Below are 57671 nucleotides of genomic sequence, written 5' to 3'. Positions count from 1 at the left end.
CAATATAATAGTGCAATACCACCAAGTGCTATAATACTAGTTGCTCCAGATAGCAAAAGTGAAATATCCCCGCTTATAGGAGGATGTAATTTAAATAACTTAACTGCCAGTAATGGCATTGAAACAAATAACAGTAATGCTAATAGTAATAAACTATTAGCTAATAGTATTTTTTTATTTTTCATAAATTTTCTCCTTTAAATGTAAAGTTAATAATAATAATAATAATAATAATAAATTAAAAGTGTAACCGCTATTTTTGAAGTTGCTCTATCTTCTAAGTAACACACTCTCTACAAATACAACTTTAACTGCAATAAATGCAAGTGCTACAATATATATAATAAGCCAAGCACCTACAATAATCAAATGCTTCATGTTTAATATCCCTAAAAGAATTTCGTTTAAAATGGCGATGGAGTTTACAATGGGTATGTTTAAAAATACGTAACTTAGATTCTTAATATCAATAAAAAAGAATAAATAATTTAATATTATAACCAAAAACAATACTGCAGTCATATAAGCTTGTGCCTCTTTGAAGTTCTTAGCATATAATCCAATCATAAATTGGATAAGAGATATTCCTATATAAGTTAATATAATCATAAGTAACATAATGGTTATATTGGCCGCATTTAACGTACTAATATTTATTAAATCCGTCTTTACTACCTTTGAAGTTATTATAAAGGCTCCTAGTGAAACTAAAATTTCTGCTAGAACAATTAAGAGTAGTGCAGTATATTTAGCCCCTATAACTATACTTCGCTTTGCCTTTGTTAGCATCAAGGCTTCTAGTGTACCTCGCTCCTTCTCTGTTACGCAAATTTCTATAACTACTTGCATTCCAATGCTTAAGGGGAACAATAAAATACACATAGGTAATACATAAAAAAAGCCTGCTTGCTCCTCTGTTACCTTAGATACATTTACTTTTTTTGCGGAATAACTATCTAATATTTTTATGTCTATTCCCTTTGAAATTAAGGTACTGGCTACTAATTCACTTTCATAATCTTGTATAATCTTTTCTATCTTAGTATAATTTTCATCCATTATATCTGTAGTTTTTCTATAAGTAATTAGTTCTATGGGTTTCCCTAATTTTAATGCTTTTGAAAATCCCTTAGGGAATTCTAGCACCAAATCAAAATCTTCATTTGCTACTTTAGTATCTTCTATTACTATTTGCATATTTTTATCCATTGTCTTTATTTTTTGTATTAAGGGCTGCGTGGCTTCGTCCTTTTGTACTACTATTTTAAACTTGAATTTTGAACTATCCTTTGAGGACCCATCTATCATTTTGTTAATAGTGCCTTGTACATTAAACATATATATATACATTATAATTGGTATTAAAAAAAATGAGATCAAACTCTTTTTATCTCTAATAAAATTTATTAATTCTTTTTTTAAAACTGCATAAAACATCTTATCACCTATACCCTAAATATAAATTTTTCACTGTTTATAGCCTTAATACACAATAATACACTTATAATTATATATATAAGTAACCATCCAATAACTATAAAAATATTCGCAAAATTGAATATTCCTGCTGTAAGTTGTTTTAATATTAATACCACATTAAATATTGGCAAATGGTAAAACATTGATTTATCTGGAAGAAACATAGACATAACTATTGGTATCATTATTATTATTAAAAGAGGCGAAACCAACATTTGACTTTCTTTATAGTTTTTAGCAAAAAAACTTAAGGTTAATTGCAATGCACTTAAAAATATCACCGTAAGCATTAGTATAATTAAACTTATCATAAATCCAACAATGCTAATATTCATTGAGGGCACTTTAAATTTGAATGCAGACATTGCTGCAATAATAGCTAATCCCAAAACCAATATGGATATTATGGAAATAATCACGCTTATTATTGATATAAAAAGCAGTTTACCCAGTAAAATTTTATATCTGGAACCTTTAGTACATAACAGTGGTTCCAAAGTATTCTTTTCCTTTTCACCTGCAGCTATATCTGTGGTTAAATAAGAAGTTGAAATCATCGGAAATAAAAGAAATAGCATAGGTAATACTAGGCTAATTAGTACTGTAAAACTGTCTATTGTCTTCCCCTTTTCATCCAGGTTTTTTAAAGATATGGGATTTATGTTCTCATATTTTAATCCGCTTTCTTTAAGGACAGAAGTTACATAATCCACTTTCAAATTCTGTATGCTGCCTGTAATCTTATCAAATAAGAAGCTTTTTTTAGTAGAATCGTATTTAATCTGTATTACTTTATTTTTATCCTCAGAAAGTACAATTATAGCGTCCACGGTTCTATCTAATATATCACTATCGCTATAAACCCTATCATCAATTATCTTTACTCCCTTAGTTTTCTTCATGGCTTCCATAACCTGTTGATTTTTTCCTTCAAAACTAACCTTTATTCCTTTAACATCACTTTTCATAGAAATAAATGCACCTAGTGCTACTATTGCAATAATCAAGGGATAAATTAATATTGGTAATAACAGTGTATTTACTAATAATTTTTTATCTCGCGAGTACATTTTAAATTCATTCTTAAATACTTTTAATATTGTATTCACTCTCTACACCACCTGTTATTAAATGAATAAAGACATCCTCCAAGTTATCCAATGAATATTTTTCTTTTAGGTAACTGTCAGTTCCTTCCTCAACTAATTGTCCTTTATTTATTATAATTACTCTTTGACAAAGTCTTTCTATCTCACTTATAGAATGACTAGAAAATAAAATAGTCTTTCCTTCCTTGGACCACTGTGCGATTAAATTATACAATAATCTTCTTGCAACAACATCTAGTCCTGTAGTAGGCTCATCAAGTAACATTATTTTAGGGTCATGAACTATGGCTCTTGCAATAGCTATTTTTTGTTTCATGCCTCTAGACAGCTCTGATGCTTTCTTATCCAGATAATCTCCAAACTGAAAATATTCTGCTAAATTCATTATTCGATTATTAAGCTCTTGCGGTTTCATATCGTAGAGTTGTCCAAAATATTCAATGTTTTCTCTTGCAGTTAGTCTGTCATAAAGAGCTACATCTCCACCAAAAAGCGCTCCAATTGAGCCTCGAACCTTTTCGCTGTCTTTCTTAACATCATAGCCATCAATAACAACTGTTCCTTTTGTAGGACTTAAAATCGTAGCAAGTATTCTAAGAGTAGTAGTTTTTCCTGCTCCATTTTCTCCAAGTAGTCCAACAACTTCCCCAGCCTTTACACTAAAGCTCAGATCCTTTACTGCTAGCACCTTTTTACTATACTTCTTATATAATCCATTTACTTTAATCATTGTTCATCACCTTTTTCCTTCTTTGTAAACTATATGATTATTATACTATATATACCTAAACGGTGCCACCCACCTGGCAAGTGGCAAGTGGTAAATTAATATGTAGGAGATATTGAAATAAATTACAAGTCAAGCTTAATACATAAAATGATCAATTATCGATGATTAATGATCATTGTACATTGATCATTCTAAAATCGGCTTGTTATTTATTATCTGGGGATATGTTAAGTATTTTAAATAGGCCTGAAAATAGCTTACGTGCTGCGGGTACTGCTGTCTGAGCGGCATAATATTTACTGGAGTTTGGTTCTTCTATAGTAACTATCAATGTTACCTTTGGATTAGCAGCAGGAGCCATACCTGCAAAGGATGCTATATACTTACCATCCTCGTAGCCTCCCGTAGTATTATTTACCACATTTGCAGTTCCTGTCTTTCCAGCTATGTGGTAACCTTTCATATAGGTATCTGTTGCAGTTCCGCCCTTAACAACCTTCTCCAAATATTTTCTTAATTGTGCTGCTTTTTCACTACTGGTTATAGTCTTTTCGCCAAGATTATCATACTTTTTATCTAGAATTTTTTTACCATTTACCATGTGTGATATTTCCTTCATAACATGTGGCCTTATCCATGTACCCCCATTTGCTACTGCATTGAAGGCAGCAATATACTGCACTTGGCTAACTGCAACACCTTGTCCATAGGACATGGTTGCAAGATCAATCGGTTCAATGCTTTTAAAATCCTTTACTATTCCAGTACTCTCCCCCGGCAAGTCTATACCAGTTTTCTGCCCAAAGCTAGCCTCCTTTACAAATTTATAAAAATTTTCTTTTCCAATTTTTTGTCCTAGCTTAATAAATCCAACATTATCAGAATTTTTAATTATATCTGAAAAAGTCTCAACCCCATAAGCCTCTTTATTATCATTATACAATGTTGTATTACCAACTTTAATGCTCCCATCACTTACAAATCTGTCCTCGCCTTTAACCGCATTGTTTTCAAGCGCAGCCGCAGCTGTTATAACCTTAAAAATTGATCCTGGCTCAAACACATTACTTATAGCTCCGTTCTTCCAGGTTTCCTGTATTTCACTGTCTGTTTTCCCTTCTGCAAACGGCTTATTTAAATTATAACCCGGTGTACTCGCCATAGCCAAAACTTCACCATTTTGTGGATTCATAATTGTTATACTAACGGACTTAGCACTATTTACAGTCATTGTTTCTCTAGCTACTTTTTCCGCTAATTCTTGAATTCGTTCATCTATAGTTAATGTTATATTCTTTCCATCTATAGGTTGCACCGTGGTTGCTTCTTTGTAGGGCAATTCATTATTATTCCTATCCACTTCAGTCACTTTTACCCCAGGCACACCTGCAAGTTCCTTGTTATAGCTCTGTTCCACTCCGCTTACTCCATCTCCATCAGAATTGGTATGCCCAATAACATGAGATAGAAAGCTATTATTTGGATACAACCGCTCTACATCTCTTGAAATTATTATCCCATTATATTTTAAATCTTTAATGGTATCTACCATTTCCTCTTCAACTTTTCTTTTCAGCAATACAAATTGAAGTAGCTTACCCTTACCATCTTTACTATTTAATGTTTTTTCAACATCGCTGCTTTTAATATTCAATATCTGCGACAATTGGTAAGCTGCTTGTTTTTCCGTAATTTTTTTACCCCCCAAATACTTTTTAAATACATTCAAATCAACATCAACCCTATAAACATCTGCACTTGATGCCAATTCCGAACCGTTTTTACTCAGAATAACTCCCCTTTTGGGAGTTGTTTTTATAGTTTTAGTCCACTGTTTTAATGCCAGCTGTTTATAACTCTCACCATTAATAATCATTAAATAAATCAATCTACTCACAAGAGCCATAAATACTATAGAAAATACCGTACCTATAACTAAAATTCTTTTGCTTCTCACCTTTTTTCTTTTCAATCCCATCACCAACCTTTTTTATTTAACTTCCTCTTTTGTTCCCCGTGTCCTCTCTTATCTGTAAGTTACCGATATGTTAGAGTTTATTATAGCATTTATTTGTGAAAGTTTTATGTATAAATGTTGCCACCCACGTGGCAAGTGGCAACTTGCCAGTTAACTCATTAGAATTTCATACCATCCATTTCTATTTATTATGTTATTTAAAAGAAAAAAATCACCTCAATTTACAGTTGTGTTTTATAATCCACAACCCTAGGTTGAGGTGATGCTATTTAGCTGTAATATTGTTAACCGTCCCCAATTCAAAACAACCCACGTAAAGTATTATTTTTTTATAGATACCTTCTTATCCTCACATACAAATGTAATTTCCTTTCCAATCTGTGTTGTTTTTAAAGTCACAGTATGGCCCCATAAATCATATATATACTTTAATGTAGCTTCTGCGTAGCTAATATTTAATTCTCTTCCATCAAAAACATGCTCTAGAATTAGTGTTTTATCCTTTGGCAACATTTCTTCTACTCTAATAAATGGAACAGTCCCTACACCACAAGACCTACTTAAAGTATTTTTAATATTTTTAAATCCACTCTCATCAGCCACTTCACTAATTATATAATCCTCATTCTTAGCTGCATACTCAAATAAATTAAGCTCTACACATAGTTCCTGCGTTAAATACTTCCTTAAAAAGGACTCATCTCGTTCAAGAGCTCTAACTTCAAATATTTTCTCCTTGCCATATCTTTTCAAAATATCTTCGAAGATCTTAAAGCCTATAAAATATGGGTTTATTGCGCCATGCCCAGGAGCTATAACATCATTATGCCTTTTAATAAATTCTAAATAAAGTCCGCCTGGTAAATCCAGCTGCTTTAATATATTATAATGCCAAAAGCTAGCCCAGCCTTCATTCATTATTTTCGTTTCAATTTGAGGCAAAAAGTATGCTGTTTCTTGCCTAATAAATTCTAATAAACACTTTTCCCATTCCTCCATATCACCATGTTTAATTATAAAATAAAGAAGATCATCCTCTGGCTCTATAGGTATTTTGTTCAAATTGGGAAATGCTAGTTTCACATAAGCATCTAAGCTGCTATGAACTTCACTATTATTTTTATAATCAGCTAAAAGTCTTTGCTTTAAAACTTCCTCTTCAATTCTCTTTTCTCCAATAACCCTAGAGGTTTGAAGCTTAATTGCATGAGCTGCATCAAGTATTCTTTCGACTTTTTCATAGCCTATACTTGGATCATTTATATAACTTCTTACCATATCTGCATGAAATTTAAACATCTCCACAGTAGATGCAGCTCTAGTTCCATCTTTAAAAAGTCTATTATTTTTAAAAAAATCATTATGACCATAAACATGAGCTATAGTAAGTATCTGCAATAAAAGCGTGTTTTCTTTCATTAAATATGCAATACATGGATCTGAATTTATAACCATCTCATAAGGTAAGCCTGTTAAATTATATTTATATACAGTGCTATTTTTTTCGTAAGATTTTCCAAAACTCCAATGAGGATACCTTGAAGGCATTCCAATATAAGCTTCGTAGGACAGCATATCCTTATACCCTATTATTTCAAATTCTTGAGGATAAAAATCGAGTCCTATATTTTCTGCAATACCCTCAATTTTTTCATTCCAATTTTCTAAATCCTTTAAGATATATTCCAAATCGCTGTCACCTCTCTCCTTCTTTTTTTAGCATGTATTTAAGACCTTTCCATAAATCTTGTTTTTGCTTTACTTCCACTGATATAAAGTTTTTATTAACTACTTCTTTTTCAAAAATACTTTTCATAGAAGAATTATAGTATTTATTCATTAGCTCAACATATCCAAATAAATTGCACACCTCACAAATATTTTTGGCAGCCATTATGGCTTTTTTATTATCCTCTTGCCAATTATCTCCATCACTAATGTAAAATACATATGCATTCCAATATTCCGGATTATATCTTTTATCAATTATTTCTAAAGCCATATTTAATCCACTAGAAATATACGTACCCCCTGATTCAACTTTATGAAAAAAATCATCTTCATTTACCTCTTTGGCAATAGTTGTATGTGCGATAAACTCAACCTCTACATTTGTATATTTTGATCTAATAAACTGAGATAGTATAAAGAAAAAGGAACGGGCCAAATATTTTTTTGTGGTATCCATTGACCCAGATACGTCCATTACACATAAAATTACTGCATTTGATTCTCTCTTTAAAACTTGCTTTACCCTATGATATCTTAAATCCTCATTTTTAAAGGGCAATCTTTCAATCTTTTCTTCCTGTGATGACTCCATTAATGCTTTACTTTTTCCTTGTTGCCTTTTGATCTTCTCCACTACTGTTCTTTTTTTAGCAAGACGGGGCTGGATACCATGTTTTTGATAACCTGCTCTTTTAACACTATTTTCTGTTAAGATTTCCGAGAACTTTTTTTTATCTAGCAGAGGAAGTTCTAAATCCTCTAAGAGGTAATTTAGTGCATCTTCTAAGGTTATTTCAGTTTCATAAATGTCTTCACCTTCGTCCTCCCCTGCACCACTGCTACCTTTCCCTTGACCTTTAGCCTTTTCTTTTCCTATGACTTGACCTCTTTTTTCGCTACCATCTCCACTTCCCACACCACTCTTATTTTCATCAAAAATAAATTCATATTCCTTAAGGCCTTTTATTGGTATTTTAATTTTTTTATTCTTACCTTGACCTATAATGCTTTCTTCTGACAATATATCTGCTAAATTTTCTTTAATAGATTTCTCCACAAGCTGACGATGGCGTCTTCTATCCTCTACGGCTCTATCATGATCTATGGGTGTTACGTTATAGTCTCTAAAAATTGCCATAGGACTAATCCTTCCATAAATTGTTAGCTGCGTATTTAAGTATTACGTCACAACAATAATCGCAATATCCATTTGCCTTCATTTGTTCCACCATTACGTTATATTTTTCATCTTGCTCCTTATCGCGAACTCTAGATCTAGTTACAATTCTTGAAAGTTCTTTTACAGAGCTTGTTAGTTTCTTTTCAATTGCTTCCCTTAAAGGCTCATAAGACTCGTATTTGATTTTCCCACCATTTCTAACCACATAAAACATATAAGAAGTTACATCACTTCTAAAACCCTTTGAAGAACTTTCAGATATCCCAATCCGCTCTTCTATTGAGCGCATAAAGGATTCATCTGCCACAAGCTCCTCACCTGTAGCTCTATCCTTTAATTTTGCTTTATTTACAAAGGCTTCTGCATTGTCGATATAGTTGTCAAATAAACTTTCCGCTTGCTCCTTATAGCTGTGGATAAATGCCTTAGTTACTTCTTTCTCCAATATTTTGTTATATTCTTTTCTAATAGTATCCTGAACAAAGCCCATATATTTTTTCTTTTCATCCTCAGAAACATCCATTTCCCTGACTGATTTAATTATACTTTCCATAATAGCAAGTGGATTTATGCAATCAAATTCTGAATTTGAAATAGCGTTATCAATAGCCTTTACTATAAATCTTGTGGAAATACCATGCATCCCCTCATCAAGACCTGCTTCTTCCCTGAGTTCACTAATATCCATTTTCTTAGTAGTTCCTTTTTCTACTATTTCTTCACCATTATAAATCTTTAACTTTGTTATAGGATCTACCTTGTTTGAAGGTTTAAACCTTGAAAGCAACGCGAACATTGCAGCAGTCTCAATGGTGTGTGGTGCTATATGAGGCTTAAAGTTACTCTTTTTAAGTATCTTATCATAAATCTTAATTTCTTCATTTAACTCAAGACAATAAGGAACTTCTATCTTTACAATTCTATCTAAAATAGCTTCGTTAGTATGATCTGACTTAAACCTATTCCACTCAGCTTCATTAGAATGGGCAATAATTATACCATCAAAGTAAATCATAGACCCCTTTCCTGGTGAAGGTATTGATTTTTCTTGAGTTGCAGTTATTATGGTATGAAGATATTCAACATCATTTTTAAATACTTCTATAAATTCTACCAGGCCACGATTACCAACATTAAATGCTCCATTAAGAGAGAAAACCCTTGGATCATCCTCTGAATACATATCCATTTTAGATATATCAACAGATCCCGTTAAAATTGATGTATCTTGATTATTCGGATCTACAGGTGGAACAACCCCTATACCTTTTCTTGATCTTATTGAAAAAGAAGTAGTAGTAACAGGAAAATTCTCATATTCTCCATTGTATTCATGAATTAATCTATATTTACATTCAAGGCAAAGATCCCCTTCAATTTCTACATTAAGCATTCTCTCAAAATCTCGCCTAAGATGTTTTGGTATTAAGTGCAATGGTTCTTCATGCATAGGACAGCCTTTTAAAATATATACTGGCTGCGTGTTTTCAAAGGCTTTCTTTAGTGCCTCTACCAGGGATGACTTTCCCGCTCCTACAGGCCCGGCTAAATATAATACCTGCCTAGATTCCTCTCCCTTCATAGATGCCGAATAAAAGTAACTTACTATCTTCATAAGTACCTTATCAATTCCAAAAAAATCCTCTTTAAAAAAACCATACCTTTTTATTAGATCATTGCCATATATCTTTCTTGTTCTTGGATTTTCTTCAGGTCTTAGGATTTCAAAGCCCTTTTTTATTATTGTGTCATACATCCTCTTATGAGAAAGCTTAGCTATATCAGGATCTTTGTTAATTATATCTAAATACTCTAGAAAGCTTCCTTCAAATTTACTCTTGATTTTAGCTTCTCTATCATTTTTTATTACTTTTTCAAATTCCATTTAATACCTCCTAAGATAGAATTATTTTTATTATTAACTATATGCAAGGACAAACCTCCAACATGATTAATAATTAAAATAAAATGGTGCCACCCACGTGGCAAGTGGCATGTGGCAAAAAAATAAACTCCAAAAGGAGTTTAAACCTCCTTCTGAAGTTATTAATATTCATCACCTAATTTTATGATTTAATCTACATTTCTAATTGAATCAATTATACTAGTAGAAAGTAATCTTTTAAGAGGAGCAATAGATGCCAGTACACATATAACCATAGAAGCCGAAAATACCACTAAAATACTATTCCAAGGAAAGAACCACTGTACAGCCTTATCATATTTTAATGCTTTGTATAAAATAATATGTAGCACAATCCCCATTATACTTCCCAATATAGCACTAAAAATTCCATATAATAATCCTTCTTTTACTATCATACTGCTTATTTCATCTTTTCCCATACCTATAGCTCTAATCATTCCAAATTCTTGTCTTCTTAATATAATATTCATACTTATTGTGTTTATTATATTTACTATTCCTATAATAGCTATTATAATTACAAAGCTATATAATATTACGGATATACTTCTTTGAGCATTCTTATAAAATTCTAATTGATCTTTATAACATATTAACTTCCCTTCTTTTTGACCTTTTATATATTGGTTAAGCCTACTTTTTATATAATTTTCATCTGAATTTTCTTTTGTATTTATTCTTAATACTCTATACTTATCTTCTTTTAACCAATTCTTTAAAACATCCTCATGAATAATAACTACAATATTAATTCCACGATCCATTGTTGGAAATGGTAGCTTATTTAATATAGCACCTATGGAAACTTTCCTATTATATTGCTTCCATTCTTCCTCCTCTTTCATAGCACTCTTTATATTAAGTTCATCGCTTACTATTAAATTTGTACTTTTATCACTTGAAAAATTCTGAACTAAAACAGCCTTATTATTATTTTTCATATCTTCTACATCTAACTTTCCATCCACTAAATATTTGCTCATTTCTTTCAATTCATCATCATTACATCCATACAATTCTATTGGAACATTATAAATATTACTTTTTATTTTGGAATCATCCTTATTATTCTCTAAAGATACTTCCTTCAATTTTTTTTTGTATGATTCTGTAATTTTTTCTCCACAAATGTCCAAGGATGCTCTAAAATATAAATTTTTATTAACCGAAGTTATACCTTGTATATCTAATATTTCACCTACAACATTCCTATCATAACCTGCATTTTTTTCACTATCGCTGGTAGTTAATATATAATCAGAATTTATATCCGCCTCTACGTTTTTTACGGGATCAACCCATACACAAAAACTTGTGACTGTAATAAAAAGCATTATACTGATACTTAATGATATAACAGTTACTAAGAATCTTTTTTTATTCCTTGTTAAATTTGTATACGCCATGCCTGTTGTAAATTTACCAAACACTTCTATTTTTTTCTTTCCCTTTGAATTCTCTAACTTTTCTCCTTGAACAGATGTGTTATTTATTGCTTCCATTGGAGATATTTTTGATGCTTTTTTTGACGGAAAATATATAGATACAAATATAGCTATAAAACATACTATAAAAGATATCACAATTCCACTAAAAGGTACCGCTGCACTCGCTTTAAAATTAGTACTAAAGCTAAATAATTTGTTTATTTCATTCATAGAAATAATGCCGAGTAATATTCCAAGTGGTATAAATGTGCAACCTAATATTATTCCCTCTCCAAATATTAATTTTCCAATTTGCTGTGTATCTGCTCCGATGGCTCTTAAAAGCCCAAATTCGTGTATTCTTTCAACTACTGAAATACTATATATATTATAAATTACAGATATAGCCGAAATTATTATTATTATTATTCCTAAAAAAGTAAAAATCATATTTGCTTTTTGCGCCGAATTTAAAGTACTTATATAGCTATAGTTCTCATCAATAGAAATTCCTTGTATCTCACCCATACTTGTTAAGGTTTTTTTTATATCAGCCGATGGTTTAAGTGTGAAATGATGTATATATCTATATTCATCTCGCGTAAGGGTATTTTTCACACTATCTATAGTCAAATACCCTTTAGCATTTTTATCTCTCATTGAATCCAATCTATTTTCTAAGATACCAGTTAAAATAAATTCCTTCTCTCCACTTTTAACCCCTGGCGACTCCTTACCATCTTTAAACTTTATATAAGTGAATATATAATTAAGCTTTAACTTGTCACCTATTTTAAGCCCCTGCTTAAATTTATTAAGCACCCATTTTTCTAAAGCTATTTCTGAATCCTTCTGTGGAAAGCCTCCCTCTTCCAGCTTAAAATCTAAAAGTTCTGTATCTATCTTGTCATAACCATTTAATTCAATTCTATTTTCGGTGTCAAAAGTTTTTGAGTAACCCATTAGTATAGTAGTTCCAAATTTATCTATAGAAGGTTCACTTTTTAATGTTTTTATACTTTCAAAATTTCCTGATTCCGTGCAAGAAGCATAATAATGACCTCCACTTTGTTTTTTACCGTTTTCTATTTTTTGCTGTTTATAATTTGATAAGGTTAAACTTAGACTTGTAATTAACATGGCTGAAAGCATTATACTTATGGATATAAATAAGGTTCTCTTTTTGTTCTTTATTAAACTTCTTGGTATAAGTCCCCAAAAGCTCTTCATTGTCTACCCCCCCCCTGTTAACCTACTCTTCACCCTTTATAGATTCAATAATACTTGAAGAAAACACTTTTCTTGATGCATTCATTGATGAAAATAAACAAACAGCAATGGTTGCTAAAAATAATACTATTATAGTAAATATAGGTAAACTCCATGTCATCCCTTGTGTAAGTGATTTTCTTGCAAGCACAAATAATATAAAGGATAACACTGTTCCTAATGCTGTTCCCAAAAATCCAGAGGCAACCCCATAAAACATCCCTTCTGCTCTTATCATTTTTTTAACTTCATCATTTCCAAAGCCTATAGCTCTAAGCATGCCTATTTCTTTTTTTCTTAATAGTATATTCATACTCATAATATTAAGCAAATTAACCATACTAACTATTGCTACTACAATTACAAAACTGTACATTATTAGTGAAACTTGTAAACTATTCTTTTTAGCTTTTTCTAAGGCTTCTTTATAAGATACCAATCCAGCACCACGATGTTTTATTAGCCTCTGTTTTAATGTTTTCTCCACTTCATCATAATTTGCATTTTTACTTAAGGTAACTTTTACATTCTGATATCCCTTAATATTAAGATATTTTTCAGCAACTTTATCACTTACAATTATTACATTATTGCTTTGTGCATCGTAAGTGTTAAAATCTTCCTTTAGCAAAGCGCCAATAGTAAAAATTTCACTTTTATAATCTTTAAATCTTCCATCCTCATCATATGCACAATAACTTAATTGTATTTTATCGCCAACTTTTAGTTTAGTATAATTACTATAATTTAAATTTTGGCCTAAAATAATCATTGGTTCTTTTAACATCTTCTCTTTATCCATTTTTCCTTGTATAATATTCTCCTTAATGTTATCTAAATCTTCTAGTGTATAACCTCTTATTTCTGTTTTAAACTTATATCGCTGTTTTTCAAAATCATAGATTGATTCTTGTGATGATTTACTCGCTTTAGCAAGAAATTTTACACCATTGCTAGTTACCAACTCCTTTTCTACCTGCATTAAGGAAGTGGATGTTTTTAACTTAACTATTTTATCTATACCTTTTATATCTTTAATATCATCTAATTCACTATCAGATAAATAATAATTAGGCTGGTCTTCTGCAACAGATATTACGAAATCCCCTCCCATTTTAGCTTTAATACTGTTTATTGGATCTGCAGCATTTATCAAATAATTTACAAGCATAAACATTATTATACTTATACTCAGTGAAACTACAGTAGTTATAAATCTTTTTTTATTTCTATTTAGATTCAAGTAGGCCATATCTGCTGTAAATCCAAAATTTTTATTTATTATTTTTTTCATGCGTGAATTTTCCTTTATGTTTTTACCTTTTAATTGCAAATTGTTATTTGAATTAATAGCTTCCATTGGAGATATTTCAGAAGCCTTTTTAGCTGGAGAATAAACACCAATTATTATAGTTAAAAATCCAACTATAAAAGAAACTATAATACCACTTTTAGGAATATGCATTATCCTACTAAAATCCTTATATCCAGACATAAGAATGATAATTCCTTTAACTACAAAATTTCCAATAATAATTCCCAGGGGTATAAATATAAATCCCAGTATTAATCCTTCACCCAGCACCAACATCTTAATCTTTGATGGCGAAGCACCTATGGCTCTTAGCATACCAAATTCCCTTATTCTTTCTATTACTGACATATTAAATATGTTGTAAATTATTACACTAGCTACAATGCTTATTACTATATATAAAATTATGCTTACAAAATCAATACTTTTATATGCTTGTAATAAAAATGATTTGCTACTGTTCTTATTAAATTCTATGTTTTTATAATCATCAGTTGCTGGTAATAACATAAAACTTTCTTCCATAGGCAGTTTTGGATTTATATTTAAATATCCTCTATATAATCTCTCTTTTGGTGGCAGCACAACTTCAGCATAATCTTTAGGTATGTATGCAAGTCCTGTATTTTTTAGTTGATTGGTATTAAATTTATATTGGAAAATACCTGTTAACGTAAACTCCTCTTCTTTTTTAAATTTTTCAAACCTACCTATAGTTAAGTTTAATTTAATTTTATCTCCTATTTTATATTTTTTAGGCATAGCATTTAATACCCAATCTTCCATGGCTATCTCGCTATTACTCTCTGGATATCTTCCTTGTATTATTTTGAAATTAATAAATTCTGTTATGTTTTTATCAAAACCATTTACCTCTAAGATGTACTTAGAGTTAGGCACCTTATAATCTCCTAGCTTTAATACACTAGATGTTTTATCTACTACAGGGTCTTTATCTAATTTTTCTAAATCTTTTTTATCTGGGGCATAAAAGAATCCATCATATGTTCCACCAAAATCATCTACCATACGTTTATAAGAAGAACTTTTCAAAGTATCAAGCATTATGCTTAAAGAAATGATTAAAGAAATTGATAATATTATACCTACTGCCATAAAGAAAACTCTCTTTTTGTTTTTTATTAAATTGCGTGGTATAAGACTCCAAAAACTCTTCATTTTCTCGCCCTCGTGTCCCCTATAATCTCTCCATCTGCTATGGTTATAACTCTATCTGCGCATTCCGCAACCTTGGGGTCGTGAGTTATCATGACAAGGGTTTGGTTATATTTTTTTATAGACATAGTAAGAAGCTCTAGCACTTCCTTACTATTTTTGCTATCTAAGTTTCCAGTAGGCTCGTCTGCAAATATAATTGAAGGTTTAGTAGATAGTGCCCTTGCTATAGATACCCTTTGCTGTTGTCCTCCTGATATTTCTCCTGGCAAATGAGTTTTTCTATTTTTTATATCTAAAATTTCCATAAGTTCATTTATATAATCCTTGTCTACCTTTTTTCCATCCATTAAAATTGGAAGTTTAATATTTTCTTCAACAGATAATATGGGAATTAAATTAAAGAATTGAAATATAAATCCTATGTTTCTTCTTCTAAATCTAGATAATTCTTTTTCACTCATAGAATAGATATCCGCACCATTAATATATACATGACCCGCTGATGGCTTATCAAGACCAGCTAATAAATGTAGAAGTGTACTTTTTCCCGAACCACTTGGACCTACTATTGCAGTGAATTCACCTTTTTCAATAACTAAGTCTGTTGACTTTAATGCTTTAACAGATGCTTCACCTGTGCCGTAGGTTTTTGTTAGATAATCTGTTTTTAATAATTCCATTTTTAACTCCCCCTTACAACCCATAGTGGATTACTTTTGTAATCCTTTGTATAATAATACTTTTATTTATATATTTTGTCAATAACTTAAATATTGTCCTAATTATATATATATTTAAATATTTGTATTTATTTTTTTTGGTTACAGGTGTAATATTATGTTAGAACTACATTTGTAATCTTTTTTTAGAAAGAGGTGTATCCAATGAAAACTTTACCGAAAATATCAGAAGCAGAATGGGAGGTTATGAAAACCATCTGGGAAAACAATCCTTGTACATCTAATGAAATTATAGAAAGCTTAGAAGATAAAACGGAGTGGATGCCTAAAACTATAAAAACACTAATAACCAGATTAGTAAAAAAGAATGTATTAGGTTTTAATGCAGATGGCAGAGTATATTACTATTATCCATTATTAACAAAACAGGAATGTGTAAAAGCAGAAAGTAAATCTTTTTTAAAACGCATATATAGCGGCACACTAAAAAGTATGTTAATAAATTTTATAGAAGAAGATGAGTTAACCAAGGAAGAGATATGTGAACTTAAAGAAATGCTTGACTCACGGGAGCCTTAGCCATGGAACAATTAATTATTTATTTATCTCATATCTTTAAGCGCTTGTTTCACTTATCATGCACAGCAAGTATTTTGATTTTAATGATTTTGTTTATAAAAACCTTGCTGAAAAATAAATTAGGGTTTAAATTCCATTATGCTATATGGTTCATACTTATATTAAAGCTTATAGTCCCCTTTACATATGAGAGTTCTCTAAGCATATTTAATATAATTCCTATAGCAACACAAAAGACTAATGCATTTTTATTCACAAATGATTTTTATATCAAAACTATGAATCAGGATAATAATACAAATGTTGTATCACCACCCGCAGAAGAAAATATCACATTCTCTAAAAATACCTCTTTAAATATTTTAAACAATGTTAAATCGTTTTTCACAAAAATATCTCTTTATGATTTGTTTTCCACAATATGGATAGCAGGTATGTTATTGTTAAGTATTTATACAATAGTTATCAGTATTATTTTTAACTATAAGATTACTCATAGTAAGGTACTTACAGACAAAAATATTTTAAATGTTCTAGAGGAATGTAAAAATAAAATGGATTTAAAAAAAGCTATACCAATAATTGAATTAGAAGGACTTCGCAGCCCGGCAATTATAGGATTTATAACTCCTAAAATACTAATTCCAATTAATTCTACTAATACAATAAGCATTAATGAATTTCATTATGTATTTTTACACGAACTTTGTCATTTCAAAAGGAAAGATACTATTCTAAATTATTTGATTAGATTACTTTGTATATTTCACTGGTTTAATCCATTAATATGGTATGCTTTTTATAAAATGCGCCAAGACCGTGAACTATGTTGTGATGCTACAACTCTTTCTTATATAACTCCAAATAACACTAAAGAATATGGACATGCAATCATCAATCTATTTTCAAATTTCCATGCGTTACCTAAAGTTGCTGGAATTTCAGGAATGATTGAAAATAAATCTCAAATTAAGAAGCGAATTATTCTCATTAAATCCTTTAAAAAAGATTCTTGTAAGTTTTCTATTATTTCTCTTATTGTACTTTTTCTCTTTGCATGTGTTATATTGACAGATGCTAAAGCCCAGCAAAATATTAAAATTTTATCAAAGTCAGTTGTATCTGATTCAGGTGTAACTATTAAGGTAGATAATACCCATTTTCCTTTTTTTGATGATGCTACCGTTATCGGGAAATGGGACAGTGTTGATTTTGTAACAGAAATAGCTAACTTTAACCCTAATAATAAAAATTGGAAAGAGAATTTATTTCTAAAAAATTTAACCTTTAAAGAAAATGGCGAAATGAATGATTCATGTCTATCATGGACAAAAGGGGTAGTGATTCATCCTGGCGAGAACACTGCTAGTACATATACTCTTAAGGAAATCAACGGATCAACTTATATGTTCTTTGAATGGAAAAGTGGAGATTATGTACTGAGAGATATGGTTCCTTCCTATTATGTTCTAAAAAAGACTGAATAAATAAACTTCTATGATTGAAAATTTTCAATCATAGAAGTTTATTTTTTTCAAGTTTGCCACTTGCAACGTGGATGACACCTTTTTATTTAAGATTGCTATTTTTAAAGCCAACAGTGGAAACCACATTATTATCTTTAATATCAAGATATTTTATTTCCACTTCATCATTTTCATTGGTTAACACTATATCAATTCCTGCAGATTTAGTAACCATGAATATAGTATTGTTACCTACTAGTTTTACGTAGAAAATAGTATTTCCCCCCTCTGTTACAGGGTTTTTTCTTAAAACTTTGCCACGTGCCGTCTTCTCCTGCGCCTTTATGCTATTGGCATTTTTACTTGAAGCGTCTTTTGTCTTACCATAAGATATAGCATTCTTGAAGCTTTCTATTGCTGCCTCTTTAGATTCTTCAAGTACTACATAACTATTTTTAGCAGCTACAATTCCTATTTTGACTAGTGCCCCATCATTTTTGTTAACTACAGGCACAACCCAAGCCTCCGAACCAAAAATATTATAAAATAGTGGTTGAACTGGAGCCCAATTAGCTTTATTTGCACCAAGAGCTTTATCCACTGCATTCATAGCACCTTTCCCATTTATATACCCTGGCGTTTTATAATAAATCATTTTTCCACTTCTCATATCCATTAGGGAATATCCTGTCATAGTAGTAGAATCATTAGATGTATTAGTGTGATCTGTAAACCACTTCATTCTACCATCAGTATCAATTACTCCTGTTACTTCTTTAGAGTTAACCACAAGCCCCTGAACCTGTGTTTCCCCTTGCCAAGCTGTAGGTACATGAACACCTTTTTTAGCTATAATTTTGTTTAATAATCCACTTTTATAAGTACCAAAGTATTCATTATATAATTCACAGACATCCGAAGGATGAACCTCATCAACCCACGCCGGTACTTTATCTACACTATAATCTACAACTTTACCATCTTTAAAAGAATAAAGCAGAACACCATCAATTACAGGAAACTTTCTTCCGAATTTATAATGACCATAACTACCTACATAGTGTGGATTATTAGCATCATCAAGCTCTACATTAGCCTGAAAAAGTATTGATGATGGTTTTTGCTGTCTTAAATACCTTTTTAAATCTTTTCCTAGCAAAAGTGATTCTGCTATTTTTGATGGTACACTAATTACTTTTGCTTCTTCAGGCTTTTCTGCGGAAACATATATTGCTCCAGGAATTTCACTATTTGTAAGTGCTCTAAAAATTCCATCCACCTCTATAGGTGCAACATAGCAAGCTCCTTCCTTCGTCATAGTAACCCCTAGTTGACCTATGCTATAAATACTTGGGTTTGGAAGAGTTCCAAGCATTTTTTGCATTTCATAATAGGCAGTCTCTGGTGATATAACTATTATGTGGCTTGCATCCGCTTTTGATATACCCTCACTACTTTCCTTTACTGGCACTGCCTTCGCAAGCGTGCTAGCTCCCGCAGTAATAAAGGGATACAAATTATATCCAATACTCAAAAAGAACAAGATACACATTGCACCTGCAAATTTGCCTTTCTTCTTGCCCTTTGACCCCATTAATATACTCATCTGAAAAATAGCTGGCACCCAAAGCGTTGCTATGATAAAGTAAATACTTCTATCAACGCATACTACATAAAATAAAAGCCAACTAAAAATAAGACCCATTATTCCTCTTGCAATCTGCTCACTTACATGTTCCTTTTTTATGCTTGGCTTTAGAAATAGTAGTATCATTATAATATAATACATAGAAATCCCCCCAAATTATCTTTTTATATATTATATATCAATATTGCAGCTTATACCAATATTTTTGTCTAATAACCATATTGTTCCAATACCCTAATTCTAAAAATATATATCAGAAAACTCAATGTTGATTTTCTCAATATTACTATTGTCATTGAAATTGCTATTTACATACACTGCTTCACTATCCGGTAACTGTTTTATAGGAAGTTCAAAGCTAAATTCGCTTCCTACATTAATTTCGCTTTTCAAAAAAATTCTCCCGCTGTGCATTTCCACTAAAGCCTTAACTAAGGATAATCCTATGCCACTACCTTCTTTATTTCTAGTCAAGGATTTGTCAACTTGAATAAATCTTTCAAAAATTAATTTTTGCTTTTCTTTAGGTATTCCGATACCTGTATCCTTAACAGATATAACCACATTATCATTTCCATCAAAGATATTTACTGAAATATTCCCTCCTGGGTTTGTAAATTTTATTGCATTTGAAATGAGATTTAAAATTATCCTTTCTATTTTATCCTTATCGCAAGCTATTATTTTTTCTTCCATTTGTGTATCAAATAAAAGTGATATCTCCTTATTTTCAACATATTCAGCTACAGACAAGGTTATTTCTTCTACAACACTAACAATATTGCAATTACTTAAATGAATTTCAAAATACCCTGCATCTATTTTTGTTACATCTATTAAGTTATTAATCAATCTTACTAATCTATAACAATTCTGTTTCATAGTTTTTAAATATCCCCTACTTTTTTTCTCATTTTCATTAAATAGTTCTTTGAATTTTAGATCCATAAGCTGGAGGGTCCCTAAAATAACATTGATTGGTGTTCTTAATTCATGAGATATATTCGCAAAAAAATCCGTTCTAAATCTATCGTATTCTATTGCTTGATTCAAAAACCGTGTCTTTTCCTCATTTTCTTTTATAGCTTCTTCAGCTTCAATACGCTTAGTAATGTCTCTTGATGATAAAATTAATCCAACAACTTTATTATTATCGTCTAACATTGTGCTAAATGAAACATCTACCCAAACAATACGTTTATCTACATGTATACTTCTAAATTGAAGTTTTAGATTTATATTTGTGCTAATTAATTTTTCAATTCCCTTTTCTACATTATTTTTATCATCTATATGAATAAAATCAAAAAAGTTCTTTCCAATTACATTTTCTACTCCATATCCAAGAATATCATTTTTAGCAGGTGTAACATATTTAATTGTTCCATCTACATCTATCTTTGCAATCATATCCGAGATATTTTCAGTTATCTCTCTTAATAGTGCTTCATTCTCTCTTAGATTTCTCTCCATCTTTTTTCTTTTATTAATATTCCGTACAACTACTAAAATTGAAGATTTACCTCCATACTTAAAAAGAGATGTTCCAATTTCTACATCTATAACTGTACCATCATTAGAAATAAATTTTTCTTCAATAAATGGTGCAATAATTCCGCCTTCATATAATGTATTTATTCTACTGGTAACAATATCAATATAATTAGTATGAATAAAATCCATAATATTTCTCCCAATTATATCTTTAGTACTTAATAATCTTTCAGTTGCCGGATTGGCTAAGACTATTTTACCATCACAATGAACAAATATAGGATCAGGAGATAATTCAAATAATCTTTTATAAACCTGCTCGCTTTCCATTAATTCATTTTCTCTTAATTCACTTTTATCTATCTGAATTTTAGCTTCTAGTATACTTCCCCCTACCATTTCTTGTAATAAGTTAACACTAATATCTTCACTCATGTTAATCCCCCTTTAAAAATCCACTGTGCACTATAGAACTTATGCTTAAATTAAATCATCATCTGAAATGTCGTTAAAATGTTTTTAGAATATTTTTAAACTACTATATTCTACAAAATATGGTATAAACCTCTTTTTTTATATTTTTTCATGCTTTATAATTTATAAACTAATTAATTACAAAATTAATAAAAAATATAAACTTCTTTTGCCGTCTCTTGTTTTATTAAATAGTCTACGGATACTCTAAATCCATTAATTAGAGTAACTAGAAGTCCAGTTTATATATTTATATTAATCCATATCTTTATCTACGTAATATTTTTATGATACAATATAGAATATACTCCTTATATATTGTTGGCTTATTCTGTATAGTTAACGCACTCCCACTTATAAGGTGGGAGGTTCTTCTGTAGTACCCTCTTAATGAGAAAAAAACATGTCACATACTATAACAACTAGTATTGCAAACACAATTAATTATAAAATCTTATAGCTTCATGTAGATTAGATCCAAATAATGTATTTTATGTCCGCATAATTAATCTGCAACATAGTTACTAAAAGGAGATGCTTAACTTTGGAAAAGTTGTATTATAAAAATCCATATCAAACAGAATTTACAGCTGAAGTAATAAATGTAATAGAAAAAGAAAAAGAGTATCATATTGAACTGGATAAAACCTGTTTTTACCCTGAAGGCGGTGGCCAGCCATGCGACACGGGAAATATAAATGGCGCCGCAGTAACCTATGTATATGAAAAAGACGAAAAAATATATCATGTAGTGGCAGTGAAACCACTAAAGATTCACAAGGTTAAATGTACTATAAACTTTGATAAACGTTACGACTATATGCAACAGCACCTAGGTCAGCATATCCTTTCTTCTTGTATTTCTGATTTATTTAATGCATCTACCATTGGTTTTCACCTTGGCATGGATTCTACAACAATTGATATTGATAAAATTATTACAGGTGATGAAATTAAAGCCTCCGAAATATTGTCTAATAAAATAGTTTTAGACAATATTTCGGTAGAGGTACTGTATCCAAGCAATTCTGAATTAAAAAAATTAACAGCTAAAAAAATCCCAGTAAAAGCTGGCGAAAAAATTAGAATAGTTAAGATAGGTGATATTGATGTAAACCCTTGCTGCGGTATACATCCTAGTTCAACTATTGAGGTACAATTAATTAAGGTTATAAAGTTTGAAAAATACAAGAATGGTATGAGAATTGAATTTTTATGTGGTTCAAGAGCAGTTTCTGATTATATTTCAAAACATGAGGCCATAGATAAAATGTCTAAACTTTTATCCTGCAATAGTTCTACTCTCTTATCCGAAGTAGATAGGCTCTCTGATGAACTTAATAAGGCCCTTAGCGAAAAAAGGGCATTAAAGGCAGTAGTTGCGCAGTATGAAGTTCAAAACATGTTAGAATTAGCTACAAAAATAGAAGACATTAAAGTGCTTAAATGTATTTATGATAACGGTGATTTAAAATACACTAATACCTTAGCAACAAAATTAGTATCCTCACCAAAGGTTATAGTTTTATTTGGAGTAAAATCTGCTGATAAGGCAAATCTTTTGTTTATGTGTTCAAAGGATTTGAATATGATTAGCATGAACGCCCTTCTTAAGGATGCCATAACACTTATAGATGGAAAAGGCGGTGGAAGTGACCTGTCTGCACAAGGTGGCGGCAAGAATAATAATAATTTAGATTCTGCGCTAGATTATGCCTTAAGCAAGGTTAAAGATCATATAATCAGTTCTAAAGTTTAAAGCATTTACTCAGAGATTTTCAATAACAAGTCAAAATGATAATGTATTTTGACTTGTTATTTATTTGAATATGCATATAATTATTATTCCACAAAAATAAAGTCTCTTGCTCCATATAACCCTTCAATATATGTTTTACCCTCCTCTGATAATCCAATACACAGTGGAGAAACCATTACCTCACGGACTCTATAATATTTTGTGCTTCCATCTTGCTGTGGTTTATAGAAACCGGAAAAATCATGGATAATATAATGTTTTCCCTCTTCTTTGCCCACATATAGCATCGCATGTCCACTCATATAAACTGGTGTTCCAGGTTTCAAATTATCCAGTAGATTTTGTCTATCTACAATAGTCATATCCTCTTTCATTTCACAAAAATCCCCAACTGCAAGTTCTCCCTGCTCCTCTGCATTTCTAGGAAGTTTTATGCCCATGGTTCTGTAAACATCCATTATTAAACTTGCACAATCTCTAGAATTAAACATTCCACCCCAACCATATCTTTCACCCAGGAATTTAAAGGTATGAACTAGGATGTTTACTCTAGTATAGGGTAAATATCCTTGTGAAACCTCTTCATTCCTTGCAATTAAAGCCAGTTTAAATTCTACATTACCACTATTATTTTTTGTTGGTAGTTTAACCACATAATTGCCTGTAGGATTTTGTCCATAAATATCTTCTTCTATTTCATTAATACTTACAAGCGGTATTCTAATACCCATATCCAATTGCACTTCTGATAATTGTTCATCTAATGGATTATAATTTGTAAATACCCTTTTGCCTGTAGTTACTATAAAGTCTTGTGTATTCAGATAATCAAAAAGCTCTTGTTTACTACAAATAGCCACATCTTTTTCAGGTATCCAAGCTAGATAGTTATAGATCTGTGCAAAATACCACTTATTATCTTTACTTTTATGTAGAATTACAAGTGGTTCAACAGGATAAACAGCAGTCTCTTGAAATCTGTCAAACTCATAGTTATCTCCAATATTAAATACTGTATCATAGGTTGGGAATGTTCTCATCACAGTCTTTGTAATGGTTACTCCATATTTAATAGTGTTTGTCTCCATTAATTGATCAATATTACAATACTCTATTAACTTATTATAGTATTCTGCTCTTACTAATTTTCCATCCTCATGGTATCTTTCAAATTCCGGATAGGAACTAACTGTATTTAGCTTGCCTATTATTTTTTCTTTGCTAAGTGATTCACTGTAATTTTCTAAGTCTACAATAGGTGCAACCGCTTTTATGCTCTTCTTGTTATATGCTTCAATGTCCTGAACATTCATAATGACTTTATGCATATCAAGAGATTTTATCCAGTTTTTTGCACAGGTCATTTCTTCCTTTAATCCTGGAATATTTGAAATGAAGAAATTATCTGCTTTTGGAGTCCATAGGTTCTGCGAGAATACATTTCCTTCAGTACTCATTATAAATATCATCCCCCTATTATAATCATAAAAACATTATAAAAAAACCCAATGTGATATTCATCATACTGGGCTAACTTCCTCTAATGTTTTTAGACTTCTTATATATATTATAATTTGTTTTTACAGATATTACAACGACTCTTTGGAATTTTCAGAATTTTTAACTTTTATGTTCTAAATAAATCCCCTAGTTTTTCTGCTGCTATTTTTACAGATTTTTTTGAAAGTATAGCTGAAACTACTGCTATTCCATCAATATTTGCTGGCTTTAATAATGCCACATTTTTCTCACTAATTCCACCTATAGCAACTACAGGTATAGAAATACCTTCTTTTATTTCTTTTAAGCAGGCTACAGAAACTGCACTTGCATCGTCTTTAGTAGTTGTAGGGAACATAGCTCCCACTCCTACATAATCTGCACCTTGTCTTTCTGCTTTTTTAGCTTCTTCAAGAGTTGAGGTGGAAACACCTATTATTTTATTATTGCCTAATAAACACCTTGCAATGTCTGCTGGCATATCACTTTGACCCAAGTGAACCCCTGCAGCATCTATTGCCTGGGCAATATCAAGTCTGTCATTAATTATTAGTGGAACTTTGTATTTATCTGTAATACACTTTATTTTTACTGCAATGTTATAAAATTCTAAAGTACCTACCTTCTTTTCTCTAATCTGGACTAATGTAACCCCGCCTTTTATGGCCTGCTCAACATCAGTATATATATCTGTATTTACGAGAACATCCCTATCTGTAACAAGATAAAGGCTATAATCTATATTATTCTTCATTTATTTTGCTCCTTTCTATTATTTCAATTTGAGATAAGTTATAAGTAGCATCTATTATTTTTACTTTTAAGGTTCCTGTGCCACCATTATTTTTATCTAAACCATCATAAGCTATTTCTCCTGCAATCCCCATAGAAACGATTCCAGATAAAGCTGCTAGAAGATTGCTATCTCCTGCTCCTAAATAACAACCAATAAGTGAAGTACACATACATCCCGTACCTGTTACCTTGGCCATTATTTTATGTCCATTTGATACGGTGTAAAGAGTTTCACCATCTGTTATTATATCTACCGCGCCAGTTATAGCTACCACGGTATTTAATTTACTTGCAAGTGCTCTTGCCATTTCTTTTTCCTCTGCAGGTTCATTCCCATTTTTAGGATCACTATCACAAGCATCCACACCTTTTGTTTTAGCTTCAATACCATATATTGTTTTTATTTCAGATAAATTCCCTCTAATAACTGCTAATTTCACTTCGCTAATGATTTTCTTAGCAGTATCTGTTCTATAAGCTGTTGCCCCTGCTCCAACAGGATCTAGGATAACGGGAATATTTAACTCATTTGCTCTTTTTCCTGCCTTAAGCATAGACTGTACACTTGTAGAGTTTAAGGTTCCTATATTTATAACAAGTGAAGAAGAAAGGGATACCATATCAGAAACTTCATTAATATCCTCCGCCATAACTGGTGACCCACCAATAGCTAGGGTAATATTAGCACAATCATTAACCGTAACATAATTTGTTATATGGTGCACCAAAGGATTTTTTTCTTTTACACTATTTAATAATTCTACGATTTTCTTATTAATTTCCATTTAGACGTCCACCTCCAACTTATTGCATATATAAATCCTGTAATAATCATAACTGGTACTGTAGCTCCCAGTAATAAATCTTTTTTTATAAAAACATAATAAAGTACTATTCCTATAATCCACACAATGATAGCTCCCCAATTGATAAGTACACTAGGTTTCAGCTTTGTATTTTTCTTTATTATAAAATAGTCAGTAATTAAAATTGCAAATAAGGGTGCAAATACTGACCCTATAGCATATAAAAAACTTTGATAATTTTCTATAGGAAGTATTATAGCCACTAAGGTACCAATAATAGCCATAACAATACCAACTTTTTTTTCACTGAGCTTTGGCATAATATTTAAAAAAGAAACTCCTGCTGAATACACATCTAAAAATGTAGTGGTTACTGTGGAAAGTACCACTATGCCTAGAGCAGTAATTCCTAAATTTGCAGCAAGCATAATAGCTGAAGGGTCTGAATTATTTGACACTATGGCAGCGCCTAGTCCTATTATAAACATCCATGAACTTCCTAAAAAATAACCTATAAAGCTTCCATAGGCTCCTCCCTTTTCGCTTTTTGCAAATCTAGTGTAGTCTGCAATTAAAGGTAGCCAAGAAAGAGGCATAATTATACTGAGTTCTAATGCTCCACCAAAGGATATCCCTGGACTACTCGCCTTTGCATACAATGTTTTATCCTTGAAAATAATTGTTCCGAGTACTAATGTAAGTATAAAAAGCAAAAATACGGCTGTAATATTTAATTTTTTCATACCTGCATTACCAAAACTAAGCCACAATATTGTAAGTATTCCAATAAGCACTATGCATACTAAAACATTATTAAAATTCCATAAACTTTGTGTTATTGTGTTTACCGAACTGGCTGCTACCTTTATCATAACTGCCGTCCAACCAATTAACTGAAGTATATTAAAAATTGAAAATATATATGTACCATATACTCCAAAAGAAATACCGGTAGAAGTTATGGCCGGCACTTTTTCCCTAGTACCAATTATACCTCCTAGCATCAATATTCCTGTGCCAATCAAGTGCCCTAGTAAAATTACTACTACCCCTATTTTAAATCCTAAGGGTGCAATGAATCCTCCCGTAAGAATTTCAGCAACAGAAACCGCAGCTCCAAACCATAAAAATAAAAAGGTCCAAAATCCTAGTTTTTCACTCTCCTTAATCATTTCCTATACCCGCTTTCTTATATAATTCATAAAAATGGTTAGTAGGTCCAACTCCATGTCCAATATCTAAGGAATGCTTTATAGCAGTAGTAATGTATTCTTTTGAATTTTTTATTGCGTCTTTCATACTAAAACCCAGTGCCAAATTTGCAGCTATAGCAGAAGACAGCGTACATCCCGTCCCATGAGTGTTTTTCGTAAGAATTCTTTCGGATTTGAACTGTGTAATTTCCTTCCCATCATAAAATACATCTATAGCATCTCCCTCCATATGGCCTCCCTTTAAAAGTACACTTTTACAGCCTAACTTGTATATTTCTTTTGCTGCCCTTTCCATATCTTCCACTGTTTCAATGCTTGTAATCGCTGAATGGACTTCGCGAAGAATTTCCTCAGCTTCTGGAACATTAGGGGTTATAAGTGATGCTAATGGAATTAATTTATTAATTAGTTCCGTTTTTGACTCTGGTTTTAATAGTGAATAACCGCTTTTTGAAATCATTACAGGATCCAGTACTATGTTTTTGGGCTTATATTGTTGCAATTTTTCACTTATGGCATCAATAGTTGAAATCACAGACACCATACCAATTTTAACTGCATCTACAGTTATATCTGTAAAAATCGCATCAATTTGAGCAACAATAATTTCTTTATCCAAATCTTGCACTGCAAAAACTCCCATGGTATTCTGTGCCGTTATTGCTGTAATAACACTCATTCCATAAACCCCATTTGCACTAAAACTCTTTAAATCTGCTTGCACTCCTGCTCCTCCACAACTGTCAGAACCGGCTATAGTTAAAACTTTTTTCATTTAATTTCCTCCTAAAATAATTACTTTTTGATTTACCTAGTGTAGTACTATTTTTGTATAAACCAAAAAACACAAATCCATAGGATTTGTGTTTAAATTACCATGCTATATAAAAATATATACATATATAATACACCATTAAACAACTTCCTACGCTGGCATTATCCAGTTCAGGTTATTAGGGTCAAAGAATTACAGTTCTTGATCTCAGTTGGCTTATCCAACTCCCCTGTGCTCGATTATTCACTTTTATAAACTGTGACATATGAGATAAAACAACTAATCTTAAGTCTAGTTATTTTGTTTCATGGCCTAATAGTAACATAACAAATTATTATACACAATATAAACATGTTTATATTGTGTATAATAATTTAAATATAATCATCCCAACACATTTATTATAAATATAATAAATAATATAATTAAAACTAATTAAAATTTATAAATAATTTTTGACGAATCTACATAATGACTACACTTCATTAGAACCTCTATTTATAAGTTTATACTTCCATCCTCCACTTTCTGATATTGGTCCACTAAATTCTAAGAATGGTATAGAAGAGGCTACAGCTCCAATACTTATAACTGATGTAACTATGACGATTATAATAGTATAATCCATTTAAAATCAACTTCTCTTATCTTTTATAAAATTCTTCTCTAAAAAAAGACAATTCCCTTTATTTGTCGAATGATTTATATGATCACATTTCCCTAGTTTGCCACAACTAAAAACGCCACAAACTTTTATTGTTTGTGACGCTTAATTAGAACATAGTGAAGATTTCTTGTAGCTTAAAAATAAGTTTAAATTATTTTGGTGATCTAGTAGTAGTTTCTCTTGTATACGAATCTCCACACTCACAATCATATGTTGTTAACCAATGATTTATATCATATTCTGTTCCACCATTAGAAGTATATAAAAACTCCTGAGTATGATAACGGTAATGATGGTTGTCACTCCAAACGGTACAGGGGCGTCCACCTGGCCCTGCACTAGCTTTAATAGTACCAAGATTACAAGTTAAAATCACGCCTAACATTAACATTGATATAATTGAAATTGATTTCTTGAATTTTTTCATTTCAAATCCTCCCCGAATAATTTTTTTAATAATAAAATTTATATGCGTGCAAAGACACCTTTAACCTCACTTTCTAAAGGAGATATGTAATGAAAATACATTACTACATTCAGCTTATACTTATTTATTAGAAGCGATTTCGTAATTTTATTTTTCATTTATATTCCCTTCAAAATTTTGATAAAATGTTTGTATAGTTATATTCTACATTAAATGTAATATTCCTCCTAAAATAAAAAATTTTACATATAACTGCATATATATTTTTACCCCTTTATTTTCCTAAATCGCAGCAAAAAAAAACGTTAATATGGAAAAAGAAACCTCCCTAATGTTAATATTTTTTCGCATAAGCTATATGTAATTAAAATAAAATTTTTAATTACATATAGCTTAATTTTACCATCTATATTTTATAAAAAAACGGTTAAACTATATAATGCATTGGATACTCCAGTGTAATTTATAGATACGAAGGGAGAATGTTTATGAATAACGATAATAATACCTTAGAGGAAACAAAAAAATTAAATGCTCAATCAGCTGCTAATAAGGGGAATGGCAATGTTTCAAATCCTGGTATGAATAGTATGGGTAATATGAGTATTAGCACTAATGAGGCTACCTTAGCAGAAGTAAAAAATTCAAATGCTCAATCAGCTGCTAATAAAGGTAATGCCAATGCTTCAAATTCTGGTATGAATAGTATGGGTAATATGAGTATTAGCACTAATGATGCTACTTTAGCAGAAGTAAAAAATTCAAATGCTCAATCAGCTGCTAATAAAGGTAATACCAATGCCTCTAATTCTGCTATGAATAATATGGCTAATATGAGTATTAGTACTAATGAGGCTACTTTAGCAGAAATAAAAAAATCAAATGCTCAATCAGCTGCTAATAAATAAAAATAAGGCAGGATTATCCTGCCTTATTTTTATTTAAAAATCCAGCTCAATTGCTAAATTTTAAAACACTATTGCATTCTATGTAAAATCATCATATTATATAATAAATAAAAGATGAAAGGATGATTTAAATGAAAAAGTCTAAAAAGCAATTAATTCAAGGTATGTCCTTCACAATTGACATGAACAAACTGAATTTAAATAGAAGAAAATTTAAAACCAGTGAAATTGGAAGAGGCACAGGAATTCAAAAAATCAAAAAAGGAAAAGGTTCTTATACCCGCAAGAATGTCAAAGTAGATGACAGTTCTTGTGGGTATTTTTTATTACCTATTCAAGCTTTATACCAGATCTCTTAACAGCTATATGCCATCCATGAAGTAATTCTTTTCTTTTTTCCTCTGTCATAGATGGTTTAAAACTTCTTGATATTGCCCAATGCTTTGATACTTCTTCTCTGCTCTTCCAATATCCTACTGCAAGGCCTGCAAGATAAGCCGCGCCTAGCGCCGTAGTTTCTGTAACTACTGGTCTGTCTACTTGAACGTTTAAAATATCAGATTGAAATTGCATTAAGAAATTATTTGAGCAAGCTCCTCCATCTACTTTAAGTTCTGTAAGTGTAATTCCAGAATCTTCTTGCATTGCTTTTAAAACATCATGCGTTTGGTAAGCAAGAGCTTCGAGAGTCGCTCTTATCAAATGTTCTTTCTTCGCTCCTCTTGTAAGACCTACGATTGTTCCCCTTGCATAAGGATCCCAATAGGGTGCTCCAAGTCCGACAAAAGCAGGAACCACATATACTCCATTTGTGTCTTCTACTGCATTTGCATATTCTTCACAATCAGCAGCATTGTCAATCATACGAAGCTCGTCTCTCAACCATTGTATAGCAGCTCCAGCTATAAATACACTACCCTCCAGTGCATACTCAACCTTTCCATCTATTCCCCAAGCAATAGTAGTAAGTAATCCTTGTGTGGATTCAATTGCCTTTTCTCCTGTATTCATAAGCATGAAACATCCTGTACCATATGTATTTTTAGCCGTTCCTGGTGAATAGCAAGTTTGTCCAAACAAGGCTGCTTGTTGGTCTCCAGCCGCCCCAGCAATGGGAATTTCTCCTCCAAACAAAGAAGTATCTGTGTATCCGTAAACACAACTTGAAGGTTTAACCTCTGGTAGCATTGATTTTGGTATATTCAATGTCTCTAAAATTTCTTCATCCCATGTAAGTTCATGAATATTGAAAAGTAATGTTCTTGAAGCATTAGAATAGTCCGTTACATAGGTTTTTCCTTTTGTTAAATTCCAAATTAACCATGTATCTATATTACCAAACAATAAATTGCCTGCTTCTGCCTTTTCTCTAGCGCCTTCTACGTTGTCTAATATCCATTTTATTTTTGTACCAGAAAAATAAGCATCTAAAATCAATCCAGTTTTAGCCCTAATTACTTTATCAAAGCCTTTTTGCGTTAATTCATCACAAGTTTCGGCTGTTCTTCTGCATTGCCATACAATTGCATTATATACTGGAACTCCCGTTCGCCTGTCCCAAACCACAGTGGTTTCTCTTTGATTTGTAATTCCTATTGCAGCTATATCAGACGCCTTAGCATTAACTTTAGCCATCGCTTCTGTTGCAACACTAATTTGACTGGACCATATTTCCATTGGATCATGTTCTACCCAAGCTGCTTTCGGGAAAATCTGAGTAAATTCCTTTTGTGCGGAGGTTACAATAAGCCCCTTTTTATCGAATAGAATGCATCTTGAACTTGTTGTCCCTTGATCTAGGGCCATTATATATTTAGCCATTGTGAAAAACTCCTTTTTTAAATTAGTCATATTAATCGTTTACAATTTAATACATTAAAAAAGCCACATCAAAATAAAGCTTAACACTTTATAATAACGCGGCTCATATTCTTTGCCATTTATTATTTATTAATAATATTAGTATAACTGATTATTAGTTTTTTTGCAATGTAAATGGTTTCCTTTAGCTATTGTTGTTATGAACATTGCTATATCCTTCATTTTAATTCCACAATATCTTTGTAATCCACTGTAAATGACTCACCTTTTTTCATTATAATATGCCCTGATGAATAAGGACTATCTTCTACCGTTATATAAACTTTATCTGCACCGTAATATGCACCAAGTGTATTAGTAATACACTTTAAAATCATACTTTCATAGCCGGTTCCTGCATTCATTTCACTAACCAATTCCTTTGTAAAATCCACATAAACCGTATTATCCTTATTTAAATAAAGACTTTTTATTTTAACATTAGGGCCAAGCACCTTACTGAAATCCCCTTTAGGTAAATCTTTAAAAGCACTTTCAAAAATGATTTTTGTTAGATCGTTAGTTTTAAAAGAAAGCTTCTTATTTACAAAATATAGCTTATCTTCAATTCCATTTGGATAATAAAATTTTACTGTTTGAGTTAATGCTTTGTCTTTTGCTATTTTGCTTAAAGAAGAGGTAACCTCGTCACCATTTGAAATAAATACTGTTTTAACTAAACCAACATTTGGTGCATAATAGTCTAAGTTCTTACCTTTTTTATTTTCTGTAGTAACCTCAAGTGTTTTATATTTACCCAAAGGCGTGGTTACGTAAACATCCACATTTGAGATATATCGTCTTCTATTGTCAGAGACTGTCCAAGTGGTTCCTTTAATTAGTGGTTCTTTTAACAAGATTTCTTCCTTACTACTAGGACTTTGGGTTAAATTCTCTCTATAATAACATTCAGATCTAGATAGAAGCATAGTCAACTTTCCATCTTTATTTTCAAGCACCTTAACAGTTTCTGTACCGCCATTATTAGTTTTTAATTGAACACGGGTTTGGGTTAAATAATCTACAAAAACATTATAAGAGGCATATTCATTCCCTTTACCCTCATATACATATTCTGAATTTTCACTATAGGAAAAATAGTCCTTAATAGTAGATAGCGACTTAGTCACAATTGGAACTGTCTTTTCTTCAATAGGCACAGAAGCCTTCTTATCTGCGCAACTGCTTAGAAATACAAGTGAAAAAATCAAACTAGTAATTATCAGAAGTTTTTTCATTTTTTTAGCTCCTCTAATACTTATTTTAATCTTAGTATACATCTTTTAAACTTATATTCCAATATCACTTTATATATGAATTTTTCACCACATTAGTTCAATCTAAATTATTACCCCCAGTTATACAACCACAACGCTTGCAAATGCCGCTATAAATGCGCAAAAAAATAGAAGCTAATTTCCCATATATTAATCCCGATGGGCTTAGCTTCTATTTCCTAATAAATTCTTCTTTCAATAATTCTCTCCTAACTAATTTCCCGCTCATAAATAATGTTTCTAATATTGTTGATATTAAACTCTTAAGGTTTAATTTGGTACGGGTAACTTTAAATTATTTTTTATTAATATTTAGCAATGGATTAAAGTATCTTTTTTAGGCCTAATCGATATTTTTTCCACTACCTATGAATTAAGTTGCTTGTCTATGCTGATTCAGCAGTTTTTGAATAATTTTTCTAACTATACAAATCAGTTTAAATTCTTTTTTTTGGTGCAACCACCCCACTTTCTATTATAATAAATGGTTTTTTAATATTATTAATTTTTGGGCCACACCCTTTCTTTTTTAAGATTTTTTTGTTGTTTTTTTAATATTTTACCTTACACTCTGAATTGAAAGCTTTCTTCTTTGTGTAACTTTAGTATACTTCCCTTGCCGAACTTTGTCAATAGCTATTACTAATTAACATTATGAATAATTAATGAATTATTCTGACAATTATTAGGCTTAGCATGGTTACAGCTGTTATAATAATACTTGTCTTACCTTCAGTATAGGCAAAAGGAGTTATAGCTTATATTAAAAGTTATTATTTCAAAAAAGTTAAAAACGCACTTAAATAAATTCAAGTGCGTTAATCTATTGAAATTAATGATTGTTTTATTTTATATTGTAAATTTACCAACTATTTTATCTAATACAACTGCTAATTCTTTTAATTCTTCTACAGTTTCTGATACATTTTTAATTGCAGCTTCTTGCTCTTCCATGGTTGCTGCAACTTCCTCCGTAGACGCTGCAGCTTGCTCCGTTATTGCAGATATCCCTTGAATAGCGTCAACTATATCATCTTTTCCGCTATCTACCGTATTCATACTAGACGCAATGCACTGTATTTTTGATTTAATATTATATATCCCTTCTCCGATAACCTCAAAAGCTTTTATGGATGTTATCATTACACTACTTGCTTGTTTAACAGTATTTTTAGCTTCATCCATATTGTTTTTCCCTAAACTTATTTCACCTTGAATTTGCTTTACTATTTCATCTATTTCTTGTGTAGATGTAGCTGTTTTTTCTGCAAGTTTTCTAATTTCCTCTGCTACCACTGCAAAGCCTTTCCCACTCTCACCTGCTCTTGCTGCTTCAATTGCAGCATTTAAAGCTAATAGATTTGTCTGACTTGCAATAGATTGAATGGTACTTATAATTTCCCCTATTAAGCTTGATTTATTTGATAATTCATCTATATTATCAGCAACTTTTTCAGTAGCATGTACATTTAGATCGAGTTTTACATTAAGTTCCTTAATCGCTTTACTGCCCTTATCTTGCATTTCTTCCATTTCTATTGAATATTCTTTAAGACTATTACTACTTACCACAACTTCTTCTATCTCACCTGCAAGTATACTCAATTTATATGAACCATCTTGTGCCTCTCTCGCCTGTTCAACCGATCCCTTAGATAATTCTTCAACAGTTTGCGCGACAACAGTAATCGAAACTGATGTTTCCTCCGCATTAGCAGAAATAGTATTTGAATATTGTAATAAACCAGCAGAATCCTTCTTTAATTCTTCAACAACCTTTATTAATTCTTCCCTGAGTTCAATTAAACCCTTTCCCATAACACCTATTTCATCTTTGCTTAAGAGCATCTGGTTAATATTCTTATCATTATAAGTTAAGTCTAGCTTAGCTAATTTCCTTATAAATTTTGTTGCAACTTCTATTGGTCTAGATATTCTTCTACCAATAACTAATGCAATAATTATTGAACCAATTATTCCTAGCGCTATAATTAAAATAATAATATATATTAAATTATTTAAATTTTTCAACACTTCTGAGCTAGGAACTTTAACACCCATAATTTGACCGTTATTTAAAGTGTAGTAACCCATCATCTGGGTGCGTCCTTCAAACTCTGTCTCTAAAACCATTGATTTTTTATTTTTTAATTCATCAGTAATAAATTTATATTTCCCATTTTCTAATGTATCTAATTTATCAGTATTTTTTTTGCTACTACCAACTATAAAACTATAATCCTTATCTAGCAAAAATGCAGAACCAGTATCATATATCTTTGTGCTTAAAATCATCTTTTTTAGACTTTCAAAAGAAATATCCATACCTGCAACTCCAACTAATTCATTATTAGCATAAACTGGCATAGTATAGGATACCATATTTATTTTACTATCTTTGTCTATGTAAGGATTTAACCACATCCCTATCTTACTACTAATTATAGCTGCATTACCTTCTTCAAATCGGCCTACTTTTAACATGTCATTAGTCACTGCGCTTTGTTTTTTTCCTTCGTCATATGAGTAATTCACACAGTAAGATTTACTACTACCAGTAAATTTAGGATTAAAAATCATATATAACCCTATAAGACCATTATTACTATCACCTAAATTCTTCATTAGTGAACCTAGCTGTTTTTCATATGCACTTATATATTTGGGGTCTTTAACCTTAGAAACTTCTATTGTCCCTAAAACTAGTCCAGATAACTCCTTTACTGTATTTTCAACCTTCGTAGTCTGTATTGTATATTCATTTCCTCTACTAGAAGCTATATTTTTTAATTTATCTGTGGCTTCTTGCTTAATTATACTTGTGGATTTTAAAATACTTGTAATTCCCACCAATGCCGATACTAAAATTGAACAGCTCACTATAGCAATAATTATTTTAGTGCTAATCTTCTTTCTCAAAAAAATCTCCTCCTTAATGTAATTGTAAAATATTATTTCAATTTTCTTGAATAAAATACAATACCAAATTATATTATCGACTAATTCCCCTAATTGTTTATAGGCATAATGGATTTTCATATTATTTTTAGATAATATTGTATATAAAATTAGCTTTTCTCTGATTGTTTTATCATAAATCAACAAAAAAAAATAAGAATGTTGACGAAAACTCAGTTCTCATCAACATTCTTATATATCATATGTTATATTTATTAGATAGTTCTTATTTTCTTAAGCTTCAACTACAGGTTCAGCAACAACTACAGGTTCATCAGTAGTTTCTTCTTCAACTTGTTCTTTTCTTGCTATTACAGCTGCATAAATTTGATCTTCTTCATCAGTAATTTTTACTTTTGCATCTAAATCAAAGTCTTTTATTGTAATTGTATCTCCAAGTTTTTTATCTGCTACATCAATACTTACTCCATCAGGCATTAAAGCCATGTTTCCAAAAACATCTATTTCAGATTTATGAATCTGTAACTGAAGTAGATTATCTATAAGATTAGCTTCACCCTTGAATGATATAGGTAATTGTAACTTTATTTCATGATCTAAAGAAACAATTTGTACATCTATGTGGTTAATTTTTGCTGATACAGGATGTCTTTGAATTGCTTTTATAAATCCAAATTTCTTATCCTCTCCGTATTTAACCCATACTTTCGCATTAGAACCATGTTTTCCAAGAATCTTTTTTAGTGGCATTAATTCAAATTTTACAGATATTGCTTCCTTGATGTTATCACCATAAATTACGCCTGCAATAAAACCGTCTTCATTAAATTTTTTATTTCCTGGAATTCTTTCAAATGCATCTAAAATAACTTTTTCCATAATAATACACTCCTCTTGGCTTATAAAGCCTTTCTTTGGCTTATAAAGCCTTTTGCTTATTCTTTTGCATACATATGTTACCGATAATAATTTTCATATTATATTATTTTATTTTTATAATCAAATAAAAAAACCAGCGTCATTACTCAAAAGGTAACATTAGTAATTAAAACATATTTACATTATAGCACATAATCGCAAAGAGAAGTTATTCAATATTTTATCACTTTGGTAAATTTTTTTATTTTTTTTGTTAATAAAACGCTTCAATTACTTTTTACAAACTGCTATACTTATATTTATAGATATTGATTGGAGGAATTACATTGATTCGGTATAAAAAAATACCTTATATACAGCTTATCCCTATTATTATAATTACTTTTCTTCTTTTTAGAATAATAAGTAACATTGAAAATATAGGTTCAATGTTTCAAAAAATCATTTCACTACTTAGTTATTTTATTTGGGGTTTCGTTATAGCTTATTTACTTAATCCACTTATGGTATACATTGAAAAAGAAACTAAAATAAAAAGAATTTATAGCATAAGCATAATTTATACAATATTTATAGGTATAATATTATTAATAATATTATTGGTTGCTCCTAATGTTGTTAAAAGTGTTGTTGATTTATTTAATAATATTCCTCAATTAGCAGATAAGTCAATTAAAGGGTCTACTGATTTCATAGTTGGAAATAAACTATTAAACAAACTCAATCTTACACCTTACTTGAAAAACTACCTTGCTACTTTTAATAAAGATATATCAACATATTTCGCCCCAGGTTTACAGCTTTTAATTGATAACTTAAAGGGTTTAAGTTCTTTCTTTATGAAATTAATGTCTGGAATAGTAATTTCAGTTTACTATTTAATTGATAAAGAATCCATTATTTTTAATATTAAAAAGCTCATTTATTCTTTTTTAAATGAAGCCCATTCTATTAAAGTAGTTAATTTCGGAAAAATAGCTAATACTATTTTCAAAAAATATTTTGTTGGAAAAATAATTGACTCTATTATTTTTGGTTGTATAACTTTTATAGGATTTATGATATTAAAAATACCTTATGCGTTGCCTTTTAGTTTAGTAATAGCAGTAACAAATATGATTCCTTATTTTGGAAACATTATAGGAATGATACCCGCTGTAACAATAACAATATTTTTTAGTCCAATAAAGTCTTTAGAGCTAGTATTATTTATTGTAACCTTAAGTAATATCGATGGATGGTTTATATCTCCAAAAATTATTGGAGATAAGGTAGGTCTCAGTCCACTACTTATAATACTAGGAATTGTTCTCGGAGGAGGGCTTTTCGGCATTACAGGGATGTTACTTGGAGTTCCCACTATAGCTTTAATAAATATCTTATTGACAGATTTTATGGATAAAAGAACTGAGAACAAACAAATTCTATAACTATGTCTTTCATTGAAAAAAAGTACGAATAAAAACATTTCGTACTTTTTTTGCCTACTCTTCTATATAAGTAATATTACCATCAAAAATATAAGTCAAAGAAGTTTTTGTACCTTCTAGCGCATACATCATTTTTTCAATTACAACTTGCTCTTCCTTATTAGTAGTTATTGAAAGTTTCCCTTCTTCACTAACTTCAGACTTTAACCCAAATTCATATATAAAATCATTTATGAGCCTTATCCACTCAGCTGTGTCATTAGACCCTAAGCTTTGATTTTTCGCGAAATTTTTTAGTGTTTTGTCTAATTGTTTTTTTGAATACATCAATATATTTCCCATTATTTTGCCTCCTAATTCTAGCCTCATTAAAGTATACCACAAAAATTCAACTCACACCAAAATTTATAGCTACTGCAAATGGTATATGTTTACATATTATAAAAACGTCCTTGTAATTTTATAAATTACAAGGGCGTTCTTATTTAGCACTTACATAGCATCTATCCCAACATTTTCTTTCTTAAATCATCAATGTCAATGTCCTTGACTTTACTCATAATATGCCCTCCTTATTATTGTGCATAAAATATTTTACTATAGCACTGAAAATAAATGGTTGTCCATAAAACATGCAAACTATAAACAATGCTATCTAATTATATGTATTCCTTAATTCAACATCCTATGTTAGTTCTAACTATCTTATCTCGCAAAATTAAATACACCGCTAGAAGTCTATTGTTTTTATAGTCACTTTACAAAGGATTTATTAAATAGCCAGAGTTATTTAAAACCTATGGAAACAAATTTTATTTTTTTATGAAATTTTTGCAACTTTTTACTTTAAATAACTGTCTATATTACTGTAAAGCGATAATAAGGAGGAGGACAATGGAGATTAAATATATTGACGAGAAATCCTTAATCCAAGGGCTTAAAAATAAAAAAGCTTCAGCTTTTGAGGCTTTGCTTAATATATATGGAGATAAGATTTTAAGAGTATGTTATTTAATATTAAAAGATATAGATTTAGCAGAAGATGTTACTCAAGAAGTGTTTATTTTAGTTTATAGACATGGTGCCAATTTTAAAGAGAAGAGTTCCTTATATACCTGGATAAATAAAATAGCAATTAACAAATGTAGAGATATACTTAAAAAAAATAATAAATATATCTCTTTTGAAGATTATGGTGAAATAGAGGCAGACAGTAATATAGAAAATGAGGTTCTAAATATTGTTAAAAGCAACAAAATTAAGGAATGCATCTTTCTCTTGAAACCGATGTATAGAGAGGTTGTAACCTTATACTACTATCAAGAGTTGTCAATAAAACAAATTTGTGAAATTCTAAGTGAAAATGATAATACAGTCAAAAGTAGATTAATAAGAGCAAGAAAACTGTTGAAGGATATATTAATAAAGGAGGATCTATCTTATGAAGAGATTTAAGAATAAACACGAGGATATATATATAGATATATTCAACAAAAATGATATGGATTACTTATTACAGCATGGACTTCAGGAGGAAATGTTTGATGTAAAAATGTCTGCTACTCTTAGGGAAATCATAATGAAAAGTACAATTAAACAACCGAAAAGCTTATATGAGAAATTTTATATGTTTCTAAATAGAACACTAGAAATCCCAGTTTCTTATGTTTGTACAGTTTGCTTTGTTATATTTTTTTGCTCCACACTATCAACATTTATAGTAACAGATAATATGAAAACGGATAAGAAGCTCCAAGGATATACTAATATTCGAGTTATGAATATTAGTGGAAGTAGTGTAATTTTACCAAAGGATATCAGCGAGGTGATACAATATTATGAAAATTAAGATAAAAGTGAAATACTTGCTATTAACTGCTTTAATAGTAATTGCATCCTCTGCATATATTGTTCCTAAAGCCATATATACCAGAGCAAAAGAATTAGAGTCTGTTGATATGGACGCTTCAAAGGTTTTATATAAGCGTTATATAAGTATGGTTCCATTTTCTAATAAAAAAGCAGATGCAATGTTTAAAATTGCAAATGAAATTGCCCCACATTATGATATTTTAGGCATGTATGAGTTAACACAGTTTGGAAGTGGCTCTAGCGGTAAAATACTCACTTCTGAAATAGTTAATAATGCACTTGAATATTATGAAGAGATTTATAGAGATTATCCTGGTAACGTAACTTATATCAAATCTTATAAAAGACTTATAGATATTCATATTGCCTTAGGAGAACATGATAAAAGTAAGCAGCTCATAGAAAACGGATTAAAATCTACCAATAAGGAAATGAATTTTATAGCTCAAAAATATATGATGTACTATTTAATGCTTGAAAAAAAGTATGACGAAGCAATAGCTATGGGACAAAAGCTCATAAAGCAAAATGCTGAGTATTACATCGGTGATGTTTATACTATACTTTCAGATATTTATTCTTCTAAGATGAATTTTGAAAAGGCCATTGAGTATTATACAAAACAAAATACCGAAAGGAAAAATATTACAAATAGTCCCCTTAATAAGGCGAAAAATTATGGAGAGTTTACTGTTTATAATCTAGAGAGCAAAAATTTTGATAGCCAGAGCCAATTATATAGTCTTAATCGAATGAAGGATATATACAAAGGCAAAAGTAATATTCATGGTAAAGTTATGATAAATGCTAAGCCCCTAGCATATACTCAGATTTATTTGAGAGATAGTAGATTTATTGGTTTAAATACTTTTAGCAGTGGTGAAAAGGGATACCCCCTGTGGACGGATGACGGAGGTAATTACTCCATTTCTAATTTACCTAAGGGAGAATATAACATTGAATTAGATATTCCTTTAATATTATTATCTAAGAACAGAACCGTTTATCAGAATACTATTGGTATAAATAGAATTATAGAGCTATCTCAAAATGAAGATAAAGAATTGAATTTCAATTTCGTACCGCCTATAAATATAGAGCCAAAAGGAATAGTTGAGCCTCGAAGTCACAATATAAATATTAAGTGGGAAAAAGTTCAAGGAGCTGCATATTATTATGTAAATATAACAACTATGAATGACCCAATAAATTTAGTAGGAAGCAGTTTTACTGGTGCATTTAGTGAAAAAATAACTGATACACATTATACACTTGATATTGATGGCATAAATAAATATAATAAGAGCCTCACTACAAATGAAAATGGATTAGTAAATGTTCAAGCTTATTTAGGCATATTTGTAGCCGGCTTTAAAGTTCCATTTAGTGTTACTGCTTATGACAAGGAAAATAATATTATATCTAGCTCATCAGCTATTCAAGAAAAATATGAGAACTTGAACCTAATATCCAGTCCAAAGCGTAATCTACTAGAGGGCGATAAGCTTTTAATCCATAAAAAACCTGAAGAAGCCTTGAAAAGCTACGAAAAACAATTAACTAACAATCCTAATGATATTCGGGTTCTTAAGGTACTCACTAGAATGTACAAAATAGGAGTACGATGTGATACGAAAAACAGAGGAAAATATCTAGGTAAAGACATCTATAAAGCAATGGACCTGGCAAATAGATCTTATAAATTAACAGGAAATATTGAAGATGTGAAATATGTGTTAAATGGTATATACCGCGATTTTAATAACACCAAAGATTATGAATGGGCCATACAACAGATTTTAAAACTACCTAAAGAAGAAATTAAAAAAGAACAATATTCAGATTTAGGTGATATACATTTAAGGCTTAAAGACTTTAATAGTGCTAAAGAGTGTTTTAATAAGGCTAGATTCCTGGGCGCTGATTATTTGTATGATTATCCAATATTAGAACTCTATCTGGAAGATTTTGATGAATCATTAAAATTAGCTCAGAATATAAGTGGATTTTTGTACAATGGCAACAAGAGTAATTTTATTGGAGCTCTTAAAGAAATTAAAACTGTAGATAAGACTTCCCAAGATTATAAAGCTTTTAGAGAAATTTTAGGATGTGTTTTGAGCAAGGAGAAAGATTACAAGAAAAAATATAAAGAGAACAATTCTAAAATTAAAGATTTAACACTTAATAAAATGATGATTGAAATAGCAAAAGACTACACCTTAAATGAAGATTGAAGATAAAAGTAACTGTGACTTGGGAAATTTCACCAAGTCACAGTTACTTTTAGAAAGGAAAGGTGATAACATGAAGAAAAAAAAGATTTTCATTTTAATAATTACGTTTTTAATCCTAACTTCCTTGTATCTATTTATTCCATATAAGCAACTTATTAATGAATATATTTTCAACATTTTCAAACCCAAATTTCAAGTGTCCGAGAACTATTCAAAAGTAGATAACAACAAAAATGGAGTAGCAGATGTAATAGATATTGTTAATGGTGCTAATAATGAAGTTCGAAGTAAAACAAAATATATTAGTAATTATTATAGTGGTGGATACCCACCTGAAAATGAAGGAGTATGCACCGATGTGATTTGGAGAGGCTTTAAAATTGCTGGTGTTGATTTAAAAGAACTAATTGATAAAGACATAAAAAACAATACTAAACTTTATCCTAGAGTTGATGGAAAACCAGACCCTAATATTGACTTTAGAAGAGTACCTAATCAAGATGTTTTTTTTAGCAGATACTGCCTAAGCTTAATCACTGAAGTTAAATCTAGAAATGCTGAAAATTTAAAAGAGTGGCAACCTGGTGATATTGTGGTATTTACAAAAGGATATGAACACGTTGGTATTATTTCTGATAAGAGGGATAAAAATGGTATTCCCTATGTGATTCATAATACCAAGCCCCATGCTAGTACAAAAAAACTTTCTTGGTTTACCTCGCCTATACATGCACATTATAGATGGAAATTCAATTAACCAAAGTACTTTCAATATTTATATATTCAAAACAACACATTTTTTTAACATTCTTGTTTTTTTGTAAAAATATTATATAATTGTGTTATAATGTTTTTACATTATAATTGTTTTAGTTTATCTTGGAGGTGATTTTTTGAATATTAAACAATCTAAAACTAAAAATAGTTTATTTTTTGTAATGACAATATTAAGTGCTGCAGTTTATTTAATCACGTCATTATCATCATTTACTCTTTATGATAATGACTTAACAATACTGTTAATTTTATCATTTATGATGATTATTTTTAGTTTTATAGGTTCAGTTGTTGGAGTTATGGTAGTTAAGCCATATTTTAAACAAAGTATAACTGTAAAAACCATCATATTACTAGGTTTATTATTAGTTAATATAATAATTCTATTAAGGTCAACTATTATATTAACTATTACTATCTCTTTATAATGCTACTTATAAAGAGATAGTAATAGTTAAATGTGAATTATTGTGATTTTATAGTTGAATAAAAGGCAGTTCCTAAAATAATAACACCACCTAAAATTTCTCTTATAGTTGGTACCTCTCCAATAATAATCAGAGCAAAAATAATACCATATACTGGTTCCAAGCTAGAAATAATGCCTGCTGTTTGTGTTTTAACACTTTTTAAACCATTAATAAATAACGTGTGAGATATTGCAGTAAAAACAATACCTAATAAAATCAGTAAAAATATATCTGTAGGTTTAAAAATAGGTTTTAATAAAAATAAAAAAGGAATTAATACAAGTGTAGCTACGAATTGTTCATAAAAAGCAATTACTACACTTGAATATTCTTTTACATATTTTCTATTAAGCATTGATAGAATCGCATAGGTAAAACTAGACAATATTCCCCACAAAACACCCTCCGTTAAATTATCTCCTAACTTAAACTTTGGAACTACAAGTGCTACTCCCAGCAGTGTAATAATTGCAATTATAATGTCTCTTATCACAATTTTCTCTTTAAAAAAATAAGGTTCAAGAAAAGTAACAAACACAGGAAATGTAGAAAATATCAGGAGTCCTATTGCCACTGTAGAAACCTGAATTGATTTAAAAAAAGCACTCCAGTGAATTGCTAAGATTAATCCCATTACCGCTAGGTAAACATAATCCTTTTTCTGTTTTAATTTTATGTCTTTCTTAAGAAAAAGCATAACAACCAATAAAAAAACACTTGAAAAAAAGACCCTCCCTAGTACAATTATCATAGGTGGCAACAAAAGTAGTTTTCCAAATAACCCTGCTATTCCAAACAAAAAAACTGCTAGGTGAATTTGTGCTAAATCTTTATTTTTTATATTCACATACATACTCCTTCCTTATTTTTCTTTAAGCTCTCACATTTTTAAGTGTTCATACATTAATCTCTTTAATAATTTTACTTTACTATCCTTGTTATAGAAGTTATTTTACAAATATATTGGAAGTCCTTCAACGCTTACTCTTTGAAATTAGGAATAGTATTTTTAGCAATATTTATAAAATAATATAGTTTTTTAGTATAAAATAATTTTTTATGGCTACCATATTAAAGAATATTAATAAAGGAGATGTCTTTTATGAGCCAAAACAAAAACATTAAAGAAAAAAACCAAAACACTATTGCTAAAAGCGAAGATAGTAAAAATGCCAAAAACGGATATATGAGTAACGGAAATGCTAGCAAAACAGCTGCACAGCAAGGAACTAAAAACAAATACTAGGGAATATTAAATTAATGAAAAGCAAAAGACACAGTAGATTTTATACTTGCTCTACTGTGTTTTTTATATTTATTTAACTTTTATATTTATTTCACTTTTATTGTATCCCATTCCGACCTCAATATTCCATATAAATACATATCATACCGTTTGCCATCTCTATGAATAAATTCCCTATAGACCCCTTCTCTTTTAAATCCAAATTTTTCATATAGCTTTATAGCAGGTTCATTATATTCAAGCACAGTAAGCTGTATTTTATGGAAATTTAGTTCCTGAAATCCAAACTCCATAGTTAATTTAAGAGCTTCCGCTCCATAACCTTTGCCCCTATGTTTTTCACCACCTATTCCTATATATATTAAAGCGGTTCCATTATTCCAAGATATATCTTCAAATCCTGTAACTCCAATAAATTCTTCTTGATGAATATTTTTAATAGCAAAAATATAAGCTGTATTAGATTTTTGTGCCTCACTAACTAATTCTTTTACATCTTCTATGGTTTTAGGCATTGCACTCACTATATCATAATGACGCATAAAGGATGCATCATTGTACCACTTTTGAAATTCCAAAACATCTTCCTGGTTTATAGACGTAAGTTTTACTTTTTCACCAACCAAAAGATTTCTCATTTTATTATTACCTTCTCTCTAGCTTTAATTCCATATCTCATCACCTTGAGTGCTGAAATATGGTTAACTTTATTATCGAAAAAATAGACTAGCTATATGCTAGTCTATTTTTTTAAACATCACTTACTAAACATTGAGAAAAACTAAAAATGTATTTTTTCTCTAGTTTGAAAGGGTGATAAGATAGTTTAGATTTCCGTAGACCTGCAATTCCTAAGTCTTGTTCCCTGTTAATTATCTTAACATCACTGAAACATCTATCAACAAAAGTTTTGTTAATAAAGCTGTAGACGCCACTATAATCCATATCTGCCTTTTCTATATGAATTACTGCCAAATTATCATTTAGTTTTTCTCCTAAACTAAAAGCAACTATTTTTTCATCTACGTAAACAGCAATACCTTTAATATTTACAATTTCAATGTTTTTAAGAAGATCTTTTATTCCCTGTAATTCGTAATAAAGCATATCATCATCTTCTTCATTAATGGCATACCATTTTTCTGCAGCTACTATTACATCTCTTATCACTTGTTCACCTTTAATGTCTTTAACTTCATATTTGTAACTCTTTATAAAAGAATTATAATGATTCTTTTTACCATGAAGCTTCTTACCAGAAAGCTTTATAAGTTTTTCTGCTTCATATAAGTAGTCAAAATTATCTCTATCTTCTTTTATACAAATATCCCTAACATCATCATATATGTTACTTATCTCTTCCATAAACACTTCGTCAAGATCTTTAAATAAGTAGTGCATACTATTTTCTGTCTTATAGTCCATTAGTGCATCTATTATCTCTTTAAGATTTTCCGTGCTATAGCCCAAAGGCTGCATAAAATAGTATCTTCCTTCGAAATCCTTTTTCTTTATTATTAGAGCCCCTTTATGAATAGTAAAGCAAATATCACAAGCCTCTCTCCATATATATAAAGTTGTAAAAGAATATTCACAACTTAGGAATTTATATGGATATATAAATTTTTCTAAAGTATCTTTGTCTTCTATTGTAAGTCTTTTAAAAATCATCATATCAACCTTTCCCCTTAGGATATACCATAAACATCATCATATTTTAAGTTCATTTATAATTTTATACTGTTTGTTCATTTTTTGCAAGTAGATACTTATATGAACCATAGTTACTAATTGTATACCTATAATGATATCATAGTAGAATTTTTTTTCTGTAGTTATATTAACCATATTTTTAAATATAAATGCTACATGCAATATAATATGATATAGTATTACAATATGACAGCCTACTGTTATATGATAAACATGTAATTTTTCACTTGAATTCTTTTAACTTGTTAAGATCTTAGGAGGTGATGCATAATTGAACAATATTTCTCTTATATTAGCTTTTTCAGCGGGATTACTTTCTTTTTTATCTCCCTGCGTTTTACCACTAGTACCAGCATACATCAGTTATTTAACGGGAACAGCCGTTAATGAACTAGATGATAAAAAAGCTAAATTAAATATTTTATATAAATCTTTTGGATTTGTCATTGGTTTTTCTATTATTTTTATTTTAATGGGAGCTTCTATAACAACCCTAGGCAAAATTTTTATTTCAAATCAAAGCATTTTCAGAAAAATCAGTGGTTTACTAATGATAGTGTTCGGTCTTCATACCATGGGCTTATTAAAGATCAAACTACTTTATAGAGAAAAAAGATTTTTCTCCTTTAATAAAGCTAGTGGCAAATTCGGTTCTATACTTATGGGTATGGCCTTTGCCGCTGGTTGGACTCCCTGCATAGGACCAATTCTATCTTCCATTCTTATGTATGCTAGCAGTTCTGAAACCATAGGGAAAGGAATCCTTCTGCTTTCAGTATATTCCCTAGGTCTTGCTGTTCCTTTTATATTAACAGCACTTGCTATAGGTAGCTTTACAAAGCATAAAAATGCTATTTTTAAATATCTACCTGTAATATCCACTATAAGTGGAATACTATTACTTTTAATGGGTATATTAATATTCACTAATAAAGTGAATATTTTAAGCCGTTATTTAGATTTCTTTAATTTTTAGATTATTATCAAACTGATTGGAGGATTAATATTGAAAAAAATAATTTTACCACTAGTAGTTGTTTTAGTATTTGGAATAAGTATTTATACTGTAGTAGATTACAATAAAAACAAATCTAAGAATTTAGGAATAACTACTACAGAAAAGGATTCTGTTTCTAGCAAGGATTCTTCTTTTGGCAAAGATTCTTCTAGCAAGGATTCTTCCACGGTGAAAAGCTCTGATGCCAGTAAGATTGCTGCTTTAAATTTTAAACTTAAAGATTTAAACGGTAAAGATGTATCCCTTAGTGATTTTAAAGGTAAAAAAGTATTTCTTAACTTTTGGGCAAGTTGGTGTGGTCCTTGCAAAGCCGAAATGCCTACTATTGAAAAATTATACCAGCAAACAAAGGATTCTGATTTAGTTATTCTAGCTGTGAATATCGGTGAGGACAAAGCCAAAGTAAAATCTTTTATAGATACCAATAAATATAATTTCACTGTTTTAGTAGATTCAAGTCAAAATGTAGCTGCACAATATAATATTTCTGCCCTTCCTACTTCTTTCTTTATAGATAAGGAAGGCAATATTGTTTCTGCTATAAAAGGTGGTCTGACCCTGGAACAAATGAAAATAAATATTAGTAAACTATAAACTTATTTTACAATAGTATACCCACGCTAAAAATTTTAAATAATTTTCAGCGTGGGTATTTACTTATTTTATAATTCTATATACAATAAATCTATTTATAAATATCTGAGAACTCTATGGATAAATTTTCTTTATGGTTTGTTTCGAACCCATTCTTATTTTTAAGATTATCTTCCTCTTGCTTCATATCAATTGTTCTAACTGGTAGTGTTATTATAAATTCACTTCCTAATCCCTCAACACTATCTGCATGAATTTCCCCGCCATGCATTTCTACAAGAGATTTTACTAAGGCGAGTCCTATTCCGCTGCCTTCATTCTGCCTTGATGTGGATTTATCAATTTGAGCAAAACGTTCAAAAATAAATTCTAACTTATCTTTTGGTATTCCAATACCTGTATCCTTTATAGATATTTTAATAAAATCACCTTTATCATATATGTTGACTAGAATACTTCCATTTTTCTCTGTAAATTTAACCGCATTAGATAGTAAATTCAGCATAATTCTTTCTATTTTTTCTTCATCAAATGCAATAGTCTTTTCTTCTATATCAGTATCAAATATAAGGGTTATTCCATTGTTTTTTATATACTCAGCTACAGATTGCGATATTTCCTCTACAACATAAACTATGTCTCCATTTTTTAATTGAAGGCTTATATAATCTGTATCTATTTTAGTTGTGTCTATTATATTGTTTATAAGTCTAAGTAACCTTAGGGAGTTTTGATTCATAATATTGATATAATACTTTATCTTTTCATCACCTAGTTTTTTTGATCCATCAAGGGATCTTATTAATTGTATTGTGCTACAAATTACATTTAGAGGAGTTCTAAGTTCATGTGACAAATTAGCAAAAAAATCTGTTTTGACCTTGTCATATGCCATAAGTTCTTCAACCCGTTTACTAGTTTTGGCACTTTGCATACTAAGCTGCTTAACTTGATTATTAGCTATTCCAAGCTCATGTACTAAGGATAGTTCTTGCTTTACTGAATGCTTTAAAGTTATTAAAGTGTTTATTCTACAAAGTAGCTCGTGCATATTAAAAGGTTTCCTTAAATAATCATTTGCACCACATTCAAAAGATATAACTAAGTGCTCTAGGCTACTATCTGCAGTCATAATTAACACTGGCAGTTCAAAAATGGAATGTTTTTTCCTAATAATCTCACATACTTTATACCCTAAAATATCTGGCATCATCATATCAAGAATTACTAAATCCAAATCTGCAGTCTCTTCTACTATCCTCAATGCCTCTATTCCAGAAGTTGCTTCTAAAACTTCAAATTTGTCCTTTGCTAGATAATTTTTTAATACCTTTCGATTAACATACTCATCATCAACTATTAAAATTCTATATTTATCTTTGCTTGCTACTTTTATATTTTCATTATTATTTTTTTTACCATGCTCCAAAGATATGCTTACTAAATCAGGTTTTAACTCTAAGTACTTTGAATCTTCAGCTACTGTTTCTCCCTTGTTTTTATTTTGGTGGCTTTCCTTTGGATTAGCCCTTAAGTCTTCTGCAGTGCATAGTGGAATAGTAAACATAAATTTACTTCCTTTTCCTATAGTAGAGGAAACCCATATAGTGCCACCTTGTATTTGAATAAGTCGTTTAGTTAGATAAAGTCCTACTCCAGTTCCACCATATTTTTCTGAAATTCCATCCACCTGCTCATATCTATTAAAAATTTTATGAAGCTTCTGCTCTGGAATCCCTATTCCTGTGTCCATTACACAAATCTCAATAAAAGAATTTAATACAGCATAAGACAATGTTATCTTTCCTGTATGTGTGAATTTTATAGCATTACCAATTAAATTATATAAAACTTGCTGTATTCTGTCTTCATCCCCAAATACATAAGGTGCATCTTTATCAATCATATTTGTAAAAATAACATTTTTATTATTTATAGATATCCGGCTAAATTTTATTACCATCTCCACCACATTACTTATATTAACTGGTTTTCTATGTAATACAATTTCATTATTTTTAAGCTTAGAAAATGTCATCATATCATTGACCAAGTTAGATAATCTTTTAGCACTAGAGTTTACTAAAGATAAATCCTCTCTAAGCTCACCATCTAAATTACCTCCTTTATTGGTAACTATTCCTTCTGTTAAACCGATAATTCCATTCAATGGAGTTTTTAGCTCATGAGAAGTTACCGCAAGAAAATCATCTTTTAGATCGTTTAATGATTTAAGTTTTGCACTAATATTTTCAACACTGGAAAGTTTATCAGCTTGCTGCTTTGCTAAAACATAGTAATTTACAATAATGAATATTAATATGCCAATGGGTGCGAATGAATCAGTAAATACAATACTGTATTCATACAAGATATCGTTAATCCTTGTAATAAAAAGTGCAAACAAGCCTACCACAACTATAGAATCAGTTTGTCCCCGATTCATGTATATTTTAGAGATTTTGTACATCATATAAAATATAGATAACAGTGCAAATGCTTCAAAAGGCGCTATATAGTATAAATAATACTGAACGGGAAAAAAAATTATAATTAATGTATAAATTAAAGCTATATAATTAGATGTTTTAACTAATTTAGGTGACATTATTTTTTTATAAGATTTATTTATACACAAAATAATAAAGGGAATATATGAGTAAAATGTCCATATTTTTATTTTTGTAGAAAAGATATAATTAAAATCAGGTAATAGTGAAATTAAAAATCCTTCCCCCATAAATAACGTTCTAATGGCAATTATTACGCAAATCATTGCAAAATATAATTGCGCCTTGTCTTTTCTTCTATTAATAAAAACTCCAAAACTATATATAGCCGCCATTAGGCAACAGCCAAAAAGAAATAGACTTAGGGCTATCTTTTTCTCCCTCATCGCTGTAATTTCTTCTGATTTGCCCAGTACTAATGTGTCTATATATCCATATACATTATAAAAATTACTAACTCTAAGGACTAAATATGTTTCTCCTTTTTCTACATAAAAAGAGCCTATAGCTGGAGCTAATTGTGGAATCATTTTATTTTTAGCTTTCCCCACTTGTCCAATAGAGGTTATTAATTTATTGCCCGCCCAAAGCTCATATGCGTTTTGTATAAAATTTATTTTTACTGAATAAAGCTCCTCTTTATTATTCATAAGTAGCTTCAATCTATATGTACAATATCCATGACCACCAAAATTTCCTGGTAAATATTTGTATTTAAGATTTGTTTTAGCGTCACTTTTAAAATCCTCCGGTATAAGTAATTGATTATCATAAAACTCCCATTCTCCATTAAGTTTTATCATACCATCTGCTTTAAAATCCCAATTTCTCAGGTCTAATACCCCATTTACTGCCAAGGGTACATTTTTTTCTGTATGGCTAATTTCACCACTTCCTTTAATCATTGTAATAATAATAATTAAAGTTATTGATAGTAAAATAAATAATTTAATTTTATGCGACTTAGTTTTCGTCATGCATTAGCTCCTTTTTAATTATACTTATAGTAGAGTTTCAACTATATATTCACATATATAATAACATATATAATAACATTTCATACACTATATATACTATAAGTTCCCTGTATTTGATAAATACCAACAAAAAAATACACTTAATTGCATTAATTTTGGTTTCTTAGAGAATAATATATCACAACTATAGGAAATTCAAATAGTTAATAGCTTACTTATCAGAATAATTAATTAGTATATTTTGTCGCAATATGATAGAATTTTTTTTACTTAGGAGGGATTACTATGAAAAAATTTACAAAACTTATGTTAGCTACTCTTATTACTGTAACTACTGCAATGTCTTTTAGTGGTTGTTCAAATAATAAAGAGGTAAAAAAAGACACAACAACTAATAGTGCATCAGGGATTAAAACTATAAGCACTAAAGATTTAAAAGACAAACTAGGAAACAAGGACTGGGTAATAGTGGATACAAGATCAAATGGCGCCTTTAATGGTTGGAAACTAGATGATGTGCTGCGTGGTGGACACATAAAAGGTGCTACAGATTTTTCTGCTAATTGGTTAAAGGTAGAAGATAAGGAAAAGGATAAAATTTTAGAAAAAGCTTTAAAAACAAAAAATATTTTAGAAGATAAGAATATTGTACTTTGCGATGCAAACGGAAAAGATACACAGGCCGTTGCAACATACTTAAAACAAAAAGGAATAATAAATATTTATACATATGACGTTAAACAGTGGGCTGCTGATAATAGTCTTCCAATGGAAAACTATGCAAACTATAAGATATTAGTTCCACCTTCCTTTGTAAATGACTTGGTTAATGGCAAAAAACCAGAAACTTATACTAATGATAAATATAAAATTTTCGAGGTTGCCTGGGGAGAAGAGTCTAAAGATAAGGATTACGTAAAAGGACATATTAAAGGTGCAGTGCATATAAATACAGATGAAATAGAATCAGCTCCACTTTGGAGTATTAACTCCGATGCCGCTCTTCAAACATTTGCAGAAAAAAACGGATTAACTCCAGACACAACAATTGTTCTATACGGATCTGACCCAATGGCATCTTTCAGAATTGCTGCAATAGCAAAGTATATTGGAGTTAAAGATGTTCGAGTGTTAAATGGAGGAACTGCTGCCTTTAGAAATGCTGGTTATGAAACAGAAACAATTTCTAATCCAAAAAAACCTGTAAGTTCTTTTGGCGCTATTGTACCCGTAAATAAGGGATATATAATAGACATAAACAACGCAAAAAAAATATTAGCGGATAAAGCCAGTAGCAAGCTTGTAGATATAAGAAGCTGGGATGAATATACTGGCAAGATATCTGGTTATAGTGATTTAAAATTCATGGGAAGACCAGCCGGCTCTACTTGGGGTCATGCAGGTAGTGATGCAAATCACCTGCAAGACTATAGAAATATAGATAACACCATGCGTAATAAAGACGAAATACTAGCTATGTGGAAAGAGCAAGGAATTACTCCAGATCAAAGACTTTCCTTCTTTTGTGGTTCTGGTTGGAGAGCTGCTGAAGTATTAACCTATGCTGATGTAATGGGACTAAAAAACATTTCATTATACAGTAATGGCTGGTATGAATGGAGTTCAAACCCTAAAAACCCTGTAGAAAAAGGTGAACCAAAAGCTAAATAATAAATATAACACAAAAGGGCGTATTCAAAATATTGCCCTTTTGTGTTATATTTTAATAGCAAACATAATCTAGGGGAAGGAAGGTGCAAGATTTGAAAAATTCTACAAACAAAATGTTTAAAAGAATAATTACCCTGTTACAATTACTTATATTGGCTCCACCTTTGTTGCTCCAATATCTATCAGATCGAAAAATGGGTGTCATGCGATATCTGGTTTTTAAAAAAAATATGTTTTCAAAAGAAATTTTTACTTCTAGCTTCACATTTACCTATGCAAGCTTATTATTTTTAGGAATAATTTTTTGTATTATCTTTTTAATATATAGTTATGCTAAAAAAACGGATAATTCACTTAAAAAACCTATAGGTGGCCTTTTGGTATCCAATTTAATTTGCCTATTGTATGTATTTTCTTATAAATTTCAAACGCTTCTGTCTTATCACTATTTTTTAATAGCTTTTTTTATAATTATAATCCTACAATATGTAAAAATATTATCTATTGCACTAAATAACAAATTAACAAGATACTTTTCTAACTATCACTAGATTTTAACTAAGTGTATTTATATACAATATAATACAATAGTTTAAAATATTAATGATAATTTATTTTAATATCCCTCATTTTATGGTATAATTTTATTAGGTTATATCTTAAGGAGCGTGAACATATTATGGACCCCGATGCGTGGCAAATTATATTCTTAGTGATTTTATTATTATTTTCAGCCTTTTTCTCTGCTTCTGAAACTGCACTGATGACTTTAAGCAAAATTAGATTAAGACATATGGTAGACTCAGAAATTAAAGGTGCTGATCGAATTAATAGATTACTTAAAAACCCAAGTAAACTCTTAGGAAGTATTTTAGTAGGAAATAATGTTACCAACATCGGCGCATCTGCACTAGCAACTTCCTTAGCAATTACATATTGGGGAGACTCTGGAGTAGGTATTGCCACCGCTATAATGACAATTCTTGTATTAATTTTTGGTGAAATAACACCAAAGTCATTAGCTGCACAAAATTCCGAAAAAATCGCTTTAAAAGTTGCTCCACCACTAAGTGTAATTACCTTCGTTTTAAATCCACTTATTGTAGTATTAATTTATATAACAAATACATTTATAAAAATACTTGGTGGAGAAATTAATAAGCAAAAACCCTTTATTACTGAAGAAGAGTTGAAAACTATGGTCAGTGTAAGTCATGAAGAAGGGGTTTTAGAAGGCGAAGAGAAGCAAATGATTTATAATGTATTTGAATTTGGAGATTCACAGGCAAAAGATGTTATGACTCCAAGAACTGATATGATTGTAGCAAATGTAACCTCCACTTATGAAGAACTCATAAGAATTTTTAAACAAGAACAATTTTCTAGAATTCCTATATACCAAGAAACTATTGATAATATTATTGGAGTTCTATATCTTAAAGATTTAATTTTCTTCGAAAATGAAATAGAAGAATTTACTATAGAAAAACATATGCGTGTGCCTTATTTTACTTATGAATTTAAGAGCACTGTGGATTTATTTGCTGATATGCGTTTAAAAAGAGTGCCTATAGCAATTTTATTAGATGAATATGGTGGTACTGCGGGACTTGTAACAATTGAAGATTTAGTAGAAGAAATTGTTGGAGATATAGACGATGAATATGACGATGATACAGACCAAATTGAAGTTGTCAAAGAAGATGAATATATCGTTGCCGGTAATACGAGAATAAACATGGTTAATGAAATGATAGGCCTTAATATAGAGTCAGAGGATTTTGATACCATAGGTGGTTTCGTTACTGGAATACACGGAAGACTTCCAAAGACAGGTGAGACAATAATTTACAACGATACAAAATTCATTATACAAAACACCAGTAAAAATCGTATAGTAAAACTTAAAATTATAACTTAATATATTTTTAAAAAGTACACAGTACCTAATGATATTAGTTGTTGTGTGCTTTTTTCATTAGAAAATATAAGACATCTTTAAAAAATAGTCATTATACTAGTCTGTTTTTTCAAATGATTAATAAGTATATTAGAGTTTTAATTAGTTAAAACTATATGTACAATAGAGCAATTACAGTTTATTAGATACTAGCTATTTAAAATATTATAATTGAAGGAGGATTTATAATGAATAAGTTCCAAGGAATGGTGGAAGATGTAATGCAATCAATAGAAGAATCAAATTCTTTTAAATGTGAAACACGAAGTGATTTAAAAAAAGTAGCTAAAGCACTAGTTGAAACCCATGGAGCTGTACCAGATTTTCAAAAGTATGATTTAGCTTCTAAACATTGGAAGAGTGCCAAAAAATTTATTTAACGACATTTCAGAAGGACAGTCTCCTACTTCTATAAGTAGATGATGTTTTAACCATATTTTTATTAATGAAAGTGCAGTAAAATTACTAGCTTTTTAAAAATACTTAAAGTTGGCTATTAAACCAACTTTAAGCATTTTATCATTATACAGAATTAATTATGTAATAAAAATCCACTATAAAATCTTTCTAGGAATTTCACCTTTTATTTTCTTTTCTATAGCATCTAATAGATATTTATCTTTTGGAGCTGAAAATAAATATGTATATCCTTCTTCTCCCGCTCTTCCAGTTCTTCCTATGCGGTGTATATATGCTTCAGCAGTTTCAGGTATATCATAGTTATAAACATGGCTAACTCCATTTATATCTAGACCTCTAGATGCTACATCAGTAGCAATTAAATATTGAATATCACAGTGTTTAAATTCTTTCATTATTTTTTCCCGTTTTGCTTGAGTTATATCTGAATGTAGTTTTTTACAATTATAACCTTTTTTATAAAGAGCCATTTCAAGATCATCAACTCTTCTTTTAGTTCTACAAAAAATAATAGCCATAAATGGATTATCTTCATCTAAAACCCTGCATAAATCTTCTTGTTTTTTTCTATCTGTTGTTTCTATTAAAAATTGTTTTATATTTTCAAGAGTTGTTTGTTCCTTTTTAACGATTACTTCTTTAGGATCATTCATATATTTATATGCCATCTTTTTTACATCTGAACCCATAGTTGCAGAAAAACATAGTGTCTGCCTATTTTTAGGAGTTTTTCCTATTATATCTTCAATATCGTTTTTAAATCCCATAAGGAGCATTTGATCTGCCTCATCTATTACTAAGGTTTTAAGCTTATCAAGTTCAATTGTACCTCGCCTTAGATGGTCAAGTAATCTTCCTGGTGTTGCAATAACTAAATGAATATTTCCCTTTAGTTTTTTTAATTGCACCCCTATATCCTTACCACCATAAGCAGCCAAGATATTTAATTTTTTACCTTCTGCAAGTTTCTTAGCTTCGCTAGTTATCTGTATTGCAAGTTCTCTTGTAGGTGTAACTATTAATCCTTGAATTGTATTTATATCAGCAGACATATTATCAAACATTGGAAGTAAAAACGCGAGGGTCTTACCAGTACCCGTTTGTGCCTCCGCTATAACATCTCTACCATCCTTTATTAATTGGATACTTTGCTCTTGAACTGGAGTTGGCTCAGTTATTCCTTGAATTTTGAGCATGCTTAGAACATCGTCATTAATACCTAATTTTTTAAATTTTATCATTCTTATTTACCTTTCTATTGTAAACATATTTTTGTTATTCTATTATACCATTGGTGCCACCCACGTGGCAAGTGGCATGATTAA

The 57671-nt window shown here is 30.2% G+C and carries 47 protein-coding genes and 1 riboswitch (1 of these 48 running past the window's edge); of the genes, 17 read left to right on the top strand and 30 right to left on the bottom strand.

The window, feature by feature from the left end; translation table 11 throughout:
• From ACREV6_RS12250 to ACREV6_RS12200, 11 genes are all read right to left on the bottom strand, one after another.
• Positions 1 to 185, bottom strand: the start of a protein-coding gene (locus ACREV6_RS12250) for a CPBP family intramembrane glutamic endopeptidase (protein WP_431578314.1). It extends 847 nt beyond the left edge of the window; 185 of the gene's 1032 nt are visible here — the first part of the coding sequence; the start codon lies at positions 183 to 185; its stop codon lies beyond the left edge, outside the window.
• 85 nt (positions 186 to 270) lie between these two features.
• Positions 271 to 1437 (bottom strand): ABC transporter permease, encoded by a 1167-nt coding sequence (locus ACREV6_RS12245; RefSeq protein WP_431578313.1) that lies wholly within the window; start codon positions 1435 to 1437, stop codon positions 271 to 273.
• A gap of 8 nt (positions 1438 to 1445) precedes the next feature.
• Positions 1446 to 2588 (bottom strand): ABC transporter permease, encoded by a 1143-nt coding sequence (locus tag ACREV6_RS12240; protein ID WP_431578312.1) that lies wholly within the window; start codon positions 2586 to 2588, stop codon positions 1446 to 1448.
• On the bottom strand, positions 2563 to 3318 hold the full coding sequence (locus tag ACREV6_RS12235) for an ABC transporter ATP-binding protein (protein ID WP_431578311.1): 756 nt from the start codon (positions 3316 to 3318) through the stop codon (positions 2563 to 2565). Before ACREV6_RS12235 ends, ACREV6_RS12240 begins: the two co-directional genes overlap by 26 nt.
• Before the next feature lie 205 nt (positions 3319 to 3523).
• Positions 3524 to 5296, bottom strand: coding sequence for a peptidoglycan D,D-transpeptidase FtsI family protein (locus ACREV6_RS12230; protein ID WP_431578310.1), 1773 nt, complete (start codon positions 5294 to 5296; stop codon positions 3524 to 3526).
• 321 nt (positions 5297 to 5617) lie between these two features.
• Complete coding sequence (locus tag ACREV6_RS12225; protein ID WP_431578309.1) at positions 5618 to 6985, bottom strand: SpoVR family protein; 1368 nt, start codon at positions 6983 to 6985, stop codon at positions 5618 to 5620.
• A gap of 7 nt (positions 6986 to 6992) precedes the next feature.
• On the bottom strand, positions 6993 to 8165 hold the full coding sequence (yhbH, locus tag ACREV6_RS12220; protein WP_431578308.1) for a sporulation protein YhbH: 1173 nt from the start codon (positions 8163 to 8165) through the stop codon (positions 6993 to 6995).
• Positions 8166 to 8169: 4 nt separating this feature from the next.
• Entirely contained in the window at positions 8170 to 10092 is a 1923-nt protein-coding gene (locus tag ACREV6_RS12215; RefSeq protein WP_431578307.1) for a serine protein kinase, read from the bottom strand.
• Positions 10093 to 10280: 188 nt separating this feature from the next.
• Positions 10281 to 12791 carry an ABC transporter permease gene (locus tag ACREV6_RS12210; RefSeq protein WP_431578306.1) on the bottom strand — a complete coding sequence of 837 codons (2511 nt, stop codon included), beginning with the start codon at positions 12789 to 12791 and terminating at the stop codon, positions 10281 to 10283.
• A 22-nt stretch (positions 12792 to 12813) separates the two neighbouring features.
• Complete coding sequence (locus ACREV6_RS12205; protein ID WP_431578305.1) at positions 12814 to 15324, bottom strand: ABC transporter permease; 2511 nt, start codon at positions 15322 to 15324, stop codon at positions 12814 to 12816.
• Positions 15321 to 16004 (bottom strand): ABC transporter ATP-binding protein, encoded by a 684-nt coding sequence (locus ACREV6_RS12200; protein WP_431578304.1) that lies wholly within the window; start codon positions 16002 to 16004, stop codon positions 15321 to 15323. The genes ACREV6_RS12205 and ACREV6_RS12200 overlap by 4 nt, the downstream gene beginning before the upstream one ends.
• A gap of 204 nt (positions 16005 to 16208) precedes the next feature.
• Here ACREV6_RS12200 and ACREV6_RS12195 point away from each other — a divergent pair, with 204 nt between their 5' ends.
• Positions 16209 to 16583, top strand: a complete 375-nt coding sequence (locus ACREV6_RS12195; protein ID WP_431578303.1) for a BlaI/MecI/CopY family transcriptional regulator — start codon at positions 16209 to 16211, stop codon at positions 16581 to 16583.
• Positions 16584 to 16585: 2 nt separating this feature from the next.
• The gene (locus ACREV6_RS12190) at positions 16586 to 18070 is read left to right on the top strand and encodes a M56 family metallopeptidase (protein WP_431578302.1); all 1485 of its coding nucleotides are present in this window, start codon (positions 16586 to 16588) and stop codon (positions 18068 to 18070) included.
• Positions 18071 to 18152: 82 nt separating this feature from the next.
• Here ACREV6_RS12190 and ACREV6_RS12185 read toward each other — a convergent pair whose 3' ends face one another.
• Complete coding sequence (locus tag ACREV6_RS12185; protein ID WP_431578301.1) at positions 18153 to 19838, bottom strand: hypothetical protein; 1686 nt, start codon at positions 19836 to 19838, stop codon at positions 18153 to 18155.
• A 99-nt stretch (positions 19839 to 19937) separates the two neighbouring features.
• A complete protein-coding gene (locus ACREV6_RS12180; protein WP_431578300.1) occupies positions 19938 to 21626 on the bottom strand; it encodes a PAS domain S-box protein in 1689 nt (562 codons plus the stop codon).
• Between the two features lie 583 nt (positions 21627 to 22209).
• Between ACREV6_RS12180 and ACREV6_RS12175 the strand changes: the two genes are divergently transcribed.
• Entirely contained in the window at positions 22210 to 23424 is a 1215-nt protein-coding gene (locus ACREV6_RS12175; RefSeq protein ID WP_431578299.1) for an alanyl-tRNA editing protein, read from the top strand.
• Positions 23425 to 23507: 83 nt separating this feature from the next.
• On the opposite strand, the gene ACREV6_RS12170 is transcribed toward ACREV6_RS12175, so the two are convergent.
• The 7 genes from ACREV6_RS12170 to ACREV6_RS12140 all read right to left on the bottom strand — a co-directional run bounded on the left by ACREV6_RS12170 (position 23508) and on the right by ACREV6_RS12140 (position 29608).
• A complete protein-coding gene (locus ACREV6_RS12170; protein ID WP_431578298.1) occupies positions 23508 to 24881 on the bottom strand; it encodes a C40 family peptidase in 1374 nt (457 codons plus the stop codon).
• A gap of 170 nt (positions 24882 to 25051) precedes the next feature.
• Positions 25052 to 25678, bottom strand: a complete 627-nt coding sequence (gene thiE / locus ACREV6_RS12165) for a thiamine phosphate synthase (RefSeq protein ID WP_431578297.1) — start codon at positions 25676 to 25678, stop codon at positions 25052 to 25054.
• Positions 25668 to 26504 (bottom strand): hydroxyethylthiazole kinase, encoded by an 837-nt coding sequence (gene thiM / locus ACREV6_RS12160; RefSeq protein WP_431578296.1) that lies wholly within the window; start codon positions 26502 to 26504, stop codon positions 25668 to 25670. Before thiM ends, thiE begins: the two co-directional genes overlap by 11 nt.
• Positions 26480 to 27697 (bottom strand): putative hydroxymethylpyrimidine transporter CytX, encoded by a 1218-nt coding sequence (gene cytX / locus ACREV6_RS12155; protein ID WP_431578295.1) that lies wholly within the window; start codon positions 27695 to 27697, stop codon positions 26480 to 26482. Before cytX ends, thiM begins: the two co-directional genes overlap by 25 nt.
• Positions 27690 to 28514, bottom strand: a complete 825-nt coding sequence (gene thiD / locus ACREV6_RS12150; protein ID WP_431578294.1) for a bifunctional hydroxymethylpyrimidine kinase/phosphomethylpyrimidine kinase — start codon at positions 28512 to 28514, stop codon at positions 27690 to 27692. Before thiD ends, cytX begins: the two co-directional genes overlap by 8 nt.
• A 129-nt stretch (positions 28515 to 28643) precedes the next feature.
• A riboswitch (TPP riboswitch) is annotated at positions 28644 to 28755 on the bottom strand.
• 234 nt (positions 28756 to 28989) lie between these two features.
• Positions 28990 to 29142, bottom strand: coding sequence for a hypothetical protein (locus ACREV6_RS12145; protein WP_431578293.1), 153 nt, complete (start codon positions 29140 to 29142; stop codon positions 28990 to 28992).
• A gap of 190 nt (positions 29143 to 29332) precedes the next feature.
• A complete protein-coding gene (locus tag ACREV6_RS12140) occupies positions 29333 to 29608 on the bottom strand; it encodes a hypothetical protein (protein WP_431578292.1) in 276 nt (91 codons plus the stop codon).
• A 488-nt stretch (positions 29609 to 30096) separates the two neighbouring features.
• Between ACREV6_RS12140 and ACREV6_RS12135 the strand changes: the two genes are divergently transcribed.
• Positions 30097 to 30516, top strand: a complete 420-nt coding sequence (locus tag ACREV6_RS12135) for a hypothetical protein (RefSeq protein WP_431578291.1) — start codon at positions 30097 to 30099, stop codon at positions 30514 to 30516.
• 131 nt (positions 30517 to 30647) lie between these two features.
• Positions 30648 to 30875 carry a hypothetical protein gene (locus tag ACREV6_RS12130; RefSeq protein WP_431578290.1) on the top strand — a complete coding sequence of 76 codons (228 nt, stop codon included), beginning with the start codon at positions 30648 to 30650 and terminating at the stop codon, positions 30873 to 30875.
• Here the strand turns inward: ACREV6_RS12130 and glpK are convergent.
• The 4 genes from glpK to ACREV6_RS12110 form a co-directional block, all read right to left on the bottom strand.
• Positions 30847 to 32337: a glycerol kinase GlpK gene (gene glpK, locus ACREV6_RS12125; RefSeq protein ID WP_431578289.1), complete on the bottom strand. Its 1491-nt coding sequence runs from the start codon at positions 32335 to 32337 to the stop codon at positions 30847 to 30849. The genes ACREV6_RS12130 and glpK overlap by 29 nt on opposite strands.
• 218 nt (positions 32338 to 32555) lie before the next feature.
• Positions 32556 to 33614, bottom strand: a complete 1059-nt coding sequence (locus tag ACREV6_RS12120; protein ID WP_431578288.1) for a GerMN domain-containing protein — start codon at positions 33612 to 33614, stop codon at positions 32556 to 32558.
• 888 nt (positions 33615 to 34502) lie between these two features.
• Positions 34503 to 36572 carry a methyl-accepting chemotaxis protein gene (locus tag ACREV6_RS12115; RefSeq protein WP_431578287.1) on the bottom strand — a complete coding sequence of 690 codons (2070 nt, stop codon included), beginning with the start codon at positions 36570 to 36572 and terminating at the stop codon, positions 34503 to 34505.
• Between the two features lie 273 nt (positions 36573 to 36845).
• Positions 36846 to 37451, bottom strand: coding sequence for a 50S ribosomal protein L25 (locus tag ACREV6_RS12110; RefSeq protein WP_431578286.1), 606 nt, complete (start codon positions 37449 to 37451; stop codon positions 36846 to 36848).
• A 326-nt stretch (positions 37452 to 37777) separates the two neighbouring features.
• Here ACREV6_RS12110 and ACREV6_RS12105 point away from each other — a divergent pair, with 326 nt between their 5' ends.
• Positions 37778 to 38881, top strand: coding sequence for an AI-2E family transporter (locus ACREV6_RS12105; protein ID WP_431578285.1), 1104 nt, complete (start codon positions 37778 to 37780; stop codon positions 38879 to 38881).
• Between the two features lie 54 nt (positions 38882 to 38935).
• Here ACREV6_RS12105 and ACREV6_RS12100 read toward each other — a convergent pair whose 3' ends face one another.
• On the bottom strand, positions 38936 to 39223 hold the full coding sequence (locus ACREV6_RS12100; protein ID WP_431578284.1) for a hypothetical protein: 288 nt from the start codon (positions 39221 to 39223) through the stop codon (positions 38936 to 38938).
• A 552-nt stretch (positions 39224 to 39775) separates the two neighbouring features.
• Here ACREV6_RS12100 and ACREV6_RS12095 point away from each other — a divergent pair.
• The 5 genes from ACREV6_RS12095 to ACREV6_RS12075 all read left to right on the top strand — a co-directional run bounded on the left by ACREV6_RS12095 (position 39776) and on the right by ACREV6_RS12075 (position 44195).
• Complete coding sequence (locus ACREV6_RS12095) at positions 39776 to 40336, top strand: RNA polymerase sigma factor (protein WP_431578283.1); 561 nt, start codon at positions 39776 to 39778, stop codon at positions 40334 to 40336.
• Positions 40323 to 40730 (top strand): hypothetical protein, encoded by a 408-nt coding sequence (locus ACREV6_RS12090; protein WP_431578282.1) that lies wholly within the window; start codon positions 40323 to 40325, stop codon positions 40728 to 40730. The genes ACREV6_RS12095 and ACREV6_RS12090 overlap by 14 nt, the downstream gene beginning before the upstream one ends.
• Positions 40720 to 42990: a tetratricopeptide repeat protein gene (locus ACREV6_RS12085; RefSeq protein WP_431578281.1), complete on the top strand. Its 2271-nt coding sequence runs from the start codon at positions 40720 to 40722 to the stop codon at positions 42988 to 42990. Before ACREV6_RS12090 ends, ACREV6_RS12085 begins: the two co-directional genes overlap by 11 nt.
• Entirely contained in the window at positions 42980 to 43747 is a 768-nt protein-coding gene (locus ACREV6_RS12080; RefSeq protein ID WP_431578280.1) for a DUF1287 domain-containing protein, read from the top strand. The genes ACREV6_RS12085 and ACREV6_RS12080 overlap by 11 nt, the downstream gene beginning before the upstream one ends.
• 136 nt (positions 43748 to 43883) lie before the next feature.
• The gene (locus tag ACREV6_RS12075; protein ID WP_431578279.1) at positions 43884 to 44195 is read left to right on the top strand and encodes a hypothetical protein; all 312 of its coding nucleotides are present in this window, start codon (positions 43884 to 43886) and stop codon (positions 44193 to 44195) included.
• Positions 44196 to 44232: 37 nt separating this feature from the next.
• Here the strand turns inward: ACREV6_RS12075 and ACREV6_RS12070 are convergent, their stop codons facing one another.
• The gene (locus tag ACREV6_RS12070; RefSeq protein WP_431578278.1) at positions 44233 to 45084 is read right to left on the bottom strand and encodes a DMT family transporter; all 852 of its coding nucleotides are present in this window, start codon (positions 45082 to 45084) and stop codon (positions 44233 to 44235) included.
• A 255-nt stretch (positions 45085 to 45339) separates the two neighbouring features.
• On the opposite strand from ACREV6_RS12070, the gene ACREV6_RS12065 reads away from it, so the two are divergent.
• Entirely contained in the window at positions 45340 to 45483 is a 144-nt protein-coding gene (locus ACREV6_RS12065; protein ID WP_431578277.1) for a hypothetical protein, read from the top strand.
• An 86-nt stretch (positions 45484 to 45569) separates the two neighbouring features.
• On the opposite strand, the gene ACREV6_RS12060 is transcribed toward ACREV6_RS12065, so the two are convergent.
• Complete coding sequence (locus tag ACREV6_RS12060; RefSeq protein ID WP_431578276.1) at positions 45570 to 46121, bottom strand: GNAT family N-acetyltransferase; 552 nt, start codon at positions 46119 to 46121, stop codon at positions 45570 to 45572.
• Positions 46122 to 46233: 112 nt separating this feature from the next.
• Entirely contained in the window at positions 46234 to 47157 is a 924-nt protein-coding gene (locus ACREV6_RS12055) for a DUF2156 domain-containing protein (protein ID WP_431578275.1), read from the bottom strand.
• Positions 47158 to 47467: 310 nt separating this feature from the next.
• On the opposite strand from ACREV6_RS12055, the gene ACREV6_RS12050 reads away from it, so the two are divergent.
• Both ACREV6_RS12050 and ACREV6_RS12045 read left to right on the top strand, forming a co-directional pair.
• Entirely contained in the window at positions 47468 to 48172 is a 705-nt protein-coding gene (locus ACREV6_RS12050) for a cytochrome c biogenesis CcdA family protein (protein ID WP_431578274.1), read from the top strand.
• A gap of 30 nt (positions 48173 to 48202) precedes the next feature.
• Complete coding sequence (locus ACREV6_RS12045; protein WP_431578273.1) at positions 48203 to 48808, top strand: TlpA disulfide reductase family protein; 606 nt, start codon at positions 48203 to 48205, stop codon at positions 48806 to 48808.
• A gap of 91 nt (positions 48809 to 48899) precedes the next feature.
• Here the strand turns inward: ACREV6_RS12045 and ACREV6_RS12040 are convergent, their stop codons facing one another.
• The gene (locus ACREV6_RS12040) at positions 48900 to 52295 is read right to left on the bottom strand and encodes an ATP-binding protein (protein ID WP_431578272.1); all 3396 of its coding nucleotides are present in this window, start codon (positions 52293 to 52295) and stop codon (positions 48900 to 48902) included.
• Positions 52296 to 52580: 285 nt separating this feature from the next.
• Here ACREV6_RS12040 and ACREV6_RS12035 point away from each other — a divergent pair, with 285 nt between their 5' ends.
• The 3 genes from ACREV6_RS12035 (at position 52581) to ACREV6_RS12025 (ending at position 56306) form a co-directional block, all read left to right on the top strand.
• Complete coding sequence (locus ACREV6_RS12035; RefSeq protein WP_431578271.1) at positions 52581 to 53966, top strand: sulfurtransferase; 1386 nt, start codon at positions 52581 to 52583, stop codon at positions 53964 to 53966.
• A 679-nt stretch (positions 53967 to 54645) separates the two neighbouring features.
• Complete coding sequence (locus ACREV6_RS12030; protein ID WP_431578270.1) at positions 54646 to 55887, top strand: HlyC/CorC family transporter; 1242 nt, start codon at positions 54646 to 54648, stop codon at positions 55885 to 55887.
• A gap of 227 nt (positions 55888 to 56114) precedes the next feature.
• Positions 56115 to 56306 carry a hypothetical protein gene (locus ACREV6_RS12025; RefSeq protein WP_431578269.1) on the top strand — a complete coding sequence of 64 codons (192 nt, stop codon included), beginning with the start codon at positions 56115 to 56117 and terminating at the stop codon, positions 56304 to 56306.
• A gap of 174 nt (positions 56307 to 56480) precedes the next feature.
• Here ACREV6_RS12025 and ACREV6_RS12020 read toward each other — a convergent pair whose 3' ends face one another.
• Entirely contained in the window at positions 56481 to 57587 is a 1107-nt protein-coding gene (locus ACREV6_RS12020; protein ID WP_431578268.1) for a DEAD/DEAH box helicase, read from the bottom strand.
• Between the last annotated feature and the right edge of the window lie 84 nt (positions 57588 to 57671).

Source organism: Clostridium sp. (assembly GCF_050717515.1).
In the GTDB taxonomy this organism is placed as follows: Bacteria; Bacillota; Clostridia; order Clostridiales; family Clostridiaceae; genus Clostridium_AD.
Note: the sequence above shows the minus strand (reverse complement) of the source record. Positions and strands in the feature narration are given on the sequence as shown.

Coding starts and splice junctions, on each gene's coding strand:
- ACREV6_RS12245 (WP_431578313.1), bottom strand. CDS start 1,437: ATGTTTTATGCAGTTTTAAAAAAAGAATTAATAAATTTTATTAGAGAT.
- ACREV6_RS12235 (WP_431578311.1), bottom strand. CDS start 3,318: ATGATTAAAGTAAATGGATTATATAAGAAGTATAGTAAAAAGGTGCTA.
- ACREV6_RS12230 (WP_431578310.1), bottom strand. CDS start 5,296: ATGGGATTGAAAAGAAAAAAGGTGAGAAGCAAAAGAATTTTAGTTATA.
- yhbH (WP_431578308.1), bottom strand. CDS start 8,165: ATGGCAATTTTTAGAGACTATAACGTAACACCCATAGATCATGATAGA.
- ACREV6_RS12215 (WP_431578307.1), bottom strand. CDS start 10,092: ATGGAATTTGAAAAAGTAATAAAAAATGATAGAGAAGCTAAAATCAAG.
- ACREV6_RS12210 (WP_431578306.1), bottom strand. CDS start 12,791: ATGAAGAGCTTTTGGGGACTTATACCAAGAAGTTTAATAAAGAACAAA.
- ACREV6_RS12205 (WP_431578305.1), bottom strand. CDS start 15,324: ATGAAGAGTTTTTGGAGTCTTATACCACGCAATTTAATAAAAAACAAA.
- ACREV6_RS12200 (WP_431578304.1), bottom strand. CDS start 16,004: ATGGAATTATTAAAAACAGATTATCTAACAAAAACCTACGGCACAGGT.
- ACREV6_RS12195 (WP_431578303.1), top strand. CDS start 16,209: ATGAAAACTTTACCGAAAATATCAGAAGCAGAATGGGAGGTTATGAAA.
- ACREV6_RS12190 (WP_431578302.1), top strand. CDS start 16,586: ATGGAACAATTAATTATTTATTTATCTCATATCTTTAAGCGCTTGTTT.
- ACREV6_RS12185 (WP_431578301.1), bottom strand. CDS start 19,838: ATGTATTATATTATAATGATACTACTATTTCTAAAGCCAAGCATAAAA.
- ACREV6_RS12180 (WP_431578300.1), bottom strand. CDS start 21,626: ATGAGTGAAGATATTAGTGTTAACTTATTACAAGAAATGGTAGGGGGA.
- ACREV6_RS12170 (WP_431578298.1), bottom strand. CDS start 24,881: ATGAGTACTGAAGGAAATGTATTCTCGCAGAACCTATGGACTCCAAAA.
- thiE (WP_431578297.1), bottom strand. CDS start 25,678: ATGAAGAATAATATAGATTATAGCCTTTATCTTGTTACAGATAGGGAT.
- thiM (WP_431578296.1), bottom strand. CDS start 26,504: ATGGAAATTAATAAGAAAATCGTAGAATTATTAAATAGTGTAAAAGAA.
- cytX (WP_431578295.1), bottom strand. CDS start 27,697: ATGATTAAGGAGAGTGAAAAACTAGGATTTTGGACCTTTTTATTTTTA.
- thiD (WP_431578294.1), bottom strand. CDS start 28,514: ATGAAAAAAGTTTTAACTATAGCCGGTTCTGACAGTTGTGGAGGAGCA.
- ACREV6_RS12145 (WP_431578293.1), bottom strand. CDS start 29,142: ATGGATTATACTATTATAATCGTCATAGTTACATCAGTTATAAGTATT.
- ACREV6_RS12140 (WP_431578292.1), bottom strand. CDS start 29,608: ATGAAAAAATTCAAGAAATCAATTTCAATTATATCAATGTTAATGTTA.
- ACREV6_RS12135 (WP_431578291.1), top strand. CDS start 30,097: ATGAATAACGATAATAATACCTTAGAGGAAACAAAAAAATTAAATGCT.
- ACREV6_RS12130 (WP_431578290.1), top strand. CDS start 30,648: ATGAAAAAGTCTAAAAAGCAATTAATTCAAGGTATGTCCTTCACAATT.
- glpK (WP_431578289.1), bottom strand. CDS start 32,337: ATGGCTAAATATATAATGGCCCTAGATCAAGGGACAACAAGTTCAAGA.
- ACREV6_RS12120 (WP_431578288.1), bottom strand. CDS start 33,614: ATGAAAAAACTTCTGATAATTACTAGTTTGATTTTTTCACTTGTATTT.
- ACREV6_RS12110 (WP_431578286.1), bottom strand. CDS start 37,451: ATGGAAAAAGTTATTTTAGATGCATTTGAAAGAATTCCAGGAAATAAA.
- ACREV6_RS12100 (WP_431578284.1), bottom strand. CDS start 39,223: ATGGGAAATATATTGATGTATTCAAAAAAACAATTAGACAAAACACTA.
- ACREV6_RS12095 (WP_431578283.1), top strand. CDS start 39,776: ATGGAGATTAAATATATTGACGAGAAATCCTTAATCCAAGGGCTTAAA.
- ACREV6_RS12090 (WP_431578282.1), top strand. CDS start 40,323: ATGAAGAGATTTAAGAATAAACACGAGGATATATATATAGATATATTC.
- ACREV6_RS12085 (WP_431578281.1), top strand. CDS start 40,720: ATGAAAATTAAGATAAAAGTGAAATACTTGCTATTAACTGCTTTAATA.
- ACREV6_RS12080 (WP_431578280.1), top strand. CDS start 42,980: ATGAAGATTGAAGATAAAAGTAACTGTGACTTGGGAAATTTCACCAAG.
- ACREV6_RS12065 (WP_431578277.1), top strand. CDS start 45,340: ATGAGCCAAAACAAAAACATTAAAGAAAAAAACCAAAACACTATTGCT.
- ACREV6_RS12060 (WP_431578276.1), bottom strand. CDS start 46,121: ATGAGAAATCTTTTGGTTGGTGAAAAAGTAAAACTTACGTCTATAAAC.
- ACREV6_RS12055 (WP_431578275.1), bottom strand. CDS start 47,157: ATGATGATTTTTAAAAGACTTACAATAGAAGACAAAGATACTTTAGAA.
- ACREV6_RS12040 (WP_431578272.1), bottom strand. CDS start 52,295: ATGACGAAAACTAAGTCGCATAAAATTAAATTATTTATTTTACTATCA.
- ACREV6_RS12035 (WP_431578271.1), top strand. CDS start 52,581: ATGAAAAAATTTACAAAACTTATGTTAGCTACTCTTATTACTGTAACT.
- ACREV6_RS12030 (WP_431578270.1), top strand. CDS start 54,646: ATGGACCCCGATGCGTGGCAAATTATATTCTTAGTGATTTTATTATTA.
- ACREV6_RS12025 (WP_431578269.1), top strand. CDS start 56,115: ATGAATAAGTTCCAAGGAATGGTGGAAGATGTAATGCAATCAATAGAA.
- ACREV6_RS12020 (WP_431578268.1), bottom strand. CDS start 57,587: ATGATAAAATTTAAAAAATTAGGTATTAATGACGATGTTCTAAGCATG.